Below are 57,671 nucleotides of genomic sequence, written 5' to 3' on the forward strand. Positions count from 1 at the left end.
AGCCGGATGTCGTGGCGGCTCGGCAGGGTGGGCCGGCAGCGAGCCGGATGTCGTGGCGGCTCGGCAGGGTGGGCCGGCAGCGAGCCGGATGTCGTGGCGGCTCGGCAGGGTGGGCCGGTAGCGGGCTGGATGTCGTGGCGGGTCGGTAGCGGGCCGGATGTTGTGGCGGGTCGGCATGGGTCGGTAGCGGGCCGGATGTCGTGGCGGGTCGGCGCGGGGGCCGATAGCAGGCCGGGCGCTGTGGCGGCTCGGCAGGGGGCGGCGGGGTCAGACGTTGTGGCGGGCCAGCAGGGGCTCCCGCCAGCCCAGCATCGCTTCGGTCATGCGTACGGCGTCGACTGTGGCCCGCACGTCGTGCACGCGCACGATGCGCGCGCCGTGGAGCACGCAGAAGACCACGGCGGCCAGGGTGCCGGCCAGGCGGTCGGGCTGCTCGGCGCCGAGGGTCTCGCCGATGAAGTCCTTGTTGCTGACGGCGGCCAGCAGGGGGTAGCCGACCGCGGCGATCTCGTCCAGCCGACGGGTGACCTCCAGCGTGTGGCGGGTGTTCTTGTTCAGGTCGTGACCCGGATCGATGATGATCTGGTCGGGCCGCACGCCGCGGTCGAGCGCCACCGCCACCCGCTCGCGCAGGAACTCGGCCACCTCGGTGGTCACGTCGTCGTACTGCGGGCTCGGCCACAGTGTGCGCGGGGCGGCCAGGCTGTGGGTGATGACGAGCTGGGCGTCGGTGCCGGCGACCACGTCGGCCATCGCCGGGTCGCGCAGTCCGGAGGTGTCGTTGACGACTCCGGCGCCCGCCTTGATCACCTCGGCTGCGACCTCGGGCCGGAAGGTGTCGACCGAGACGACCGTGCGTGCGCGGGCGGCCTCGACGACGGGCAGCACGCGGTCGAGCTCCTCGGCCACGCTCACCTCGGGGCCGGGGGCGAACGGCACGCCGCCGATGTCGATCCAGTCGGCGCCCGCCTCGGCTGCCGCGGTCACCGCCTCGACCGCCTTGCCGAGGGCGTAGGTGCGGCCGCGGTCGTGAAAGGAATCGGGTGTGCGGTTGACGATCGCCATCACCGCGACGCGCCGGGAGAAATCGAACGGGCGGCCGCCGATGACCCGCACGCGGTCTTGTTCATTCACGATTGTGCAGGTTAGCAGGGCTCCGGAGGCGGTTTTCGAGCGGTGCGAGAAATAAACGGGCGCTTGTGCGTACCCGCTGTCGCTTGCCTTATGCGCGTCGCTTTCCACTTTAATTGCACTCCGGAAAGTATGAATGGTCGAGGCGCACAACGGGTAGCTCATTCGGCGAAGGCACACTGACGAATCCCCTTTGGAGGAATCCCCATGAGTGACGTGCCATCGGGCGTTCGCCGGCCGGACGACACCTATCCGCTGGACGTGCCGCCCACGCCGGGCTACCCGGCCGAGACGTACACGACCACGGCGTACGACACCGGTTCCGAGCCGGCCGGCGACAGCGGCGCCAAGGAGAAGGCCAAGGAGGTCGCGGCGCAGACCGGCCAGGCTTCCAAAGAGGCGGCGGCTGACGTCAAGGACACCGCCAAGGAGCAGGCCGCCCGCGTCGGCCAGGAGGCCAAGGCCCAGGTCGGCAACCTCGCCTCCGAGGTCAAGGGCCGGGTCAGTGACCAGGCCCGCAGCCAGAACGACAAGCTGGTGAGCCAGATCCGCAGCACCGCCGACCAGCTCGACGAGATGCGCGGCGACCGCGGCGACTCCCCGGCCTCGGCCGTCGTCACGCGGGTGGCCGAGGGCGGCCGCCAGCTCGCCGACTACCTCGACCGCAACGGCCCGGACGGCGTGCTGCGCGAGGTCCAGGACTTCGCCCGTCGTCGTCCCGGCGCGTTCCTGGCCACGGCGCTCGCCGCGGGGTTCGTCGTCGGCCGCCTGGGCAAGGTCGTCGCCAAGGCCGACCCGGACGCCGGCGCCTCGGTCAAGCCGAGCACCGACTCCTTCGTGTCGGGCACGGACACGGGCTACCCGGCCACCACCGGTTACACCGGCGTCGAGACCGGCACCACCACCACCACCGCCGGCTACACCACCGGCACCACGCCCGGGTACGCCACTGGCACCACCGGCACCGAGTATGCGACCGGTCCCGGCTATGCCAGCACCACCGAGTACAGCTCCACCGGCACCGGTACGCCCGCCGTCCGTGAGGAGTACGTGGTCGAGAGCCCGGAGCGCCCCCGATGACCGCGCCGCACCCGCACGGCCGGATCGACGACGAAGAGGTCGCTGAGACCTCGGTCGGCGAGATGATCGGCAACATCAGCAACGACCTCTCCCAGCTGTTCCGGCAGGAGGTCGAGCTGGCCAAGGTCGAGCTCAAGCAGGAGGCGGCCAAGGCCGGCAAGGCCGGCGGCATGCTCGGCGGCGCCGCGTTCGCCGCCTACCTGGCCGTCGTGCTGCTCAGCTTCGCCCTGGTCTTCGCCCTCGACGCCGTCATGCCCGCGGGCTGGGCGGCGCTCATCGTGGCCGTCCTGTGGGCAGTGATCGGTGGCGTTCTCTACGTCATCGGCAAGAACAAGCTCAAGACCGTCGACCCCGTGCCGCACCGCACCGTCGACACGCTGAAGGAGGACGCCAAATGGCTGAAGAACCCGACCGGCTGAGGCAGCAGATCGAGAACACCCGGGCGTCGCTCACCCGCGACGTCGACCTGCTGGCCGAGAAGACGAGCCCGACCAAGGTCGCGCAGCGGCGTTGGACGTCGGTGAAGGAGAAAGTGATGGGTACGAGCTCTTCGGTGGGCTCCACCGTGAGTGACAAGGCATCCTCCGTCGGAAGCTCCGTGAGCGACACGGCCTCGTCCGTGGGCGGCACGGTCAGCGACAAGGCGTCCCAGGTCGGCGACGTGGCGAGCGAGAAGGCGCACCAGGCGGCCGACGCCGTGCGCAGCGCGCCGCAGGCGGTCACCGCCCAGACCCAGGGCAACCCGCTCGCGGCCGGCATCATCGCTTTCGGCGTGGGCCTGCTCGCCTCGACCCTGATCCCGGTCACCGACGTCGAGAAGCGCGCCGGCGCCCAGATCAAGGAGAACAGCGGCGAGCTGACCGAGAAGGTCAAGGATGTCGCCACCGAGATGAAGGACGACCTCGCGGGCACCGCCCAGGAGGCTGTCGGGCAGGTCAAGCAGACCGCGCAGGAGGCCGTGCAGACGACCAAGGACACCGCGCAGTCCAACGCGCAGGACGTGAAGGAGCAGGCCAAGTCGGCCGCTTCCTGATTTCCCGCACGTTTCGAGCCGGTCCCTCAGGGGGCCGGCTCGAAGGCGTTTGTACCGGTTCAGGCGGGGAAGCTGATCCGGTATGAAACTCGGATACAAGCTGGCCGCGGAGGCCTTCGGACCCAAGGAGCTGATCCGCCAGGCGGTCCGCGCCGAGCAGGCCGGATTCGACTTCGTGGAGATCAGCGATCACTATCACCCGTGGCTCGACGTGCAGGGCCACTCGCCGTTCGCCTGGAACGTGTTGAGCGCCATCGCGATGAAGACCGACCGGCTCGAACTGGCCACGGGCGTGACCTGCCCGACCGTGCGCTACCACCCGGCGATCATCGCGCAGGCCGCGGCGACGCTGGCGATCATCTCGGACGACCGTTTCACGCTCGGCATCGGCGCCGGCGAGCGCCTCAACGAGCACGTCGTGGGCCAGGGTTTCCCCAGCGTGCGTGGGCGCCACGAGCGGCTCGTGGAAGCGCTCGACATCATCAACCTGCTGTGGCGGGGCGGCTATCAGTCGTACGAGGGGAAGCACTTGCAGTTGGAGGACGCGCAGGTGTTCGACCTGCCGTCGAAGCTGCCGGCGATCGCCGTCGCCGCCGGCGGCAAGCAGGCGGCCGAGCTGGCCGCGACCCACGGCTCGGGTCTGTTCGCCACCGAGCCGCGCGCTGATCTGGTCGAAACGTTCACCGCCGCGGGCGGACAGGGCCCGAAGTACGCCGAGGCCTCGGTCGCCTGGGCGCCGTCCAAGGACGAGGCCGTACGGGCCGCGCACGAGACCACGCGGTGGGCCGTGACCGGCTGGAAGGTGATGGCCGAGCTGCCCAACCCGGTCAACTTCGAGGCCGCGTCGGCGACCGTGCGGCCCGAGGACATCGCCAGTCAGTTCGCCGTGGGCCCGGATCCGGAGCCGTACGTCAAGATGGTCGGCGAGTACAAGGACGCCGGCTACGACCACATCGTGCTGATGAACGCCGGTCCCGACCCCGACGGCTTCATCGACTTCTTCGCGAAGGAACTGAAGGATCACCTGTAAGGCAGGCGTGCTCGGGGGTCAACGGGGTATACGCGCTCTTCGTGACCCTGACCCCCGAGATCTACGGCACCGAGATCGAGACCGAGGACGTGACCGTGGTGGTCGCGACCCGCAACCGGGCCGACCGTCTGCTCGAGACGTTCCCGCACCACCACGCGCGCACGATTCTGGTCGACAACGCGTCCGACCAGCCGCAGCCGCTGTTCCCGGGCGTCGACGTGGTGCGCCTCGGCGAGAACCGGGGCGCGGCGGCGCGCAACGTCGGCGTGCTGCGGGCGCGTACGCCGTACGTGGCCTTCGCGGACGACGACTCGTACTGGACGCCGGGGTCGCTGGCCCGGGCCGCCGCGCTCCTGCGGGAGCACCCGCGCGCAGCCGTGCTGGCGGCGAAGGTGCTGGTCGGGGACGAGCAGCGGATCGACCCGGTGTCGGTGGCGATGAGCGAGTCGCCGCTGGGCACGCCGCCGGGAGCGGCCGGGCCGTCGGTTCTCGGCTTTCTCGCCTGCTCGGTCGTCGTGCGGCGGGACGCGTTCCTCGCGGCCGGCGGGTTCGAGCCGCGGCTGTTCGTGTACGGCGAGGAGGCGCTGCTGGCGATGGATCTGGCCGCGGCGGGGCACGAGCTGTCGTACGTGCCGGATCTGGTCGTCCGCCACCTGCCGTTGCCCGGTGGGCGGGACAACGGAGCGCGCGCCCGCGTCGAGACCCGCAACCGGGTGTTGACGGCGATGCTGCGGCGGCCGTTGCCGGTGGTGGGACGCACTGTGGTCAGGGCTGTGGGCGAGAACCCGGTCGGCGTTCTCGACGCGCTGCGCCAGGGCGGCTGGGCCTGGCGGCGGCGTCGTGCGCTGCCGCCGCAGGTCGAGGGTGACCTGCGGCGGCTCTCCTGATCACCAGCCGGTCGGCTTGTCCTGATCACCAGCCGGTGGGCGGGGCCTCGATGTGCACGGCCTTGGTCGCCGTCATCTCGTCGAGCAGTTCGGGGCCGTAGCCGAAGCCTTGGCCACTGCCGCCACGCGGGTGCGCGGCGCCGCCCGGGGCGCCCCCGAAGACCGCGTTGACCTTCACCGTGCCGGCCGGCAGTCGCCGCCAGGCCTGCTGAGCGTTGCTCATCGACGCGGTCAGCACCGTCGCGGCCAGCCCGTACGGCGAGTCGGCGGCCCGCTCCAGAGCTTCGTCGAACGAGTCGACCAGGACCACCGGCGCGACCGGGCCGAACGTCTCCTCCCGGACGACCGCCATGTCATCGGTGCAGTCGGCCAGCACCGTCGGCGGGTAGTAGGCGCCGGGGCCGGCCGGGGCCGTGCCGCCCCGTAGCGCGCGGGCGCCGGCCTTGACGGCCTGCTGCACCTGCTCGTCGACCGCGTCGCGCATCCGCTTGTCGACCATGGGGCCGATCCGGGACGCCCAGCTGTCGGCCTCGGTGGCCAGGGCCTCGAGGAACGCGTCGGCCACCTCGCGGTGCACGTAGACGCGTTCCACCGCCACGCAGATCTGGCCGGAGTTGACGAAGGAACCCAGCGCGGCCTGCTCCGCCGCCCAGGCCGGGTCGACGCCGGCGTCCACGATCAACGGGTCGCTGCCGCCGTTCTCGAGCAGGGCCTTCGCGCCGGTGCGGGCGCAGGCGGCGGCGATCGCGCGGCCGGTGGCGGTCGAGCCCACCTGGGCCACCACGTCGACATCGGACGCCGCGAGCGCGGCGCCGACCGGGCCGTCGCCGTTGAGCAGGTTCAGCACGCCGGCCGGGAAGTGCGGGGCGAGCAGTTGCGCGAGGCGCCAGCCGGTGGCCGGCGTGCGCTCGCTCGGCTTGTAGATCACCGTGTTGCCGGTGACGAGGGCCGCGCCGAGCAGGCCGCACGACACCGCCACCGGGTCGTTCCAGGGTGTGATCACGGCGACGACCCCGCGCGGGCCGTACGCCATCAGGTCGATCGCCTCGTCGTTGCCGGCCAGGGTGCGGCCGCGGTGGGTCGGGCCCAGCTCGGCGTACTGCCGCAGCGTGCCCACCCCGGCCAGGATCGACTCGCGGGATCCGTCGACCGGTTTGCCCATCTCGGCCGTCATGATCTCGGCCAGCTCGTCCGCGGCCCGCTCCACGGCGGTCGCGGCCGCGTGCAGGGCTGCGGCGCGGGCGGCTGGCGCGGTCGCCGCCCACTCCGCGCAGGCCTTCCGGGCTGATCGCACAGCGGCGTCCACATCCTGTTCACCGGAGATCGGCACCGCGGTCACCGGAGTGTCGTCGGCCGGGTCGAGAACGGTCAGAGTGCGGCCCGAGTTGCCGGGATTCCAGGCGCCATCCACGTATTGCTCCACGTCGTACATGACACGCGCTTGCCCGGCGGCAAGGAAACCAAACGCCCCTATCAGTGCAGCTCGAAACGGGTGCGAATTTTATTTGAAGGAAGTCAACGATCTTGGAATAACCCGAAGATCTCCGGGTATCCGGCGCGCCATGCGAGTGCTGGGAATCAATGCGATCTTCCATGATCCGGCCGCGGCGCTGATCGTCGACGGCCGCGTGGTGGCCGCGGCCGAGGAGGAGCGGTTCAGTCGCCGCAAGCACGGCAAGCGCCCGGTCCCGTTCGCCGCCTGGGAGCTGCCGGAACTGGCCGCCGCCTGGTGCCTGGACGAGGCCGGTCTGCGCCCGGACGACCTCGACGCGGTCGCCTACTCCTTCGATCCGGGCCTCAGCCGCGACGCGGAGAGCCTGGGGCTGAACGACCCGTCGGATCATCTGCGCGTCGACTACGCGCGCCGGGCGCCGCAGTTCCTGGCCGCGGCGCTGCCCGGGCTCGACCCCGAGCAGGTTCGTTTCGTGCCGCACCACGTCGCCCACGCCGCGTCGGCCGGGCTCTCGGTGCCCGAGGACAGCGCGGTGCTCGTGCTCGACGGGCGGGGCGAGGTGGCCAGCCATCTGGCCGGGGCCTACCGCGGCGGCGAGCTCGAGGTGCTCAAGAGCCAGGAGCTGCCGCACTCGCTCGGCCTGCTCTACGAGGATCTGACGCGCCACCTTGGCTTCCTGCACTCCAGCGACGAGTACAAGGTGATGGCGCTCGCTTCGTACGGCAAGCCGAAGTTCCTGAATCTGCTGCGTGAGCTGGTGCGGCCGACCGACGACGGCGGCTTCGTCGTGGAGCGCATCGACTGGGACGCGCTGGCGAAGGCGCGCACGGCCGAGGGCGAGATGACCGAGGCCCACGCCGACCTGGCCGCCAGCGTGCAGGTGCGGCTCGAGGAAGTGCTGCTCGACCTGGCCCGATGGACCTTCGAGGCGTCCGGTGGCACCCTCCGGACGCTGACCATGGCCGGCGGCACCGCGCTCAACTGTGTGGCCAACGCCCGTATCGCCGCCGAGGGCCCGTACGAGCGGGTCTGGGTGCAGCCGGCGGCCGGCGACTCCGGCACCGCGCTCGGCGCCGCCCTCGCCGTACACGGGAAGAACGTGCCCTTCGGCACCGCCGCCCTGGGCCGGGGCTGGACCGACGAGGAACTCGAGGCGGAGCTGCGCCGGGCCGCGCTGCCCTACACCCGTCCGGAGTCGATCGCCGCCGAGGCGGCCCGGGTGCTCGCCGACAACGGCATCGTCGCCTGGTATCAGGGGCGCAGCGAGTACGGGCCGCGCGCGCTGGGCCACCGCTCACTGCTGGCGCACCCCGGCGACCAGGACACCCAGACCCGCATGAACAACGTCAAGGGCCGCGAGCAGTTCCGCCCGATCGCGCCCATGGTGCGGGCTGAGCGGTTCGCCGACATCTTCTCCGGCGTCTACCCGAGCCCGTACATGCTCTTCGTGCACCGGGTGAATCCGGAGTGGAAGGACCGCATCCCGGCCGTCACCCACGTCGACGGCACCGCCCGGGTGCAGACCGTCCATACCGAGACCGAGCCGCTGGTGGCCGAGATGCTCGAGGAGTTCGAGCGGCTCACCGGCCTGCCGGTCGTGGTCAACACGTCGCTCAACACGGCCGGACGACCCATGGTGGACACTCCGCGCGAGGCGATGGAGCTGTTCGGCTCGGCGCCGGTCGACCTGCTGGCGATCGGGCCGTTCGCGGTGCACCGGGCGAAGGCGTTCGGCGCATGAGCGTCACGGTCGTGGTGCCGACGCTCGGCCGCCCCAGCCTGCGCACCCTGCTCGGCGCGCTGGCGCCGGGCATCGCGCGGCACGGCCTCGAGCTGATCGTCGTCGACGACCGTCCCGCGGCGGTTCCGCCGCTCGAGGTCGACGGGACCGTCCTGCCCGGACCGGCGCGGGGGCCCGCGGCGGCCCGCAACGTCGGCTGGCGGGCCGCGAAGCACGACTGGGTCGCGTTCCTCGACGACGACGTGCTGCCCGACCCCGACTGGGCCGACCGGTTGCTCGACGATCTGGCCGAGGCGGGCGAACACGTCGGCGGCCTGCAGGGCCGGCTGCGGGTGCCGTTGCCCGGCGACCGGCGGCCCACCGACTGGGAGCGGGTGACGGCCGGACTGGCCGACGGCGCCTGGATCACCGCCGACATGGCCTATCGCCGGGACGCGCTGGCGGGCTGCGGCGGGTTCGACGAGCGCCTGCCGCGGGCCTTCCGGGAGGACGCCGACCTGGCCTTCCGCGTACGCCGGGACGGCTGGGAGCTGCGCCGCGGGCGCCGCCAGGTCACCCACCCGGTGCGACCCGAGAGCCCCTGGGTCAGCGTGCGCACGCAGCGCGGCAACGCCGACGACGCGCTGCTGCGCCGGGTCCACGGCCCCCGCTGGCGCGAGCTGCTGGAGGTCCCGCCGGGCCGCCGCCCGCGGCACGTGACGATCACCGCGGCCGGCTTGGCCGCGCTGGCGCTGGCCGCGGCCCGCCGGCCGGGCTGGGCCACGGCCGCCGGCCTGATCTGGGCGGCCGGGACTGCGGAGTTCGCGGCCGCGCGCATCGCCCCCGGCCCGCGCGACCCGCGCGAGGTGGGCACCATGCTCGTCACCAGCGCGATCATCCCGCCCGCGGCCACGCTGCACTGGCTGCGCGGCTGGTGGCGGTGGCGGGCCGCGCAGCCCGTCCCCACCGTGCCGGCAGAGGTGGATTGCCGGTGACCGAGCTGTTCGACGCGGTGTTGTTCGACCGGGACGGCACGCTCGTGGTCGACGTGCCCTACAACGGCGACCCGGCCCTGGTCGAGCCGATGCCCGGCGCCCGCGCGGCCCTCGACCGGCTGCGCGCCGCGGGGTTGCGGATCGGGGTCGTCACCAACCAGTCCGGCCTGGCCCGCGGACGTTTCACCGCGGCTCAGCTGGACGCCGTCAACCGGCGCGTCGAGGAGCTGCTCGGCCCGTTCGACGACTGGCAGATCTGCCCGCACGACGACGAGGCGGGTTGCTCCTGCCGCAAGCCGGCGCCCGGCATGGTCGTCGCCGCCGCCGAAGCACTGGGCACCACCCCCGCCCGCTGTGTGCTGGTCGGTGACATCGGACGCGACATCGAGGCGGCCCAGGCGGCGGGCGCGGCCGCCATCCTGGTGCCCACGCCGGTCACGCTGCCCGGAGAGGTCGCCGCGGCCCCGGCCGTCGCGGCCACGATCGAGGCGGCGGCCGACCTGATTCTGCAGCGCGACGCTCTGGTCACCCCGTCATCGCGGCGGAAAGCCGGAACAGTCCTGGTGGTCCGCTCCGACTCGGCCGGCGATGTGCTGGTCACCGGGCCGGCGATCCGAGCCGTCGCGGCCGGCGCCGAGCGCGTGGTCATGCTCTGCGGCCCCCGGGGCCGGCGCGCCGCCGAGCTGCTGCCGGGCGTCGACGAGATCGTCGAGTCGCGGCTGCCCTGGATCGACCCGCAGCCCGGGCCGGTCGACACGGACGAGATGACGGCTCTGATCGACCTGCTGCGCCGGACCGGTGCCGACGAGGCCGTGGTGTTCACGTCCTTCCACCAGTCGGCGTTGCCGCTCGCGCTGCTGATGCGGATGGCCGGCATCGGCCGGATCACCGCGATCAGCGAGGACTACCCGGGCGCCCTGCTCGACGTGCGCCACCGCGGCGTGCCGGTCGGCCTGCCCGAACCCGAGCGGGCGCGCAGCGTCGCCGCGGCCGCGGGGTTCGCCCTGCCGGCCGGTGACGACGGCCGGCTGCGGGTCACCGCCGCGTCCAGGCGGGGACCGGGCGAATACGTGGTGGTCCACCCCGGCGCGAGCTGCGAGGCCCGGTCCTGCCCGCCCGCGACGCTGCGCCGGATCGTCGACGCGCTGGCCGCCGCCGGCCACCGGGTGCTGGTCACCGGCGGTCCGGAGGAGCGGCACCTGGCTGCGTACGTCGCCGGGACCGACGGCGAGCAGGTCGGCCGCACGTCCATGGCCGAGCTGGCGACCGTCCTGGCCGGCGCGAAGGCCCTGGTCGTGGCCAACACCGGCCCGGCTCATCTGGCTGCGGCGGTCGGCACCCCCGTCGTCAGCCTCTACGCCCCCACCGTGCCGTACGGCCAGTGGGGTCCCTACCGCGTCCCGTCCGTCCGGCTCGGCGAGGCCGCGGCGCCCTGCCGCGACAGCCGGGCCACCACCTGCCCCGTCGACGGCCACCCCTGCCTGTCCACCATCGACCCGGCCGAGGTGGTCGCCGCCGTCGCGCGGCTCGCCGCCCCGGCCGAGATTGCCGAGGCCGCCGCGTGAACATCCTGCTCTGGCACGTTCACGGCTCCTGGACCACCTCGTTCGTCCAGGGCAAGCACCGCTACCTGATCCCCGTCAACGACGCCCGCGACGCCTGGGGACGCGGCCGGGCCCGCACCTTCGACTGGCCGGCCAACGCCGAGGAGCTTCCGCTCGAGGAGATCCGCGACGTCGCCGTGGCGATCGTGCAGCGGCCCGAGGAACTCGAGCTCGTGCCCCGGGGCGTGCCGGTGATCTATGTGGAGCACAACACCCCCAAGGGCGACGTGCCCACGAGCCGGCACCCGATGGCCGACCGCGACGACCTCGTGATCGCCCACGTCACCGACTTCAACGACCTGTTCTGGGACGCCGGTGGCACCCGGACGACGGTGATCGAGCACGGCATCGTCGAGCCCAAGGCCCGCTGGAGCGGCGAGCTCGGCCACTTCGCCGTGGTCACCAACGAGCCCGTGCGCCGGCAGCGGGTCACCGGCACCGACCTGTTCCCGCGGTTCGCCTCGGTGGCGCCGCTGGACGTCTTCGGCATGGGCGTCGAGGGGCTGCGCGGCGGGCGGATCACCCCGTACGACGACCCGCCGCAGCACGAGATGCACGCGCAGGTCGCCCGTCGCCGCGCCTACCTGCACCTGTGCCGCTGGACCTCGCTCGGCCTGAGCCTGATCGAGGCCATGCAGATGGGCATGCCGGTCATCGGCCTGGCCACCACCGAAGCGGTCGTCGCGGTGCCACCCGACGCCGGGGTGCTCGACACCCGCGTCTCCACCCTGGTCGAGGCGGCGCACTGGCTGCTCTCGGACGACGCCGCGGCCGCGAGCCTCGGCGCCCGGGCCCGTCAGGTCGCCCTCGCCCGCTACGGGCTGGACCGGTTCCTCGCGGACTGGGACCGGCTGCTCGAGGAGGAAACATGCGCATCGCGATGATCTCGGAACACGCCAGCCCGCTCGCGGCGCTGGGCGGCATCGACGCCGGCGGGCAGAACACCCACGTCGCCGAACTGGCCGGAGCCCTGGCGGCGGCCGGTCACGAGGTGCGCGTCTACACCCGGCGCGACAGTCCCGACCTGCCCACGGTGATGCCGATGGCGGAGCGGATCGACGTCGTGCACGTGCCCGCCGGGCCGGCCCAGGTGCTGGGAAAGGACGAGCTGCTGCCGTTCATGGGCGCCTTCGCCGAGTGGCTGGCCGAGAGCTGGCGCACGGAGTGGCGGCCGGACGTCGCCCACGCCCACTTCTGGATGAGCGGCCTGGCCGCGGTCACCGCCGGGCGGCGGTGCGACGTGCCGGTGGTGCAGACCTTCCACGCGCTGGGCTCGGTCAAGCGCCGCCACCAGGGTTCGGCCGACACCAGCCCGCCGCGCCGGATCGCCTACGAGCGCGAGCTGGGCCGGGCCGTCGACCGGGTGATCGTGCAGTGCCAGGACGAGGTGCACGAGTTGCTGCGCCTCGGCGTGCCGCGCTCGCAGATGGCGCTGGTGCCGTCCGGCGTCAACGTCGAGCGGTTCAGCCCGGACGGGCCCGCAGTGGCCCGCGAGCCGCGGCGGACCCGCATCCTGACCGTCGCGCGCCTGGTCGAGCGCAAGGGCGTGGAGGATCTCGTCCGCGCTCTGCCCGCCGTGCCGGGGGCCGAGCTGGTCGTGGTGGGTGGTCCGCCCGCCCGTGAGCTGGCCGATGACCCGTACGCCCGGAAGCTGACCCGCCTGGCCGAGGCCTGCGGCGTCGCCGGCCGGGTGGTGCTGGCCGGAGCCGTCCCGTCGCACGAGATGCCGCGCTGGTACCGCTCGGCCGACATGCTGGCGGCCACCCCCTGGTACGAGCCGTTCGGCCTCACCGTGCTGGAGGCTATGGCCTGCGGCGTGCCGGTCGTCGCGACCTCGGTCGGTGGTCTGGCCGACACCGTGGTCGACGGCGTCACCGGCGACCTCGTGCCGCCCCGCGACCCGCACCGGCTCGGCCTCGTGCTGCGCCGGCTCGCCTCCGACGAGGTGCGCCGCCTGTCGTACGCCGCCGCCGCCGTCGACCGTGCCCTGCACACCTACGCCTGGCCCCGCATCGCGGACCGGCTCGCCCCGGTCTACGCGGGCGTCGCCGGTGTCGCCACCGAACCCACCCGGGAGGCAGTCGCCTGATGGACCACGATCTCACCCCCACCGACGACCACCTGACCGCGCTCGCCGCGGCGATCGTCCCGTTCCGGGCCATGTCCGGCAAGCTCGCCCGCTGGGGCTCCGACCTGGCCTGGCACCTCGGCCAGGGCGGCCGCCTGCTGGTGGCCGGCAACGGCGGCAGCGCGGCCGAGGCCCAGCACCTCGCGGCCGAGCTGGTCGGCCGGCTGCGCGACGAGCGGCGCCCGCTGTCGGCGATCGCGCTCACCCCGGACTCGTCGGCGGTCACCGCGATCGGCAACGACTACGGCTTCGAGGAGATCTTCGCCCGCCAGGTACGCGCCCACGGCCGCCCCGGCGACGTGCTGATCACCCTGTCGACCAGCGGCCGCAGCCCCAACCTGCTCGCCGCCGTGCGCGCGGCCCGGGAGTGCGGGATGCGCACCTGGGCGATGACCGGCCCGGCCGGCCCGCTGGCCGACGCCTCGGACGAGGCGCTGCGCTGCCCGTCGCCGGAGAGCCAGGTCGTGCAGGAGCTGCACCTGGTCGCCGTGCACCTGATGTGCGAGTACCTCGACCGCGCGCTGCCGTCGGTGCTCGGGAGCCGCCGCGACGCCCCTTTCGCCGACTTCAAGGTGGAGGTCGGGGTATGAGCCTGGTGATCGTGGGGGACACCCTGCTCGACAGGGATGTGCAGGGCAGCGTCCGCCGGGTGGCCCCGGACGCCCCGGCGCCCGTGCTCGACGAGGAGCGGGTCCAGGAACGTCCCGGCGGGGCCGGCCTGGCCGCCCTTCTCGCCGCGCAGTCCGGCCAGGAGGTCGCCCTGGTGACCGCGCTGGCCGACGACGCAGGCGGCGCCCGGCTGAGCGAGCTGCTCACCGCGGCCGGGGTGCAGGTGTACGCGCTGCCGCTGCCGGGGGCGACGCCCGAGAAGGTCCGGCTGCGCTCCGGCGACCACGTGCTGCTGCGCCTCGATCGCGGCGGCGAGCCGCAGCCGCCCGGCGACGCACCGGACGCCGTGCTGGAGCTGATCCGCGACGCCAAGGCCGTCCTGGTCAGCGACTACGGGCGGGGCGTGGCCCGGCACCCCGGGCTGCGGCGGGCGCTCGGCGAGACCCGGGCCCCGATCGTCTGGGACCCGCACCCGAACGGGCCGTCGCCGGTGCCCAACGCCCGGCTGGTCACCCCCAACCTGGCCGAGGTGCGCAAGCTCTCCGGCGACGGGGGCGGCGGATCCACGCTCGCCGTCGCTCAGCGGGGCGGGCAGGCGTTGCGGCAGCAGTGGCGGGCCGGAGCGGTCGTCGTCACCTGCGGCGCCGACGGCGCCGTGCTCTGCCACTCGGGCACGACCCCGCTGGTCGTCCCGGCGCCCGAGGTCGCCGACGGTGACACCTGCGGCGCGGGTGACCGGTTCGCGGCCACCGCGGCGCTCGCCCTCGCCGGCGGCGCCCTGGTCAGTGAGGCTGTGCAGCAGGCGGTCGCGGCCGCCTCGGCGTACGTCTCGTCGGGCGGGGTGACCGCGGCCCTGGAACCGCGTACCGAGCCCGCAGCCCCGGCGCCGGAGCGCATCGGCGCCGACGAGGCCGGCAAGCTCGCCGCCGAGGTGCGCGCGCGGGGCGGCACCGTCGTGGCCACCGGCGGCTGTTTCGACCTGCTGCACGTCGGTCACCTCGCCACGCTGCGGGCCGCCCGCAAACTCGGCGACTGCCTGATCGTGTGTCTCAACAGCGACGATTCCGTACGCGGTCTCAAGGGTCCCGAGCGACCGCTGAACTCCCAGGCCGACCGCAGCCGGCTGCTCGCCGCGCTCGACTGCGTCGACGCCGTGGTCGTCTTCGACGAGGCCACCCCCGAAGCCGTGCTCACCTGGCTGCGGCCCGACGTCTGGGTCAAGGGCGGCGACTACGACTCGGTCCCGGAGTCCGAGCTCGTCCGGCGCTGGGGCGGCCAGACCGTCTTCGTGCCCTATCTCGACGGCCGTTCGACCACCAGCACCATCGCGGCGGCTCAAGCCGCCACCACCACCCGGAGGTAGGAACACCATGGACGCAGTGATCGTCACCGGCGGCTCCAGCGGCCTCGGCGCCGCCGTCGTCGACGCCGTGATCAAGGCCGGCGGCCGACCGTTCGTCATCGACCGCCAGGCGCCCGCCGACGGCGTGGCCTGGATCGAGTGCGATCTGGCCGACACCCGCGCCGCCGAGGCCGCCACCCGAAAGGCGATCGAGCAGGCCGGCGGCAGCATCGACGGCGTCGTCACCGCGGCCGGCATGGACGTGCCGGGCGCGCTGGCCGACGTCCCGGGCGAGACCTGGGACCGGATCGTCACCATCGACCTGCTCTCCACGGCGGCTGTCATCCGGGCCGCGATCCCGGCCCTCAAGCAGTCGCACGGCGGCGTCGTCACGGTCGCCTCCACCCTCGGCGTCAAGGCGGTCAGCGACGCCACCGCCTACTGCGCGGCCAAGTTCGGCGTGGTCGGCTTCACCCGGGCGCTCTCGGCCGAGCTGGCCGGGCAGGTCAACGTCACCCTGGTCATCCCGGGCGGGATGCGGACGAAGTTCTTCGACGACCGCGACGCGCAGTACAAGCCGGGGCCGGACGCGATCCTCAACGACCCGGCGAACGTCGCCTCGGCGATCATGTTCGCGCTCGGCCAGCCGCGGGGCTGCGCCGTGCGGGAGCTGGTCATCGCGGCCGAGCAGGAGAGCTCGTACCCGTGATCCTCGCCCTGCGGGCGCTCGGCGTGGGTGACCTGCTGACCGCGGTGCCCGCCCTGCGCGGGCTCCGCGGCGCGTTTCCGGACCACCGGCTCACCCTCGCCGCGCCGGACTGGCTGACCCCGCTGATCGAGCTGATCGGCGACGTCGACCGTGTCGTGCCGGTCGCGTCCCTGCAGCCGGCGGCGCCCCTGCCGGCGGCCGGGATCGCGGTGAACCTGCACGGCAGCGGCCCCGAGTCGCACCGCCTGCTGCAGGCGGCCCAACCGGCCAAGCTGTGGGCGTTTGCGAACGCCGAAGCCGGGCATCTCGACGGTCCGCCCTGGCAAGCAGAGGAGCACGAGGTGCAGCGCTGGTGCCGGCTCGTCCGCCATTACGGTGTCGCCTGCGACGAAGCGGATCTCACCCTCGCGGCGCCGGGTGACCCCGCGGTCGCCGGAGCGACGATCATCCATCCCGGCGCCAAGTCGCCGTCGCGTCGCTGGCCGGCCGACCGCTACGCGGCCGTCGCGCGGCGGCTGAGCTCGGCCGGCCACCGCGTGCTGATCACCGGTTCCGCGGCCGAGCACGACCTGGCCGTACGGGTGGCCGAGCGCGCCGGTCTGGGCGGCGCGGCCGTGCCCGGCACCAGCCTGGGGGAGCTGGCCGCGCTGGTGGCGCGGGCCCGCGTCGTGATCAGCGGGGACACCGGCATCGCCCACCTCGCCACGGCGTACGGCACGCCGTCGGTCGTGCTCTTCGGACCGATGTCGCCGGAGCGCTGGGGACCGCCCGCCCGGCCCCAGCACCGGACCATCTGGCACGGCACCCGCAGCGAACCCGGCGACAGCACGGAGCCGGGCGTGCATCCGGCCCTGCTGGCCATCGAGCCCGGCGAGGTCATCGATGCGGCTGCGGCGTTCTGACCTGAGCAAGCCCGGCTACAGCCGGCGGCGGGCGGGCAAGGGCTTCACCTACCGGGACACCGACGGCTCGGCCCTGACCGGCGCGGCCGAGATCGAGCGGGTGAAGAAGCTCGTGATCCCGCCGGCCTGGAAGGACGTGTGGATCTCGCCCGACCCGCGCGGGCACATCCAGGCGACGGGGATCGACGCGGCCGGGCGCAAGCAGTACCGCTATCACGACGACTGGCGCACGACCCGCGACGAAGCCAAGTTCGACCACGCCAAGGAGGTGGCCGAGCGCCTGCCCCAGATCCGCGACCGGCTGTGCGGCGACCTCACGGACGAGCGCGGGCTGAGCAAGGCGCGGGTGCTGGCAGCCGTCGTGCGGCTGCTCGACATGGGCATGTTCCGCATCGGTAGCGACCAGTACGCGGTCCGCGAGGACGACCCGTCGTTCGGGTTGTCCACGCTGCGGCCCGAGCACGTACGCACCAAGGGCGCTTGCGTGCTGCTCGAGTTCACCGGCAAGTCCGGCGTGCAGCACTCGGGCACGGTCGGCGACGGCGAGGTGTGCCAGGTGCTCAAGGACCTGAAGCGTCGCCGCCGGGGCGAGAACAGGCTCTTCGCGTACTACGACAAGGCGGCCCGCCGATGGCGCGACCTGCACGCCGACGAGATCAACGAGTACCTGCGGGAGATCAGCGGCGAGCAGATGACGGCCAAGGACTCCCGTACGTGGCACGGCACGGTCAAGGCGGCCGAGGCCCTCGCCGAGGCCGGTCCCCAGCCCACCGAGGCCAAGCGGAAGAAGGCCGTCTCACACGCGATGAAGGAGGTCGCCGACCTGCTCGGCAACACGCCCGCGGTGGCGCGCGCCTCGTACGTCGACCCCCGCGTGGTCGAGGCGTTCGAGGAGGGCGAGGTCGTGGAGGAGCCCGGTGAGAAGGCCGTCCTCGAGCTGCTCGACGAATGATCACCGCTGCGGGCGGGCCGGGTTGATGGCAGCATCGTCGGCATGACCGTCATCGCCACGCTCACCGTCGAACGGCCGTCGGGTCACTGGATCGACCGGGCACGGGCGTACCAGGTCGTCGTCGACGGGGCGGTCAAGGGCGTGGTGCGCTGCGGGCGGGAACTGTCGCTGGCGCTGCCGCCCGGGCCGCACACCGTCCGCGTCCGCCTCGACTGGACCGGCAGCGACGACCTGCGCGTCCACCTCGGACCGGGGGCGACCGTCCGGCTGCGCGTCGAACCGCGCGGCGCCCGGCACGCGGTGGGCCGCCGCTACCTGAGGCTGAGCCGGGTCGCTTGAATCGGCCCCGGAGGGGTAAGCCAGCACCATGACCGACCGGGTGATGGTATTTGCCCCCGCGCCGATCCTGACCGTGACGATCGAGCAGCGCAGCGGAGAGCCCGACCTGCACGTCCATCCGGGCGGACAGGGCGTCTGGCAGGCCCGCATGATCTCAGCCCTCGGCGTGCCGGTGATGCTGTGCGCGGCGCTGGGCGGCGAACCGGGATCCCTGCTCGAAGCGGTGCTGGCCGGGGAGGACTTCGACGTGCGATCGGTGCCACGGCAGTCCACCAGCGGGTGGTACGTGCACGACCGCCGCGAAGGACAGCGGGAGTCGGTGGCCGAACATCCGGGACGGGCGCTGGACCGGCACGAGCTGGACGAGCTGCACAACGTCGCGCTCACCGAGGGCCTGCGCTCGTCGGTGGCCGTCCTGAGTGGACCGCACAAGCCGTCGGTGGTCGACCCCGCGGTGTACCGGCGCCTGGCGGCGGACCTGACCGCCAACGGCGTCCGGGTGGTGGCCGACCTGTCCGGTGACTATCTGGCCGCCGTACTGGAAGGTGGCGTGTCGTTCGTCAAGGTGAGCCACGAGGAGTTGCTGGACGACGGCCTGGCCGACGACGACAGCGTGGAATCGTTGCTGGCCGCCGGGCGCAAGCTGCGCGGCCAGGGCGTGGAAGCGGTGCTGATCAGCCGGGCCGCGGAGCCGGCGCTAGCCATCTGGTCCGACACCGAGTGCGAGGTGCACCCGCCGCCGCTGAGCGTCAACGAGCACCGCGGCGCCGGCGACTCGATGACCGCCGGAGTGGCATCGGTGCTGGCCCGGGGCGAACCCGTCGCCTCGCTGATGGAACAGGCGTTGCGCACCGGATCGGCGGCCGGGGCGCTGAACGTGACCCGGCACGGGCTGGGAACGGGCCGGGCCGAAGCGGTGCACGAACTGATGAGCCGCGTGCGGATCGAGCCGCTGTGAGGGTGCTGATCACCAACGACGACGGCGTGTCGGCGCCCGGGATCCTCGCGCTGGCCGCGGCCGTCGCCGGCTCGCACGACGTGGTCGTGGCGGCGCCGCAGGACGAGGCGAGCGGCATGAGCGCGGCGCTGACGGCGGTCGTGTCGGACGGGCAGATCGTGGTCGCGCCGTTCGAGTTGCCCGGGATCACGGCTTACGGTGTGGCGGCCTCCCCGGCGTACATCGTGGTTCTGGCGTCCCTCGGTGTTTTCGGCCCGCCCCCCGACATCGTGCTGTCCGGCATCAACCGGGGCGCCAACGCCGGCCGCGCCGTGCTGCACTCGGGCACGGTCGGGGCCGCGCTCACCGCGGCCAACTACGGGATGCGCGCGATGGCGGTGTCGCTCGACGTGCTCAACGGTGACGCCACGGTGTCTGCTGCTTCCGGGTCTGCCGCTTCCGGGTCTGCTGCTTCCGGGTCTGCCGCTTCCGGGTCTGCCGCTTCCGGGTCTGCCGCTTCCGGGTCTGCCGCTTCCGGGTCTGCCGCTTCCGGGTCTGCTGCCTCCGGGTCTGCTGCCTCCAGGTCTGCCGCTTCCGGGTCTGCTGCCTCCGGTGGCAACGCGCTCGTCCTGCCCTCGGACGACGTGCTGCACTGGCCGATCGCGGCGTCGATCGCGGCCTCGCTGATGGACGCGGCGGCCACGGTGCCGGCCGGGACGGTGCTCAACGTCAACGTCCCCGACCGGCCGCGCGAGCCGGAACTGCGCGAGGCCACGCTGGCATCGTTCGGCCAGGCCGGCATCGCGTTGGCCGAGGCGGGCGAGGGGTACGTCCGCACCACGATCGAACGGACCGGCGAGTCCCTCGTTCCCGGCACCGACCTGGCCCTGCTGGCCGAGGGTTACGCGACGGTGACCGCCCTGCGCCCGCCGGTCGCGGTGGCCGGCGTGCGAATCCCCGCCCAGCGCCGTCCCTGAACCCCGGCCGCCCGTCGTGAGCCGTGCGGCTCGTCCTTGTCCGGCCTGCCCACCGTGAGCCGTGCTGCTCGTCGTTGCTCGAGGTTGCTCGTCGTTGGCCGTGCAGCTTCTCGTTGTCCTTTTCGTGAGCCGTGCTGCTCGTCGTTGCCCGAGGTTGCTCGTCGTTGGCCGTGCAGCTTCTCGTCGTCCCGGGGGCTGCTCTTGTTGCTCTTCGTGAGCCCGTGCTGCTCCTCTTGGTCGCGAGGCCGTTCATCGTTGGCCGTGGTGCTCCTTGTTGGCTGGGGCTGTTCATCGTTGGCCGTGGTGCTCCTCGTTGTCCGGGGCTGCTCATCGTGGGCCGGGGGCGACGGTTGATCGGGCGGGCGGGGTGACGGGCTCCGGCTTCGCAGCCTGAGCGATCGGGAGCAGGGCGGCGACGGTGATCGCCAGCAGCAGGCGGGATTCGCTGAACAGGGGCGGGCCCAGCGCCGGCACCGGCAGAATCATGATGATCAGGACGGCTGCCCGCCACAGCGACTGTGCGCCGGCGACGGGAAGCAGGACGGCCAGGACCAGCCAGATCTGGTGATGGGTCCACGAGACGGGGCTCAGCACCACACTTGCGGCGCCGACGACGATGACGGCCGAGAGCCAGTCGTGCCGGCGGGCGAGCCGCACGGCACGGATCAGAGCGGCGACAGCGACGGTCCCGCCGATGGCCACGACCAGGGTGGAGCGGGCGTCGGCGGCGATGCCCAGGCGCAGCAGGGCGCCGTTGAGGGACTGGTTGCCCACGCCGTCGATGTAGCCGAGCCGGTCGACCTGAAAGATCTTGTCGGTCCAGTACGCCCAGGAGTCGCCGGGCAGGGTGGCAGCGGCGATCGCGGCGCAACCGGCGAAGGTGGCGGCGGCCACGGCAGCGGCGGTCCGGCGGCCGGCGAACCAGAGCAGCGGGATGAAGATCAGGGGCGTCAGCTTCACGGCGGCGGCCAGGCCGATAAGGGCGCCGTGCCAGGGCGTGCGGCGCAGGGCCAGGAAATCGGCCGCGACCAGGGCGGCCAGGAAGAGGCTGACCTGGCCGTACTTGACGTCGGAGGAGACCGGCGCCGACAGCATCAGCGCCAGCGCCAAGACCGCTGTCGCGGGGGAGTGGCGATGCCGCGTGACCAGGGCGGCCAGGCCGGCCACGGTGGCCAGGGTGGCCAGCGTCCAGGCAGCCTGGACGACGCCGACCGGGAGCCAGGTCAGCGGAGTGACCAGCAGCGCGGCGAACGGGGGATAGGTGAACGGCGCGGCGCCGCGGCTGAAGTCGTAGAGGCCCGCGCCGTCGGCCAGGCCGGACACCGCGCCGAGATAGACCGAGAGGTCGGTGAGCCTCGCGTCGGCCGGTTTCCCGAAGGCGGCGGCAGCCGTGGCCAGAGCGGCGGTGACGGTGACGGCCCAGATCCATCGCTTACCCATACTCGAAACGCTACATAGGGGGTGATCTGCGCGGAAGGGGTGGTGTCGACTTCGTTATGCGGGCGCTTCCTGGCGCGGGCGCTTCGTTATGCGGGCGTTTCCTAACGCGGGTGCTTTGTTATGCGGGCGTTTCCTAACGCGGGCGCTTCTAACGCGGGCGCTTCTAACGCGGGCGCTTCTAACGCGGGCGCTTGGTGACGCGGGCGCTTGGTGACGCGGGTGCTTCGTTATGTGGGCGCTTCGCTGTGCGGGTCTTTGCCGTGCGGCAGGCGCGCCTCGACGGCTCGCATGGCCAGGATCGCCGCGAGCAGGGCCACCGCACCCAGCCCGACGGGGTGCTCCACGAAGCCGAAGCCGAACGCTGCCGAATTGTCGAGCAACTTCGGCAGGACGGCATCAGCGTCCCGGCCCGCCACCGGAAGCGCCGGTGCCACGGCCAGCGCTCCGAGCGCAGCCGCCAACCCGGCCCCCACCCTGCGCCCACCGACGCCAAGTCGCGCGGTCGCCGCGGCGACCGCTCCGCTCATGCGTGCAGCCAAGGTGGCGGCTCTGCTCGTTCGTGCGGCGAGGGTGGCGGCTCTGCTCGTTCGTGCAGTGAGGGTGGCCGCTCTGCTCGTTCGTGCAATGAGGGTGGCGGCTCTGCTCGTTCGTGCGGCGAGGGTGGCCGCTCCGCTCATTCGTGCAATGAGAGTGACCGCTCCGCTCATTCGTGCGGCGAGGGTGGCTGCTTTGCTGGCTCGTGCCTCGGGGGCGGCTGCTCCTCGTGCTCCTGCTGTGAGCGTGGCCGCTCCGCGTGTTCTTGCTGCGAGCTTGTCCGCCGCTCTGGGGGCGCCGGTGTGCTTGGTCGCGATGGACGCGACGGCTCCGGTGGGTGCGTGGGTCAGCTTGCGCGTCGAGTGCACCGCGGCGGCTGGCCGGCGGAGCGCGGGGGCGAGAAGGAAAGCGGTGCACAACAGCATTGGCCCGGCCGAGACGGCCGCGTTGGCCAGCAGGATCTCGGAGGCGTGGAAGGCCGGACCGGAAGCCTGGAGCCCGCCGAAGGCCGCCGCTCCGTCGCCGAAGTGGGGGCCGAACGAGACGGTGTCGCCGGGCAGCAGGGCCAGCGGGAACCAGGCCGGGGCCGTCCAGGCGGGCACGCCGAGAACGGCCGCCGCATGCGCCGACCCGGCTGCAGTCGCGAGGTGGAGCGCGACCGCGCTACCGGCCACGGCGACCCACCGCCGGCCCGTTGAAGCGGCCCAACGCAAGGCGAGTGCAATCCCCACGGCCCAGGTGATGACGGCCGGGGCAATGTCGGCCGCGCCCATGAACGGCATCATCGGCACCGGATTGCCCGCGAACAGGAACGCGAACAACGCCGCCGCGACCGGAACAATCGAAGCACGAACGCGGCGGCCGATCAGCGTCAGCGCGGCCACGCCCAGCAGCAGCATCGCGGGGGCCAGGGCCTCGGACCCTCGCGCCAGATTAGTCGCCACCGCGGCCAGCAGCGTGACGCCGGCCGCCACCGCGGCCCCACGTCCGACGATGACCGAGCGGTCTCGCCACGATGGCTCGTCGACGGCCGGCGAAACCGCCAGCGATCCCGCGAAGGCCAGCTTCCGGGCGGCCCGCCGACGGCCGGTGATCGAAGCCAGCTCGGCCAGCCATTCCTCCCGCATCAGCGGCGCCAGATCGTCCGGCCAGCGCCGGGCCGCGGCCAGGACCGCGGCCCGCGCCACCCGATCCACCACTCCCATCACGCCTCCCGCGAGGGATCGAGGACGACCGGGGCTGGCTGGGCTGCGCGCATCATGCCTCCCGCGCTTCGCCGAGAGGGCCGGCGGCGCGGGACATCTGCTGTCGCATGAGGGCGACCTCGCGCCGGGCCGCGACTGCGCCGTCGGCGGTCAGCAGGTAGTAGCGGCGGTTCGGGCGGCCCTCGGCGGCCGGGTCGATCTGTTCCCAGCGCGATTCGACCCAACCGGCCCGCTCGAGGCGGGCCAGGATCGGATAGAGCGTGCCGCTGGGCAGCCCGGTGTCCTGCATCAGCTCGAGCCCGTATCGCTGTGCGCCGGGCTCGGCGAGCAGCCCGGCCAGCACCTTCAGCACCGAGGCGGTGATCCGCGGCTCACCCATGTATGCACTCTACATAGGGTGGGCCCGTCCGGCCACCTCCGAAGATTGGCTGTCCGGAAAGACCGACATGACGGAATCCCGGTGGTGCGCACGGCGGCCGGACACGACATGATCGCGACACCGGTTCCCCGCGTGACCCGTGATCGGAGTAGGACTCAGCCATGCTCGTGTCGTATCCATCGTTGCTGGCCCGGACGCAGGCGTTCGGGCTGGGACGGCCGCATCGGTTCACGGTTGCCCCGGACGGCAAGCGGTTGCTGTTCCTGCGCAGCCTCGGCGGCGAGAACCCGATCCGGTTGTTGTGGGAGCTCGACCTCAGCACGGGCGACGAGCGGCTAATCGGTGATCCGGGGGCGCCGGGTGACGCGGGCCCGATGTCGGCGGCCGAGCGTGCGCGGCGGGAGAGGACCCGGGACAGGTCGGCCGGCATCTCCGACTACAGCACCGACAGCAGCGTGCGCGTCGTCGCTTACACGGCGGGCGAGAAGCTCTACCTCGCCGACACGGTGACGGGGCAGGCGCGGGAGCTGCCGGCCCGTACGCCCCTGACCGACGCCACCATCAGCCCGGACGGCGCCGCCGTGGCCTACGTGCACGACGGGGCGCTCCGGGTGATCAACAGCGACGGCACGGGGGACCGCGCGCTGGCCACGCCCGAGGGCGACGACATCACGTACGGTCTGGCCGAGCACGTGGCGGCCGAGTCGATGGAACGTACGCGCGGATTCTGGTGGGCGCCCGACGGGCAGCAGCTCGCCGTGGCCCGGGTCGACAACTCGCCGCTCGAGGTCTGGTATCTGAGCGACCCGGCCGACCCGGCCGCGCCGCCGACCGCGCAGCGCTACCCGCGGGCGGGCACGGACAACGCGATCGTCGAGCTGTTCGTGCTCGGCCTCGACGGCGGGCGCCGGAGCATCGACTTCGGCTGGGACGCGTACGAATATCTGGTCGACGTCGTGTGGGACCAGCACGGCCTGCTCGCCGTGCTGCAGAACAGGCCCCAGACGGCGATGCGGGTGCTCGCCACCGACAGCGGGGACGTGCTCGCCGAGACCACCGACCCACTGTGGACGACCATCGTGCCCGGCTTCCCCCGGCGTACGGCGGAAGGCTCTTTGATCTGGACCGAGGACACCGGCGAGACCCGGCACCTGACGGTGGGCGGCGAATCGGTGACGCCGCCCGGCCTTCAGGTCGCCTCGTTGTGCGGGGTCGACGGCGACACCCTGCTGTTCACCGGCTCGTCGGAGCCGACCGAGTCACACCTGTGGTCCTGGTCGGCGGCCGAAGGGCTGCGGCAGCTCACCACCGAGCCGGGCGTGCACACCGGCACGCGGTCGGGCGGCGCGACGGTGATCAGCTCGTCGACGCTCACCGGCAGCACGGTGAGCTTCGGCGGCCGTACGGTGGAAAGCCTGGCCCTCAGCTCGCCGGTGGTCCCGAAGGTGTCGCTGCTGCGCGCGGGCCCGAACGAACTGCGCACGGCCGTGCTGTTCCCGGCGGTGTGGCAGCGCGGCGAGCGGCTGCCGGTGCTGCTCGACCCGTACGGTGGCCCGGCCGCGCAGATCGTGCTCGCCGACCGGCGGCACTTCTACGTTTCGCAGTGGTTCGCCGACCAGGGCTTCGCGGTGATCGTGGCCGACGGCCGGGGCACACCCGGGCGGGGTCCGCGCTGGGAGCGGGAGGCGCGCGGCGAACGCATCGGCAAGGTGCTCGACGACCAGATCGAGGCGCTCGAGACCGTGGCCGCGCTCTATCCCGAACTCGACCTGGGCCGGGTGGGCGTGCGCGGCTGGTCGGACGGGGGCTACCTGGCCGCGGCCGCGGTGCTGCGCCGGCCCGACGTCTTCCACGCCGCGGTGGCCGGCGCGCCGGTGACCGACGAGCGGCTCTACGACACCCACTGGCAGGAGCGGTTCCTCGGCGATCCCCGGGTGGACCCCACCCCGTACGAGAAGGAGTCGTTGATCGCCGACGCCCCGCGCCTGGAACGGCCGCTGATGCTGATCCACGGCCTGTCCGACGACAACGTCTATCCGGCGCACACGATGCGGCTCTCCGCGGCCCTGCTCGCCGCCGGAAAGCCGCACAGCCTGCTGATGCTGGCCGGCGCCAGCCACATGCCACCCGACGTCGACCTGCTCACGCCGCAACTGCGGTTCCTGCAGGACGCACTCGCCCCGCGCTGAGCTCCAGCACCCGGTCGACCCGGTCGAGGCCCTCGGGGCGGTGGGTCAACACCAGCACCGTGGTGCCGGTGGCGCCCAGCACGTCGGCCATGAGGTCGTCGGCCACCTCGGCGTCGAGGCCCTCGGTCGGCTCGTCCAGGATCAGCAGCGCGGGCTCGGCCAGCAGGGCACGCGCGATGGCGAACCGCCGGGCCTGACCGCCCGACATCGTCGTGCCACCGCTGCCGAGCCAGGTGTCGAGGCCCTGCGGCAACGCGTCGAGCCAGCTTCCCAGCCGTACGCGGGTGAGGACAGTCCGGAGCTCCCCGTCCGAAGCACCCGGACGGGCCAGCCGGAGGTTCTCGCGCACCGTCGACGCGAAGATGTGGTCGGTGTCGTCGCCGACGAGCACGACCCGGGCGGGTCCCGGCGAGACGACGCCGCCGCGCGGACCCAGAAAGCCGGCGAGCACGGCGGCCAGGGTCGACTTGCCCGAACCGGAGCGGCCCAGCACCGCCACCCGGGAGCCGGCCGGAAGCTCGAGGTCGAGGTCGCGCAGGACGGGTTCGGCGCCCCAGCCGGCCGTGACCCGCTCCAGCCGGATGTCGTTCGTACCTCTCGGGCTCTTCGTGCGGCTCGGGCCCGGGGCCATGACCGGTTCGGCGGCCAGGCGGGCTTCGGCTGCCGTGGCGCGCTGCCGGGCCACTGCGGCGTCGGGCAGCGCGAGGACGCTCTCGCCGAGGGCGACCGTAGCCAGCAGCAGCACCGCGGCCCACTCGGGGGTCAGGCCGCCCAGCGAGAACGCGACACCCACGACGGCAAGGCCCCAGCCGAGATGCGCGAGCGCGGTGGACCACCCGGCGGTGTGGGCGGCCCGAGCCTCCAACCGGGCGAGGTCGCGGCTGCGCCGGTGCGGCACGTCGGTGAGGCCCGCCCCGGTCGCCAGGTCCTCCAGCCCGTCGACCGTCTCGACCATCGCGTCGCGCAACCGGGACCGAGCCTCACCGGTGGCCGCCTCGTCCCGCGCGGCCTGGCGGGCGGCCAGGGCGGGCGCCACGATCCCGGCGATCAGCAGGCCGGCGGCCAGCGGAAGCGCGGCCTGCAGGCTCAGGAGAACCGAAGCGGCGCCGGCCACGGCGAAGGTCACGGCGGCTACGAGTACGGGCATCCGGCCCCGCAGGAGGCCGTCCACCCGCGCGTCGACGTCGTCGGCCACCTTGCTGAGCAGGTCGCCGCGGCGGCGCAGCCTCGGGCCGGGCACGCGTGGGACCAGATCGGCAAAGACCCGGGCCCGCCAGGCGCCGAGCCGGGCGAACGCGACGTCGTGCGCTACCAGCCGCTCCACGTACCGCAGCAGGGGTCGGGCGACGGCGCTGCCCCGCACCAGCACCACCGCGGTCGAGAGGGTCAGCACGGGCGGCAGGAAGGAGGCTCGCACCAGGAGCCAGGCGGCCGCTCCGGTCAACACGATGCCGGCCAACGACGAGCCGCTGCCGAGCGCGACTGCGACGCCGGTCCGGCGCCACCATGGGGCCGCAGGTTTCCCGTTGGCCGCCGGTAGAGGCGTCGCTTCTTGGTCGCCGTGCTGGCGCGGGGCCGTTTCGGCGCTGATGGGCTGGAGTGTGGTCGCGTCCGGGTTGGTGGGCTGGAGCGGGGTCGTTTCCGAGCCGTTGGGAGCGTGCTGGGTCGGGCCGGGGGCTTCGGCGGGCGTGGACCAGCTCGAGTCGGACAGGGTGACGCCTGGCGCTGTGACGTCTGGCGCCGTGACGCCTGATGCCGTGACGCCTGACGCCGCGGCGACTGGCGGCGCCCCTTGGACGGCTCTGTCCGCGATGGCGGGCGGCGAGGTTACCGGGACGATCCGGTCCGCGGCGGCGAGGAGCGCGGGGCGGTGGGCTACCACGAGGACCGCGCATCCGGCCCGAGCAGCTTCGCGAAGGCGCTCGATGACAAGGGCTTCGGTGGTGGCATCGAGGTGGGCGGTCGGCTCGTCGAGTAGCAGGGCGAAGGGCGTCTTGTCGAACCGTCCGCCGGAGCTGTGGACAACCGGGTGCCCTGTGGACGACGACGGCCTGCTCGTCGGCAAAAAAGTAGGGTGGCTCCATCCCCGGGCGGGTGGGCTGGCTAGGGGTTGTAGGAGGGACGCTTCCGGCGTGCTGGGCGTGCTGGGCGTGCTGGGCGTGCTGGGCGTGCCGGCCTGGTGGAGCAGGGCGGCCAAGGCCAAGCGGTGGCGCTGGCCGGCGGAGACGCCGGCGCCGCGCTCGCCCAGGGGTGTGGTCGGGGAGAGGGCAGTGTCGAGGCCGACGGTCGCGAGCGCGGTGGTCACGTCGGCTTCGGGGGTGCCGGGCGGGAACAGGCCGGCTACGACTCGGGCGTGGGGCAGCGCGGGGCGTTGCGGAAGGTAGAGCGGGTTCGCCGCTCGGGCGGATCCGGCGTGGGCTTCCTGCAGGCCGGCCAGGACACGGAGGATCGTCGTCTTCCCGGCGCCGGACGGGCCGCTGAGCGCGACGATTTCGCCGGGGCGCACGGCGAGGTGGTCCAGCGCGGCGGCGTCGCGGGTGGTTCCGGGATAGCGGGCACGGACGCCCAGCGCGACGATCCCTGGTTCGGCCTTGGATTCGGTGGGCGCGACGATCCTTGGTTCGGCCTTGGATTCGGCGGGCGCGACGATTCCGGCCGGGTGGGCTTGAGAGCTGGCAGGCGCATTGACTCCCGCGTCTTCGAAGGGGGAGCGTACGGCAGAGGCGGCTTCGGGCTTCGAGGCGCCGTTGAACGGGGTCGCTGTGCCGTGGGTGGCGGGGCAGCCGTCCGTGGCAAGGGAGTGGGGCGGTCCTGCGCTTGCCGGACCAGGGAAGGCATCGGTGATCGGCGAAGTGACGGTGCCGGCTTGGAGTGCCGGGGTGGACAGGATCTCGTCCACGTCGGAGATCACCGCGGTGGCGTCGGTGGAGGCGTGGTAGCGGGCGGCCATCTCGCGCAGCGGGCGGTAGGCCTCGGGCGCCAGCAGGATCACCAGGAGGGCGGGGGCCAGGGCCAGGTTGCCGGCGGCCACGCGGAGGCCGGCCTCGACTGCGATCAGGCCGACCGAGAGGGTCGCCACCAGGTCGAGGGCGGTGGACGAGAGGAAGGCGACGCGTAGCACCCGCAGGGTGGCCGAGCGGTGCTGGTCGGTCAGGTTCTCGATGACCTCGGCCTGGCGGGTGGCGCGGCCGAAGACGCGCAGGGTGGGCAGTCCGCGGACCACGTCGAGGAAGTGGCCGGCCAGGCGGGCGTCGGCCTGCCAGCGTTGCCGGGCCCGGGCCTGGGTGGCCCAGCCGATCAGGGCGCCCAGCAGGGGGATCAGCGGCAGGGTGACCAGCGCGACCACGGCCGAGGCGGGGTCGACCGCGGCCATGGCCAGGATGACCAGCGGGGGCAGCGTCACGCCCAGCACCAGGGCGGGCAGGTAGCCGCTGAACCACGGTTTCAGGGCGTCGAGGCCGGTGGTGAGCACGGCGGTCAGCCGGCCCGCGCCGAACGACGCCACCCAGGCCGGGCCGCGCCGGGGCAGCGCGGTCAGCATCGAGCGGCGCAGTTCGTCGGTGACGCGGGCGGCTGTGCGGCGGGCCACCACCTGCTCGCCCCACGACAGCAGGGCCCGGGTCGCGTACGCACCGGCCAGCAGCAGGACCGCCCAGCCGGGGCCCCGGGTCACGAGCAGGGTGAGGGCCATCGCCACGAGCAGCGTGGCGACGGCCTGGCCCGCGCCGAGCAGTGCCAGGCCGGCGATGCCACCCCGGCTGGTGCGGGCGTGCCGCACCAGCCGGGGGTCCAGCGGCCCGCGAGGCGGCGCGGATCGCTGGGACGCCACGGCTTCCGGACCCGGAGAGGAGGGAAGCGCGGAAACCGCGGCAGCTGAGGGGGCGAGAGCGGCCGGCGCTTCGGAAGGAGCGGAGGCCGCGGGGGAGATGGGTGTCATGAGGGAACCCGTTCGCTGGCTACGCGGCGGCGGAAGACCCAGTAGGAGTAGGCCTGGTAGGCGATGACTCCGGGGAGGATGAGCACGCCGGCCCAGGTGATCAGCTCCAGGGCCTGGGGGGTGGCAGCCGCGGCGTCGCGGGTCAGGGCGTACGCCGGGTCGATCGTGCTGTGCAGGACGACCGCGCCGTGGGTGGTGAAGACGGCCACCACGGCGCCGGCCACCGCAGCGGCCGTCGCGCCGAAGGCCAGGGCCTCGCGGCCGGTGCGGGCGAGCAGGCCGGCGGCGAAGGCGAGCACCGCCGCCAGCAGGGTGATGACCGAGCCCGTGCCGATGCCGGCCAGCAACAGCGCGACCGCGCCGCCCGTGCCCAGCCACCGCGACAGGTTCGCCGCCCGGCGGCGGAGCGGGCCGCTCGTCCGCAGCGCGAGGAACGTCGCCCCCAGCAGGAGCGCGGCGTAGAGGGCGGCCAGAGCACCGAGGCCGGCCGCCGGAGTGAGCACCGGTCCGAACGTACGGTCGAAACCGCCGCCCACCACGTCGCCGCCGGCGTTGATGGCGAGGCCGTGGGCGAACGCCGCCAGCAGGGCGCCCCACACCAGCACGATGCCCAGCGAGCTCGCCGCCAGCGCCACGTCGGCCCGGCGGCGGTAGCGGGCGCCGTCGCCCTTGCCGCGGAACTCGAGCGCCACGCCGCGGACCGCCAGCAACAGCAGCAGGACGACCATCGGCAGGTACAGGCCCGCCAGCAGCGCGGAGTACCAGGCCGGGAAGGCCGCGAACGTCACGCCGATCGCCGCTACCAGCCACACCTCGTTGCCGTCCCAGAACGGGCCGATGGTGCGTACGGCGGCGCCGCGCTCGTGGTCGTCGCGGCCGAGCACGGGACCGAGCAGGCCCACGCCGAAGTCGAAGCCTTCGAGGACGAAGTACAGCACCCAGGCCAGCACGACGACCGAGAACCAGAAGGTGATCACGTCAGGGCTCCTCAGTAGACGGGTGCGGGCTCGGGCTTGTCGGCGGCGGCAGCGGCCGGCGCCAGGGGCTGTCGCGCGAGGTGGCGGACCAGCCGCAGCCAGACCACGGCGATCACCCCGTAGATGACGGTGAACCCGGCCAGCGACGTGATCACCTCGGAGCTGGTCAGCCCGGGGGAGATGCCGTCGGCGACCTTGGAGATGCCGAACGCGATCCACGGCTGCCGCGCGGTCTCGGTGAAGATCCAGCCGAAGGTGTTGGCCGCGGCGGGCAGCAGCGGAATGAGCGGCAACCAGCGGGTCAGCCAGCGGGGAGCGTTACGGCTCTTGCGCGTACGCCAGAGGTAGTAGGCCGCTACGGCGGCAGCCAGCATGCCGACGCCGATCATCAGGCGGAACGTCCAGAACGCGACCGGGATCATGGGCACGTACGAGCCGGGCCCGAACTCCGCCGCGTACTGGGCCTGCAGGTCGTCGATGCCCTGCACGGTGGCGCCGGGGTTGCCCTTGGCCAGGATGGAGAGCAGCCAGGGGATCTCGAGCGAGAACTCGGGCAGCGGCTTGCCGGTGGCGAACACCGAGAACGGCGCGCCGGCGGTGGTGGCGTAGAGCGCCTCGGCCGCGGCCATCTTCATCGGCTGCACCTCGGTGATGACCTTGCCCAGGTGGTCGCCGGTGAGCGCCGTCAACGCTCCGCCGGTCAGTGTCAGCCAGGCGCCGAGACGGGCCAGGGTCCGGTACGCCGGGTCGGCCGCGAGCCGCCACACGCCGAGCGCCAGCAGCAGCGCGCCGCCCACCATGATCGCTCCCGAGATGGTGTGCGGGAACGCGGCCAGGTTGACCTTGTTGAGCATCAGCTCGGTGAACGAGGTGAGCCGGGCCCGCCCGGTGACAGGGTCCAGGGCGTACGCGACGGGGTTCTGCATGAAGGAGTTGGCGGCCAGAATGATGAACGCCGACAGCAGCGTGCCGACCGCCACGATGACGATGCAGGCGGTGTGGATCGCGCGCGGCAGCCTGTCCCAGCCGAAATACCAGAGCGCGAGGAACGTCGCCTCGAGGAAGAACGCGAGCATCCCCTCGATGGCGAGGGTCGGCCCGAAGACGTCGCCGTAGAAGCGGGCGAACGCGCTCCACCCCAGACCGAACTGGAATTCCTGGACCAGGCCGGTGACCACGCCGACGGCGAACGTGACGATCAGGATCTTGCCGACGAACTTGGTCAGGTGCAGGTACTGCTCTTTCTTGGTCCGCAGCCAGGCGATCTGCAGGCCGGCGGCGCTCGCGGCCAGGCTGATCGACAGCGGGACGAAGAAGTAGTGGTAGATCGTCACGACCGCGAACTGCAGGCGTGTCCAGTCCAGCACGTCCATGTGGGTGCCCCTCTACGACGTCTCGTAGTAGATACTACGTCACGTAGTACGACGCTACGCAGTAGAGGCGGTATGCTCGGTCACATGGCTCTCGGAGATCTGGAACGCGAGGTCATGACGCAGTTGTGGGACGCCGGTGAGCCGCTCACCGTGCGGCAGGTGCACGAGCGCCTGAGCCGTCAGCGCGATCTGGCCTACACGACGGTGATGACCGTGCTCGACCGGCTGGCCAAGAAGGGCGTGGTCACCCAGCAGAAGGCGGACCGTGCCTATCGGTACGTTCCCGCGCAGACCCGGGAAGAGATGACCGCGTCCGTGATGCTCGACGCGCTGACCTCCAGCGCCGATCAGGACGCCGCGCTCGCGTACTTCGTCGGGCAGCTCCCGCCCGACGCCTTGGCGGCGGCAATCGAAGCAGCACAAAAGAAGCGGTGACGGCGCTTCTGCTGGGTGCGCTCGGCCTGACCCTTTCGCTGGTCGTGCCGAGTCTGCTGGCGAACGCGCGCTGGCCCGACCGGGCTCCGGTGGCCGCCGTGGTGCTCTGGCAGTCGATCACCCTGACCGCCGTCCTGGCCGCCCTCGGCGTCGTGCTGGCCGCCCCCGAGGAGGTCACCCGCGCGGCCGGCTCCGGCCGCCCGGTGGCCGAGGTGGCCGTGATCGGCGCGCTTGTGGTGGCCGCCGTGATCATCGTGCGGCTCCTGCTGTCGCTGATCGGGGTGAGCCGCCGGTCACGGGCCCGCCGCGCCCGGCATCGCCTGCTGGTCGACCTGCTCGACCGGGCCGAGCAGCACCGCGAGCTGGGCCCCGACCACCTGCGCGTGCTCGACGGGCCGCTGCCGCTGGCGTACTGCGTGCCCGGCCGTGAGCCGCGGGTGGTGCTCAGCCACGGCGTGCTCCAGGTGCTCGACCGCGAGCAGGTCGACGCCGTGCTCGCCCACGAGCAGACCCACCTGCGGCACCGGCACGAGGTCGTCATGGAGTCGTTCACCGCGTTCTACCGCGCGGTGCCCCGGCCGTTGCGCAGCCGGCTGCCGCTCGACGCCGTCCACCTGCTGCTCGAGATGATCGCCGACGACGTCGCTCGCCGCCGGGTCGGCGCCGGTCCGCTGCGGGCCGCGCTCGAGCGGCTGTCCGACGCAATCCCCCTGTCGGAGGACGTGAAGCCCGACCCCAGGGGTGACGCACGCCGTCGCCGGCTGGCCCGGCTGTCGGCGTCGCACAATCCGTCCGTCACCCTGAACGCGCTCGTGGTGGTCTGCGCGGTGGGTCTGCTGGTGTTACCCACCGTGATTCTGGTGGTGCCCTGGCTCGACCGGGCCCTCGAAGCGTGGCCCCTGTAGTCACGCTGCGTAGAGCACCGGGGTGTGGCTTCAGTCTTCGCATGATCGGGAGTACGGTGTTCCCCGGTCCGCCAGCCCCCATCGTCGAACCGGCGGCCGAGGGAAGAAAGGACACCACACCCCCGTGCGTCGTGCCGCAGTAGTGCGCAGCCTGATCTGCGCCCTCGCCGCGGCCGGAGTCATCTTCTCCGGCCCCGCCGTGGCGCAGGCAACCCCCTCACCGGGAACGGTCGAGGCGCAGATCGACAAGCAGTGGAACCAGCTCGAGCCGGTCATCGAGCAGTACAACGACGTGCACAGCAAGCTGATCAAGAACCGGGCTCAGCAGAAGAAGCTGGCCGCCCAGATCACGCCGCTCCAGGTGAAGGTCGACCTGGCCATGCAGCAGGTGCGCGGGCTGGCGATCGACGCGTACAAGCAGGGCGCGCCCAACGCGGTCAACGCGCTGCTGGTCACCGGTTCCCCGACCGGGCTGACCGACAAGCTGCTCTACCTCGACCAGCTGGCCCGCAACCAGCGGGCTCAGGTCGCGGACGTGGCGGCGCTGCGCGACAAGCTGACCGCGACCAAGGCCGACCTGGACGTGGTCACCAAGTCGGTCGCCGCGCGCGACGTCGACCTGGCCAAGCGCAAGACCGCCATCGAGTCGAAGATCACCTCGTTGCAGAAGCTGCGCATCCAGGCCTACGGCACGGCCGACGTCAACGACGGGCCGTTCCGGCTCGGTCCGTGCCCCGTCGACTACACCAACGACAAGGGTGGCCGGGCCGCGCAGAAGGCCTGCGACCTCATCGGCAAGCCCTACGTCTTCGGTTCGGCCGGTCCCAACTCGTACGACTGCTCGGGTCTGACCCAGGAGGCGTGGGCGAGTGTCGGGGTGCACCTGGACCACTACACGAAGGACCAGTGGACCCAGGGCCGACCCGTTTCCAAGGACGAGCTCCAACCGGGTGACCTGGTGTTCTATTACCCGGGCAGCCTCCATCACGTGGCCCTCTACATCGGCGGCGGCATGGTGGTGCACGCGCCGCACACGGGCGACCACGTGCGGATGGCGACGATCGACCGCGGTCCGATCGCGGGTTATCGACGACCGGGCTAGCGCTACGGGGCCGTCGGGCGTCTGCCCGGCGGCCCTTCACTGTGCGGCGCGGGCATAATTCGCTGTCATGAGCGACTCGCCCCTGATCGACAGCCTCACCGCGGCCGTCGAGGCCCGTCCCGATGATCTGACCCTGCGCCTGCATCTGGCCGAGCTGCTGGTGGGCGCGGGCCGGGGCGCCGAGGCGATCGGGCATGCGGCCCAGGTGCTGGCGCGCGAGCCGGCCAATGTCACCGCGCAGAAGCTCATGACGTCTGCTCTCGGTAAGTCCGCCCCGGCTGAGGAGACTCGCGGCACGCCCGCCCCGGTCCAGCAGAGCGTCGACTGGGCCGCCATGGAACAGGATCTCGGCGACATCGTGCCGCCGCGTTTCTCCCATGAGCCGGAGCCCGTGCAGGGGCACGAGGACCGTACGTTCGACGTCGAGCGGTCCACGGTCACGCTGGCCGACGTGGGCGGCATGCAGGAGGTCAAGAAGCGCCTCGAGGTCTCCTTCCTCGGCCCCTTGAAGAACCCCAAGTTGCGTACGTTGTTCGGCAAGTCCCTGCGCGGCGGTCTGCTGCTGTACGGACCACCCGGCTGCGGCAAGACGTTCCTCGCCCGCGCCGTGGCCGGTGAGATGGGCGCCGCCTTCATCTCGCTCTCGATCACCGACGTGCTCAACATGTGGATCGGCAGCTCCGAGCGCAACCTGCACGACCTGTTCGACTCGGCCCGCGGGCACGCGCCGTGCGTGCTGTTCCTCGACGAGATCGACGCGCTCGGGCACAAGCGCAGCCAGCTCAACTCGTCGTCGATGCGCACGGTCGTCAACCAGCTGCTGACCGAGCTCGACGGCGTCGACGGCAACAACGACGGCGTCTTCGTGCTGGCCGCCACGAACGCCCCCTGGGACGTCGACTCGGCCCTGCGCCGTCCGGGGCGCCTGGACCGTACGCTGCTGGTGCTCCCGCCCGACAAGCCCGCCCGCGCGGCCATCCTGCAGTACCACCTGCGCGACCGCCCGGTGGCCGGCGTCGACCTGGGCCGGGTGGCCGACGCCACCGAGAACTACTCGGGCGCCGACCTGGCCCACGTGTGCGAGACCGCGGCCGAGTTCGCCATGCGCGACTCCATCACCAGCGGCGAGATCCGCATGATCAACCAGCAGGACATGCTGACCGCGGTCCGCGAGATCCGCCCGTCCACCGACGGCTGGTTCGCCACCGCCCGCAACGTGGCGATGTTCGCCAACGAGTCCGGGGAGTACGACGACCTGGCCGCCTACCTCAAGAAGCGCCGGCGGTGAGCTCGCCGCCAGACGTGTACTGGCGGGCTCAGAAACTGGCCGAGGTCGGGCACTACGCCGAGGCCGAGCGGATCACCCGGGCGGGTCTCGCCGCCGCGCCGGCTGACGCATGGCTGCTCACGCTGCTCGCGTCGGTGTTGCGGCTGCGGCGCGACTACGCGGGGGCTCTGACCGTGGCCGGCGCGGCCGTCGCGGCGGACCCGACGCTGGCCGACGCGCACCTGGAACGCGCGGAGAACCTGATAGTGGTGGTCCGGACCCGAGACGCGGTTCAGGCGGCCACCGAGGCGGTGCGCCTTTCGCCATCGTCGGCATCCGGACATTTCGTACTGGCCCGAGCCTTGGCTGCGGGGCGACAGTTCGATGCGGCCCGGGTTGCGGCTGCGCACGGGCGCTCGCTCGATCCGCAGTCGGTCGAGGGGCTGCTCACGGTGGCCGATGTGGAGCGGGACGCCGGCAATCGTGAGGTGGCCCTGGCGGCGGCGCGGGCGGCCCTGGCGATCGAGCCCGACAACGCGTACGGACGCTGGCTGACCGCGATGCTGGACGCCGAGCGGCTGAAGGTCCGGCGCTCGATGCGGGCGCTGCGCGAGGTGGCCCGCGACCATCCCGGGCGGGCCGACATCGTGTCGATGACCTGGCCGATCCGCGGCGTGCTGAGTGGCCTGCGGCGCGGCCTGGCGGCGAGCGCGGCCCTGGTCTGCGTGCTGCTGCTGATCGGCGCCTGGTGGTGGGAGCCGGCCGGCACGTTCGCGCGGCTGGTGGCGGCGGTGCTCGCGGCGGTGATGGCCGGCTTCGCGGCCCGGGTGCTGCTCCCGGCCGGCCGGCTGCCGTGGCGCTGCCTGCGTCTGTTGCCGCGCCTGATGCGCCGGGCCGGCATCGCGGGTCTCGCGCTCACCGGCACGGCCGTCTTGCTGCTTGCCCTGTACGCGGGGGTCGCCTGGTGGCCGTTGCCTGTGCTCGCGCTCGCCGCGACGCCGGTGTTGTGGCTGCTCAGCATGGTCGAGTTGCTCGGCGCGGGCCTCGACGACCCGGGCAGCCGCCAGGCGTTGCGCGACTGGGCCGACGAACTGCATGAGTGGTGGCGAACGACCAAAAAGGACCTGCGCGACACGTGGAAAGACGGAGACGCCACTCGCGGCAACGGATGACGGCGCCCCCGGTGGGCCCTCCGGCGCCGCCTCCGCGAGACGGACCGTCTCGTCTCGCGCGCGGTGGCGAGACGAGACGCCTCGTCTTGTCGATTACTTGCCGGTGGTGGGCTTCTCCGGCGTGGTCGCGGGCTCAGGGCGGCGGCCCGATCGGGCGTACGCCAGCATGGCGACGATCAGGGCCAGCACGCCGGCGACCAGCCCGGCGATGCCGAACGCGCTCGAGCCGTCCGAGCCCTTGACGTCCGCGGTCTCGGCGTCGGCCACGGCGGTCGCAGTGGGCGCGGCGGCGGCCGTGTCGCTGCCCTCGGCGGCCGCGGCGCCGATCTTCAGCACCGGCGCGGGGGACTCGGGCTCGGTGCCGTCGGTGGTCGGCTCGTCGATCCAGCGGACGATCGTGCCGTCGGAGTAGGTCTGCAGCGCCTTGAAGATCATCTCGCCCGACTCGGGCAGCGGGCCCAGCGAGACGTCGAACTCCTGGAACTGGCCCGGCTTGACCTCGGAGCCGGCCTTGGCGGTCCAGGTGATCTTCGAGACCGCCTCGGTGATCTGCGCGCCGTGCGCCTCGAGCGGTTTGGCCAGCTTCGAGACGGTGGTGGCCACGTCCCACCCGGTGATCGGCTTGACCGACACCGAGGCGACCGGCTTGTCGGCCGGCAGGCTGACCTCGACCTTGGTGGTCGAGTCGGTGTCGGACTCGTTGGGCACCCGGAAGGTGACCTTGGCGTATCCGCCCGCGGCCGCGGTGTCGGGGTTCACCGTGACGTGGGCGGCGGCCGGCGCGGCCAGGGCCAGGGTGAGGCCGGCGACGGCCGCGCCCACCAGTGCCGAGCGCTTGATGAGGGACATCCTTGTCGAACCTTCCGCAGGGGGATTCAGGGCATTCGGAGTTGGTCGCTCCCCGCCGCGGATTAGTTCCCGGCGATTTTCACCGAAGTGCGGGCAGCCGTACGTCGACCCGCAGCCCCGGGCCGGCGTCGGCCAGCCCGACCGTGCCGCCGTGCCGTCGTACCAGCTCACGGACGATCGCCAGCCCCAGCCCGGAGCCGCCCGCGTCCCGGGCCCGTGCGTCGTCGAGGCGGGTGAAACGGTCGAAGACACGCTCGCGGTCGGCCGCCGGGATGCCCGGCCCGTCGTCGGTCACCGAGATCAGCCGGTACGTCCCGTGTGCCGTCACGGTCACCCGGACCTGCGACTTGGCATGCCGCACGGCGTTGTCGAGCAGGTTGGCGACCACGCGGCCCAGCGCGTCCGGCTCGCCGGTGACCTCCATGGGCGCCGACGGCCGCACGTACGTCACCGACGGGTAGCGGTCGGCCACGTCGCCGACCAGCGAGCCCAGGTCGACCGAGCGGAACGGCGCCGAGATGGCCCGGCCGCCGCCGTCGTCCGCGCGGGCCAGCAGCAGCAGGTCGTCGACGAGCCGGCTGAGCCGGTCGACGTCGGTCAGCAGGTCGTGCGACAAAGCCTGCCAGTCGGTGTCCGGCAGTCGCTGCGAGACCTCGAGTTCCGTACGCATGTTGGTCAGCGGACTGCGAAGCTCGTGCGCAGCGTCGGCGACGAACGCGCGCTGCCGCACCCGGGCCGACTCGAGCCGGTGCAGCATGCCGTTCAGGGTGACCGCCAGCCGGTGGATCTCGTCGCGGGACTCGGGCACGGGCAGCCGTCCCTCCCGCGTACCCCCGGTGATCTCTTCGGCCCCCGCCCGCAGCGCGTCGACCGGATGCAGCACGGCGCCCAGCACCCGCCACAGCACGACCGCCAGCAGCGCGATCAGCAGCGGGAACGTCACCACCAGGGCCAGCCGCAGGATGTGCACGCCCTGGCTCAGGTCGTTGGTCGACCGTGCGACCAGCACCCGCACCGGGTCGGTGGGCGGCCCCGCGGTCACCATCACCACCCGCGCGCCGCCGCCGACCAGCCCGATCCGGCTGCCCGGGATGTCGCGCACCTGGCCGTCGGCGAGGTCGCGCAGCTCGTCCGGGTAGAGCATCGGCGTCAGCCGGTCGGCGCCCGGCGAGAGGGCCAGCACCCGCCCCTGGGCGTCGATGACCTGCACCTGCAGGGCCGGGTTGACCTCGATGCGCTCGCTCAGCGACTTCTGGTCGACCAGCTTGGCCACGCCGCGCGCGGTCTCCAGCGCCTCGGTGTTGACCGCGCGCAGCAGCGCGAAGTTGAGCACCCCGACCAGTACGACCCCGCCCAGGGCGAGCCCCGCGGTCAGCCCGAGCACCGAGACCAGGACGAGCCGGGCCCGCAGGCTGATCTCGCTCGGGCGCTTCACGGCATTGCTGCCAGCCGGTAGCCGGCGCCGCGCACGGTCTCCAGGCGTTCCCGGCCGATCTTGCGGCGGACGTAGCCCACGTACACCTCGACGGCGTTGGGCGCGGTCTCGTCGGCCGCGTCCCACACGTGGTCGAGCAGCTCGATCTTGCTCACCACCTGGCCCGGGCGGCGCAGCAGATACTCGAGCAACGCGAACTCGCGCGCCGTGAGCTGGACCTCCGCGCCGGCCACGGTCACCCGGCGCTCGGCCGGGTCGAGCTCGATGTCGCCGTGGCTCAGCACCGTGGGCCGCTCGTGCACCCCGCGGCGGAGCAGCGCCCGCAGCCGGGCCAGCAGTACGACGTACGAGAAAGGTTTGGTCAGGTAGTCGTCGGCCCCGCAGTCGAGGCCGTCGGCCTGGTCGTACTCCCCGTCCTTGGCCGACAGCATCAGCACGGGCACCCAGTTCTGCTCGGCCCGCAGCTGCCGCACTATCCGATAGCCGCTCAGCCGGGGCAGCATCACATCGAGAATCATGGCGTCGTAGCCGCCGTGCCGGGCCATCTCGAGCCCGTCCTGCCCGTCGCCCGACACGTCGACCGCGAAACCCTCGGCCTGCAACCCACGCTGAAGCGCCGCCGCCAGGCGCGCCTCGTCTTCCACCACCAGCAACCGCACCCCATTACCTTGGCATGCGAGGGGCAACCCCTAGGGGCGGCTCTCAGCCCGGTCACAGCGGCGATGACGCACTCTTGTGGCAGATCAACGGGAGGTGGACATCGTGTCCGTGTTCAGGTCAAGGCCGGCACTGCGCTGGCTCGTGCCGTCGGCTGCGGCAGTGGTCGTCATCGGCGGCGGCGCCGCGGCGGGGACGATCGTGGCGAGCGCCGACCCCTCGCTGCCCGAGCGCAGCGCGGCTCAACTGCTCGTCGACCTGCAGAATGCCAAGGTCGACGGACTGTCCGGCACCATCGTGCAGAGTGCCGATCTCGGTCTGCCCAAGATCCAGGGGATCACCGACGGGGCGTCGGCCGACGCCGGTCTCGTGAGCCTCATCGCGGGCAGCAACACCGCGCGGGTCTGGTACGCCGGGGAAGACAGGGCGCGCCTCGCCCTGGTCGGCACCGGTGGCGAGACCGACGTCATCCGCAACGGTTCCGACGTGTGGCTCTGGCAGAGCGAGGGCAACAAGGCGACGCACCTGAAGGTGCCGGCCGAGGCCGGTAAGAAGCCGCAGGCGCTGCCGACCGGCGTGCCCACGACGCCGCAGGACGCGGCGGACGCGGCGCTGGCGGCGATCGACGACAGCACCAAGGTCACCACGACCGGCGCGGCCAAGGTCGCCGACCGGGACGCGTACGAGCTGGTGCTGAGCCCCAAGGCGACCGAGTCGCTGGTCGGGCAGGTGCGGCTGGCGATCGACGCCGAGAAGCACATCCCGCTGCGGGTCGACGTCTACGCCAAGAACGCGACCAGCCCGGCCATCCGGGTGGCGTTCACGCAGATCAGCTTCGAGACGCCGGACGCGCAGCAGTTCGCCTTCAACCCGCCGCCCGGCGCGAAGGTGACCGAGTCGAACGTCGGCCAGCTCGAGAAGGACGCCGAGAAGGCCGCCAAGGAGCACGACAAGGCGCTGCCGCCGGCGGGCGCTTCGTCCTCCGACGGGCCGAAGGTGATCGGGGAGGGCTGGGCGTCGATCCTGACCGCCAAGCTGCCGGCCGAATCGTCGTCGGCGTCCTCGTCGTCGTCCTCGGAGGCTCAGGGCCTGCTCGGCATGCTGCCGGAGGCCAGTGGCGCCTGGGGCAAGGGCCGTATCTTCAGCGGATCGCTCTTCAGCGTGCTGCTGACGGACGACGGCCGGGTCTTCGCCGGTGCGGTCGCGCCGGAGTCGCTCTACGCGGCGGCTGCCAAGAAGTAACAGTCATCGACACCAGATAGTTCTAGAACTCTCGTCGGCGTTATGCAACACTGCCTTCGAGAGTTCTAGAACTTTTGGAGGCGATGGCATGTCCACCCTGATCGATTCCGCCTTGATCGATGAGCCGGCCGCCGGTCGCTTCGGCGACTTCGGCGGCCGGTTCGTTCCCGAGTCCCTGGTGCCCGCCTGCGAGGCGCTGGCCGCGGCCTTCCGGGCGGCCTGGGCCGACCCACTGTTCCGGTCCGAGCTCGACGATCTGCTCGCCGTCTACGCCGGCCGCCCGACCCCGCTGAGCCCGGCCCGTCGCCTCTCCGCCGAGCTCGGCATCGAGCTGCTGCTCAAGCGCGAAGATCTGGCCCACACGGGCAGCCACAAAATCAACAACGTCCTCGGCCAGGGCCTGCTGGCGCGCCGCATGGGCAAGCGCCGCATCATCGCCGAGACGGGCGCGGGCCAGCACGGGGTCGCCGCGGCCACCGCCGCCGCGCTGCTCGGTCTCGAGGCCACCGTCTACATGGGTGAGCGCGACATCGAACGGCAGCAGCTCAACGTCCTGCGCATGACCACGCTGGGCGCGCGCGTCGTCCCGGTCACCACCGGCAGCCGTACGTTGAAGGACGCGACGAACGAGGCCATGCGCGCGTGGGTGGCCGATGTCGACGAAGCCCACTTCCTGCTCGGCTCCGTCGGCGGCCCCCACCCCTATCCGTGGATGGTCCGCGAGCTGCAACGTGTCATCGGCGACGAGGCCCGCCGCCAGGTCACCCGGGTGCCCGACGTGGTGGTGGCCTGCGTCGGCGGCGGCTCCAACGCGGCCGGCACGTTCGCGGGCTTCGCCGACACCTCCGCCCGCCTGATCGGCGTCGAGGCCGCCGGCGGCGCGGCCATGTCGTCCGGCGCGCCCGGCGTCGTCCACGGCGCCCGCTCGATGGTCCTGCAGGATGCGGAGGGTCAGGTCGCCGAGGCCGCCTCGATAGCCGCCGGCCTCGACTATCCCGGCATCGGCCCCGAGCATGCCCACCTCGGCGCCATCGGCCGGGCCGAATACCACTCGGTGAAAGACGACGAGGTGGTGGCGGCGGTCCGGCGCCTGGCCCGGGCCGAGGGCATCATCTGCGCCCTCGAATCGGCTCAGGCGGTGGCCTGGGTGCTGCGCGAGGCCGGCACGCCACTGCTTCCCACCGGTTCCCGCGTGGTGCTCACGCTCTCCGGCCGCGGCGACAAAGACATGGCCACCCTGGGAGCAGTCGCATGACCCCCGCCGCTGGTCGCAGCCTCCTGGGCCCGGCTCATCCGGCCAACCACCGGCTCGACGAACCCTCGGCCCCCGCGCTGCGGGAAGCGTCCGGCACTCGTGGCGGGCGCGCGGTGGGCGGGTTCCACGGGCGCGCGGCGTCGCCCGAGTTCGACGGGGGGCCTGCGGTGGGCAACCTCTACGGCCGGCAGCAGAGCGAGACAGACCGAGGGGACGATCGCCCGGCGGCAGAATCGCCGGAGCCAAGGAGCCCTCACAGCCGGCGGGCCGCCGGTGCGCCCGACCGAGCCGCCTCCGGTCGGCCGGAGACGCCCGATCCGCTGGTGGAACGGGCGAGGCCCGGCGCTGGTCGGGGACCGCGCAAGTTGCTGGTGCCGTATCTGACCGCCGGCGTGACCGAGAACTGGCTCGAGTATCTCTTCGCCATGCAGGACGCCGGGGCGGACGCGATCGAGATCGGCCTGCCGTTCTCCGATCCGATGCTCGACGGGGCCACCGTTCAGCAGAGCTCCGACCGTGCCCTCGCCCGTGGCGTCACCGTCGCGGGGATCCTGCGCGAGCTGCACACCGTGCGGCATCGGGTGCGCGTCCCGCTGATTGCCTTCACCTACTCGAACCTGGTCTTCCGCCCGGGACCCACCGTCTTCTGCCGGCAGCTCGCCGAGGCGGGGCTCCGCGGCCTGATCGTGCCCGACCTGCCGCTCGACGAGGCCGGTGAGGTCGAGGCGGCCGCGGCCGCCGCCGGGATCGACCTGACTCTGCTCGTCGCCCCGGTCACGCCCGACGACCGGCTCGCCGAGATCGCCGCCCGCAGCCGGGGCTACATCTACGCGATCAGCCACATGGGCACCACCGGCGAGCGCGACTCTCTCGCCGCGTCCGCCGCCACCGTGGTCGCCCGCATCAAGCGGGTGGCGCGGTTGCCGGTGCTGGTGGGGTTCGGCATCTCGGGAGTGGAGCAGGTCGCCGCGGCGGGCCGGGTGGGGGATGGTGTTGTCGTGGGGTCGGCCCTGATGCGTAGGGTGCTGGACGGGGCGACGCCGCAGCAGCTGGGGGCTGAGGTGGCAGCGTTGCGCGGCGCCCTGGACGCATCAGACGAGGAGGCTTCCGCTGACCGCACCGCGTACGCCGAAGTATCGGGTGATCGCCGATGACCTGAGCACCAAGATCCGGGGCGGGGAGCTGTCGCCGGGGTCGGCGCTGCCCCCGCAGAAGGAGCTGAGCGCGCGCTACGGCGTCACGCTGGCGACGCTGCGGCAGGCCCTTCAGCAGCTCGAGGACGATGGCCTTCTCTCGCAGCAGCCCGGTCGTGGCACCTTCGTGGCGGAGCCGCGCGCTGCCTACCGGCTCGACTCGCTGCGGGGCTTCGCCGAGGACCTGCGCGCCCAGGGACACCTGGTCACCACGCAGATCCTCGAGCAGACCGTGGCCCAGCCGCCCGCGTGGGCGGCGGCGCATCTCGGCGACACCTTCCATGCCGTGCGGCTGGAGCGTCTGCGGCTGCTCGCCGGTCATCCCGCCGTGCACCAGGTCTCCTGGGTCTACGGACTGGAGCTGGCCAAGGCCGACCTCAGCGGGGTCTCGCTCTATGCCGCCCTGGCCGAGCACGGCATCGCCGTCCACCGGGCGAGCGAGGCCGTGCGGCCCGGCCTGCTCGACCAGGCCACCGCCGCGCTGCTGCGCCAGCCCGTGGGCACGCCCGCGTTCCTCTCCGAGCGGGTCACCTACGGCCTCGACGACCAGGCGCTCGTGGCCGACCGGGCCACCATCCTCGGCACCATGATGGAGATCCGCACCGAGCGCGAAGTGAGCGGCCTCTCGATGCAGTGGGTCCAACTGGCGTAACGAAACCGGGCCGCGACAGCCGGCCTTGCGTCAGCTGGCGTAGCGCTTTTCGGCTCGGGCGCGGGCCTTGGCCGCTTCGACCTCGCGGTTCTTCGGCGGGGCGGCGGTGGTCAGCTCGTCGAGCAGGGCGGCGGTGGCGGCGGTGATCGTGGCCACGGCCTGGTCGAAGGCCGCCTGGTTGGCCTGGGACGGGCGGGTGCTGCCGGCGACCTTGCGGACGTATTGCAGGGCGGCGGCGTGAATCTCGTCGCGCGTGGCGGGCGGCTCGAAGTTGTGCAGCTGGTGGATGTTGCGGCACACGGCGGACGACCTCCGGAAGGCTGGGGTGTGACTCTTGCCAAGTTACGCCAGGGGTACGACGAAATACGATGGGCTCATGGCGTACTGGTACGAGTCGTCGATCGACCGGCAGCTGCGGGAGGCGGCTGAGCGCGGGGAGTTCGACGATCTGCCCGGGAAGGGCAAGCCACTCCGTGGGCACGGCGGAGAGTACGAGGACGACTGGTGGGTGAAGGACTGGCTGGAGCGCGAGGGCGCCACCGCCGCCGTCATCCCGGCCACCCTCGCCCTGCGGCGTGAGACCGAAGACCTCGACGACAAGGTCGACCGCCTGCGCTCCGAGCGTGAGGTGCGGGACCACGTCGACGACCTCAACGAGCGGATCGGCAAGGCCAACGTCGGCCTGATGGACGGTCCGCCGGTCGTGCTCCGGCCGTTCGACCCCGACCGCGTGGTCGCCGCCTGGCGGGAACGGCGCTGACCGAACCGACCGTTGGCGCCAGGGCGACGATCAGCAGCACGGCGACCGGAACACCCGCGGGCGTGTGAGGGTCACCACGCAGGCAGATCGGCCAGGGGTCACGAATTCCAGGTCGCTTTCAGGAATCGGTGTTAACGACTTGGTGGTGATGATGAGAGCGGCCCGCCTCGGCGGCATGTTGGTGCTGGTCGGAGCCCTGCTCGGGCTGTCCGCGATCCCGGTCGGGGCGGTGCTGCGCTCCGGTGCGCAGTGGAGCCGTCGTCAGCGTGCCGAGCTTCCGGCCCCGTTGCTGAAGCCGTCGGCGGCCCAGCTCACCCGGGTCTACGCGAACGACGGCCGGACTCTGATCACCACGTTCTACGACGAGGACCGGCACGACGTCGCGCTGGCCGGGATCGCCCCGGTGATGCGGAAGGCGATCGTCGCGGCCGAGGACACCCGCTTCTACGAGCACGGCGGGGTCGACCTCAAGGGCGTGGCCCGCGCGCTGGTCTCCGACGCCCGCAGCGGCCGCGCCGGTCAGGGCGCCTCGACGCTCACCATGCAGTTGGTGCGCAACGTGCTCAAGGAGGACCCGAACCTGACCGCTGCCGAGCGCGCCCAGGCGATCGAGGACACGCCGGGCCGCAAGCTGCGCGAGATCGAGTACGCCGTGGAGCTCGAGAGCCGCCTGACCAAGCAGCAGATCCTGCAGAACTACCTGAACATCGTGTACTTCGGCGACGGCGCGTACGGGATCGAGGCCGCCGCCCGGCGGATCTTCGGCGTCAGCCCGGCCCGGCTCGACCTGGCCCAGGCGGCCCTGATCGCCGGCATCGTGCAGTCGCCCGACGCCGACAACCCGATCGGCGGCGACCGGGCCGCGGCCAAGGTGCGCCAGGGCTACGTGCTCGACGCGATGCTCAAGGCCGGCCAGATCACCCGAATTCAACATGACAGGGCGGCCGCCGAGAAGCTCACCTACTCGGGCGCCACCCAGCCCAACGGATGTGTCGACGCCACCGGGCGGGCGGACGGCTGGGGCTTCTTCTGCGACTACTTCCAACGCTGGTGGGACGCCCAGCCTCAGTTCGGCGCGACCAGGGCCGAACGCGAGAACGCGCTGAGCCGCGGCGGCTACACCGTCGTCACCACGCTCGACCCCGATGTGCAGAAGGTCGCGGCCGAGCAGTCCCGCCAGGTCTACGGGCTCGACAACAGGAAGACCCTGCCGATCGCCGTCGTCCAGCCGGGCACCGGCAAGGTCCTCGCGCTCGCCGTCAACCGCCGGTTCGGCACCGCGAAATCGATCACCAATACCGTGAACCCGCTGGTCAGCGGGGGAAGTGGCATCAACGGCTATCCGTCCGGCTCGACCTTCAAGATGTTCACGATGCTGGCCGCGCTCGAAGCCGGCCTGCCCCTCGACTCCGGCTACGACTCACCCTCGAAGCTGGTCACCGAGTGGTCCGACGACGGGCCCGGCAACTGCGGGGGCCGGTACTGCCCCGGCAACGACAACCCGGGCTGGATGGACGGCTACCGCACCATGTGGGACGCGTTCGGCCGCTCGGTCAACACGTACTTCGTGCACCTGGAGGAGCAGGTCGGCCCGGCAGCCGTGGTCGCCATGGCCCGGCGGCTGGGCATCAGCTTCAGTGCGCCGTCCGACGCGAAGCTGGCCGAGAGCCCGGACTCGTGGGGCGCGTTCACCCTCGGCGTCATCGACACGACCCCGCTCGAGCTGGCCTCCGCGTACGCGACGGTGGCAGCCGACGGCACCTACTGCGCGCCGCTGCCGATCGCCTCGGTAACCGCGCCGGACGGCCGGAGGGCGGCGATCAGCAGCACCTGCAAGCAGGTCCTCGACCCGGAGATCGCGCGCGCGGCGGCCGATGCCGCCCGCTGCCCGGTGGGCCAGCAGAGCGCGTACGGCAAATGTGACGGCGGCACGGCCGAGCAGGTCGCCGGCATGTTCGGCGGCCTGGCGGTGGCCGGCAAGACGGGCAGCACCGAGGACAACCGCACCGAGACGTTCGTCGGCTTCACCCCCACCGTGGCGGCCGCCGGCATCGCCAACGACCCGGTCAACCCGGCCGACCGGGTCGGCAGCGGCGTCGAGGCGCGCGTGGTCACGGCCGTCGGGCGAACGTTGCGCGCCGCGGTCGGCAACGCCGGATACGACGGTTTCACCCCACCGGCCGGCACCACGGCGTACGGCAGGTGATTCGCTCAGGAAGCGGCGCTCTCCTGCCGAACTGAAGCCTGTGACCGCCGCCACTGAGCAGCGACGCCCGGCCGCCCGGCACGAGCACGAGCTTCCCGACGCGCCGGTATGAGAGCTCTCGCCCGGCTCAAGTACCGCGTGGCCGGTGGGTTCACCGCGCTGCTCCTGCTGTTCCTCACCCTGCTCGTCGCCCATTTCGCCGTCACCGAGCGCCAGCGCGTCCGGTACGAGCAGGTCACCCAGCGCGTCGGCGTCGCCCGCGACACCAACCGGGCCGTGCTGCAGTACATGACCGACGCCGAGACGGGCGTCCGCGGCTTCCAGACCACCGGCGAGACAGCCTTCCTCGAGCCCTACATCAGCGGCCGGGCCGGGGCGTTCAGCGCGCTCCAGCGGCTCGACGCGGACCCGCTCGACGACGAGACGGCCCGGCTGCTGCAGCTCGAGCGCCGGGCCGCCGAGGACTGGCTCTACGGATATGCGATCCCGATCGTCAACGCCGGCGTCGCCGACGCCGACCGGACCCGGGCGCTGCGCGGCAAGGACCTGTTCGACCGCCTCCGTACAGCCAATGCCGACGTGTTCGCCGCGGTCGAGAGCTACGAGCGGAGCGCCGGAGCCGCCGCCCGCGCCCGGTCCCAATGGGCCGCCCTGTTCTTCGCCGGCCTGGCCACCCTGGTCGTGCTGGCCGGTTTCGGCCTGGCCCTGCTGCATCAGCGGCACGTGCTCGTGCCGCTCGAGCACATCCGGCTCACGCTGCGCCGCCTGGCCGACGGCGACCTGTCGGCCCGCGCCGTCCCGTCCGGCCCGGGCGAGCTGCGCGCGGTGGCCGGCACCCTCAACGACCTGGCCGCCGAGACCGAGCGCCTGCGCAGCGCCGAGCAGGCCCGGGCCGCCCGCAGCGAGCTGCGCCAAGCGGTGAGCCACGAGCTGCAGGAGTCGCTGGAGCCGTCGGGCGCCGGCCTCCGGATCGCCGAGCTGATCGGCACGACGCTGGACGCCGCGTCCGTGCACAGCCGGATCACCGTCCAGGCCGGGCGTCCGGTCGAGGTCGACTGGCCGGCCGGGGCCGGACCGCTCGACCGGTCGGTCGTCGACCAGGCGCGGTCGTGCGCGCCCGGCGGCTCGCTGCGCCCGGCCGGCCTGCCGGGTGCGCTCGTCGTTCCGCTCAGCGGCGACGCCGGCTGCCCGCCCGGCCTGATCTGCGTGGTGCGGCCGGACCGTCCGGAGTGGCCGGAGGAGGATCGGCGGCTGCTCATCGGGCTGGCCCGGGAGATCGACCACGCCGCCCACCAGGAGCGGCTGCGGCTGCGCCAGGCCCGGCTGATCAACGAGCTGCGGGTGCTCGACGAGCAGAAGAACGTCTTCGTCGCCACCGTCACGCACGAGTTGCGCACGCCGCTGACCAGCATTCTCGGCTACGGCGAGATGCTGGCGGAGGACGAGGAGCACGGCCGCGGGCTGACTCCGGCCCAGGCCCGGGGCGTCGCTGCGATCCTGCGCAACGCGCACCGGCTCGAAGCCACCGTGTCCGACCTGCTGCTGCTCGACCGGTCCGTCGAGCGCGGCGGCGCCTCGGCTCCGGTCGACCTGGCCCGGTTGGTCGGCGAGGTGCACGCCGCGCTGGAGGTCTCGGCGCGGGCCAAGGGGCTGGACTGCACGCTGGCCACCGAGCCGGCCTGGGTGCGTGGCGACGCGGTCCAACTGGAACGGGCCCTGCGCAGTCTGCTCGACAACGCCGTCAAGTTCACCGCGCCCGGCGGGCGCCTGGACTGCCGTCTCGACTGCACCGCCGAGCGCGCCATGGTGACGGTGACCGACACCGGCATCGGCATCCCCGCCGACGACGTGCCCGGGCTGTTCACGCCCTTCCACCGCGCGGCCAACGCGATGGATCAGGCCGTGCAGGGCAACGGGCTGGGGCTGGCGATCGTCCGCACCATCGTCAGCGACCACGGCGGCACGGTGACCGCGCGCTCCGAGCTGGGCCGGGGCAGCACGTTCACGATGACTCTGCCGCTGATCCCGACGCTCGCAGCGCCCACCAGATCCGGTCCCGGGTGAGGGGCAGGTCGGTCAGGCGTACGCCGGTCGCGTCGCGCACCGCGTTGGCCAGCGCCGGCGCCACCGGGTTGAACGGGCTCTCGCTCATCGACTTGGCGCCCAGTGGCCCGATGGCGTCGTCGGTGTCCGCGAACAGCACCTCCGTGTGCGGCACATCGGCGTACGTCGGCAGGTGGTACTGCCGCAGGCCGACTGTCGTGACCTGGCCGTCCGGCCCGATGTCGACATGCTCGGCCAGCGTCGCGCCCAGCGCCTGGGCCACGCCGCCCTCGATCTGACCCCGGCACTGCAGCGGGTTGATAACCGTGCCCGCGTCGGCGCTGTGCACGCTGCGCAGGATCCGCAGCTCGCCCGAGTCGGGATCGACCGCGACCCGGAACCACTGCGCGTTGAACGCCACCGACCGTGGACTGCCGCCCCAGTGCCCCTGTGCGGTCAGCGGCCGACCGGCCCGCGCCGCCAGCTCCTTGAGCACCGTCTCGGTCAGCGCGGCCCCCTTCGCCCCGGCGACCAGGAGCGCGTGCAGGCCGCGGGCGGCGTCCAGCACCGCCCGGCCCGCCACGACCACGCCGGTCGAGGCGAAGGCGCCGGTGTCGTGCCGCACCAGGTCGGTGTCGGACTGCCGCACGGTGATGCGGTCGGGGGTGGTGCCGAGCGCGTCGGCCGCGATCTGGGCGTGCACGGTCGTGCTGCCGTTGCCGAACTCGGCCGTGCCGACCGCGATCTCGAAGCCGCCGTCGGGCCGCAGCGTCGCCGTCGCGTCCGCGTAGTGCCCGCCCGGGGGCCCGGCCGCGATCATGGTGATCGCCATGCCGTCGCCCACCAGCCAGCCCGCCGGCGCCTGCTCCGCGGGCGACTTCGCGGCCGTACGGATGTGATCGAGGCACTGATCGAGGCCGTACGAGGCGATGGTCAGGTCGTCGACGTGGTCGCCGGGCGCGGTCAGATCGTCGCCGGGCCCGACGACGTTGCGCTCGCGCAGGTCGATCGGGTCGATCCCGAGCCGGCGGGCCAGCTCGTCGAGCGCCGACTCGACGGCGAACGACACCTGCCCGAGGCCGTAGCCGCGGAACGCGCCCGAAGGCACGGTGTTCGTGTAGACGGACCACGCGTCGGTGCGCATGTTGGCGCAGCGGTAGACGGCGATCGACTCGTGGCAGGCGTGATACATGACGGCGGGCCCGTGGTTGCCGTACGCCCCGGTGTCCGAGACCACGCGAAGTGCGAGCGCCGTGAGCGTGCCGTCGGCGCGCGCCCCCACCTTGACGGTGACCGTGAACGGATGCCGGGTGGTGGCCGACGTGAACTGCTCGGCCCGCGTGTACTCGTGCCGGACCGGCCGCCCGAGCCGCAGCACGGCCAGCGCGACCAGATCCTCGACCAGCATCTCCTGTTTGCCGCCGAACCCGCCGCCGACCCGGCCGGCGATCACCCGGACCCTGTCTTCCGGCAGGTCGTAGAGGACGGCGAGCGCGCGCCGGGTCAGGAACGGGGTCTGCGTGCTGGTGCGGATGACCAGCCGGCCGTCGTCGTCGAGCCAGCCGACCGCGCCGTGCGTCTCGAGGCTGGCGTGCTGCACGCGCGGCGTCCGGAACGTCTCCTCGTACACCTCGTCGGCCGCGGCGAAACCGGCCTCGACGTCGCCCAGTTCGGCGTGCCGTTCGGCGACGACGTTGCCCTCGCTGAGCGGGTGCAGCTGGGGCGCGCCCTCGGCCATCGCCTCGGCCGGGGAGAGGACGGCGGGCCGCACCTCGTACTCGACGGCCAGCGCCCGGCAGCCCTGTTCGGCGGCGGCCTCGCTGGTGGCGACCACCGCGGCCACCCGCTGACCGGCGAAGCGCACCACGTCGTCGAGCACCCGGGTGTCGGCCGGGTCCTCGGTCGGGTGCTCGTGCCGGGCGGTCGAGAACAGCTTGGCCGGCGCGTCGGCGTGGGTCAGCACCAGCACGACGCCGGGCACGGCCAGGGCGGCCTCGGTGCGGACGGCCAGGATGCGGGCGTGCGGGTGGGGGGAGCGCAGCACCTTGAGGTGCAGCACGCCGGGGACGTCCAGGTCGAACGTGTAGCGGGCGTGGCCGGTCACCACGTCCGGTCCGGCCGGCGCGCCCAGGTCGGCGCCGACCGCCGCGCCGGGGGCGGGCTCGGCCACATTGACGCGGCCGGCGAGGGCGTCGGCGACCGCGCGGTAGCCCGTGCACCGGCAGAGGTTGCCCTTGAGGGCGCGCGGCAGGTCGGCGCGCTGGTCTTCGGTGAGCGCGGCCGTCGTCATGATCAGTCCGGCCGTACAGAAGCCGCACTGGAAGCCCTGGGCGTCGAGGAACGACTGTTGCACCGGGTGCAGGCCGTCGTCGCCGGCCAGGCCCTCGATCGTGGTGACGCTGCGGCCGGCCGCGCGGAAGGCCGGGTAGACGCAGGAGTGCACCGGCACGCCGTCGACGTGCACGGTGCACGCGCCGCAGTCGCCGGTGTCGCACCCCTTCTTGACCCCGAAGCAGCCCTGTTCGCGCAGGTAGGTGCGCAGGCACTGGCCGGGCCGGGGCGCGCCGTCGTGCTCGGCGCCGTTTATGATCATGGTGCCAGCTCCGCGCGCACCTGCTCGGCGTAGAGCCGGGTCAGATGCCGCCGCCACGCCGGCAGCCCGTGCACGTCGTCGACGTAGGCGTCGTCCGGGATCCGCTCGGCCAGCGCCACCTGCACCAGCTCGGCCCCGGGGCGCTCGGCGAAGGTCAGCACGTACGGGCGCCTGGTCGCCGCGGTCACCGTGACGACGAGCCCGTCGTCGGCGGTCACCCGCCCGATCACCAGCACCCCGGAGCGGCCGTGGGCATGCAGAGAGCCTTGCCGGTACGCGGTGCGGGAGCGCAACGACCCGGCCGGGAGCAGCATCGAGCGCAGCAACTCGCCCTCGTCCAGCACGGTCGCGCCCTCGCCGGTCACGAAGTCGGCCACCTTCACCGTGCGGTCGCCCTCGGGCCCCTGCAGCAGCACGGTGCCGTCGAGGGCGGCCCCCAGCGCGATCATCGGCCCGGCCGGCAGCGCGGCACACAGGTTGCCGCCGACGGTGGCCACGTTCCAGATCTTGAAGGAGGCCAGGAACGCGTGGCAGCACTTCTCGGCGATGTCGTTGCCGCTGGCGGCGAGCTCGGCGATGGTACAGGTGGCGGCGACCTCCAAGCCGTCGTCATGCCAGGTCAGGGCGGCCCAGCCCGCGGTCGTCAGGTCGAGCAGCCGCGTCACATGGGGGCGCGGCTCGCCGAACAGGGCCGTGCCGCCGCCCAGCCACGCGTCGCCCGGCCGCCACTGGCCCACCTGAGCTGGGCTGATCACTTCGGCCACGGTGTTCAGGTCCACGTCCGTACGTTACGCGCGTCGTGTTTCGGCTACCTGACGATCGATGTCGTTGCTGCGACGGTCGCCGCCCACAGCAGGAAGAGCGCGGCCGGCCGGCGCGGCGCGTCGATCCACGGCGGAGGCGGCAGCGGGCTGATCTCGAGGGCGCGGATGCGGGTGTCGCGCAGGGCCGCCACCAGCTGATCGGCCGTGCGCTGGTGGGAGCGTGACGGCCACGGCGCCGGCACGGGCACGTTGAGCACGGCCTCGCCCGCGGTCAGCACCACGGTCCCCTCGTCGTCGTGCACGATCGCGCTGTCGGTCGCCCACGGCTGCCGGGTCCGCTCGCGGAAGCCGACCGACGCCACGCCGCCCACGTGCCAGCGCAGCCGGGGCCGCAGCTGAGAGCGCCACGCGTACTCGTAGCCGGCCGCGGCGGCCAGGGCGGCCACGACGATCAGCGTGGTGCGGGGGAGCCCGGCGAACCGGCACAGCTCGGCCGCGGCCAGCGCCGCGCCCAGACCGATGGCGACGGTGGCCGTCCACGCCCGGCGCGGCGAGATGCGGTGCTCGCGGGGCTGGAAGGCGTCCGCGTCGCGGTCGGCCGGGCGCAGCGCGTCCGGGTCGACCAGTTGCTCCTCGTCGTCCTCGATCTCGCGCGGCAGGCCCTCGACCACGTCGTACGGCACCTCGATGACCGGGCCGACCGGGCCCACCGGCACGTGCAGCCGCTCGCCGACCTCGAGCGCGCACCACGAGCCCTCGCGCGGGTCGCCGTAGAGCACCGCGGCCTCGGTGTGGACGTCGTCCTCGTCGTGCCGCGGTTCCGGTTCGGCCACGTCGAAGGCGAACTCGCGGGCCGTGCTCCCGTCCTCGGACGGGAGCAGCACGTGCACGTAGCCCTCCTGCTCGACAGCTCGCACCGCGTGCACGGGCTGCGGCACCGTGAACAGGCGGCGCAGCGCGGCCTGGGCCCGGACGGCCCGGGTCAGCAGCGCGCACCCGAGGCCGAAGGCGGCGACGGTGACGGCCAGCCAGGGCACCGCGGCGTCGTCGACACCCACCCACACCACCCCGGCCGCCGAGGCGACCAGCAGCACGAAGCCGCCGACCTCAGCCGGGGCGGCGACGTGGGGAAGGGCGTACGGGGGTGGCGGGCGCCGGTGCGGGACGGGCAGCGGGGCCGGGGCAGCGTCGAGGCGGGCGACCAGGACGGCGACCGCCGCGTACACCCAGACGGCGAGGACGGCGGGGAAGCCGGTCGCGAGCGGGGTCCACAGCACCGCGCCGAGGATCGCGGCCCAGGCCGCTGCGCCCCGCTGGGCGTACACCATGGCCGCGGGCGCCAGAAGAACGCCCAGCCCGACCCAGCGCGCGGCCGGCGCTGGGTCGGACGGGCCGCCGAACAGCCCGAAGACCAGCAGAAAGGTCACCAGGCCGGCGACCGGCACCATCGATTCCGCGCGTAGCAGGGGACGCATGTCCTCATGGTCATCGACGGTGCCGGACCGCGGAGCGGGTTTGCCGGTTACGGGCCGCTGACGAGCGGGGCCATCTGCCGGGCGCTGTTCACGGTCGGCCCGGTGCTGTTGATGATGTTCGTGATCGTGCCGGTGCCGCCGAGCGAGACCGTCACCATGTCACGGAAGCGCACGCCCGGCTTCACCGGCACCTCGAACGCCCGCGCCGCCACGACCGACGGGTTGACGTTGAAGAAGCAGTAGCTGCCCAGCCCCCACGCCTCGTGCGTGTTCACCGAGTCGGCGACCTTGTAGGCGGCCCAGCCCCGGGTGGAGCCGTTCATCCAGGCGGCCTGGTTCGGCGGGTCGTACGGCATCTCGTTCTGATAGAAGTACGTCCGCCCGCCGTTGCCGTTCCAGATCGTCTGGTACTGCTGGTAGTGCTCGACGAACAGGCCGTACATCGTCACGTCGTCGCCGTTGACGATCAGCCCGTTGCGGCCGGTGTTGACGTTCCAGCCCACCGTGCCGTTGTTGCCGTGGTCGGCCCGCCAGATCCAGGCGTGGTCGCCGATCACGTTGTCGCTGTTCACCTCGACGCTGACCGTGGCCTTGCCGGCGATCGAGCCGCCGACCCGCACGAACACGTCACTCAGCACGGTCGGGTTGGCCGCGTGCGAGGCCGACGATCCGGCCGGTCCCACCTGCAGCAGAGTGTTCGAGTTGGTCGTACCCGCGTCGAAGAGCACCCCGGCCAGCCGGACCCCGTCGACGTCGGCGATCTGCATCGCGTTCACGCCGCCCGTCGGCACGAAGGTGGCCAGGCCCAGACCCAGGATCACCGTGTTGGCCCGGGTGACGTTCAGCGTCTGGTTGAGGTTGTAGACACCGGGGGTGACCAGCAGGTTCTTGCCGGACGCGAGGGCCGCGTTGATCGTCGTGGCGGTGTCACCGGGCTTGACGACGTAGAACGTGCTGATCGGCAGGCTCGCCCCGGCCGGGTTGCCGTTGGCCCAGGTGGTGCCGCTCGCGTTGCTGCGCAGGGCGGGCACGAAGACCTGGTAGGCGCCGGCCTGGTCGACGTACAGGTAGGGCTTCTCGGCGACGATCGGCGACGAGCCGATCGTCGTGAAGGGCGGGTTGGGGAAGCTCTGGGCCGGCGCGCCGGGCGAGCCGACGAAGACCTGGTTCCAGTTCGATCCGCTCCAGCTGCCCATCTGCGTGTTGCGGGTGAGGAACTGCTGCTGGGTGCCGGACTGGATCTGCCCGTCGATCCGCGAGTCGGCGATGAACCCGCCGGACGACCAGCCCCCGTCGGAGAGAGCCAGGTTCCCGCGTACGTGCATCCGGCGGTACGGCGCGGCCTGCGACACCGCCCAGCGGTCCAGCCCGTCCGGCGGGGTCACACTGAGCCCCTCGGCCGACCGCCAGAAGTTCTGGGTGGCGTTCTGCGATCCGTCGTGCCACCAGTCGGCCTCGGCGTGCACGTGCCCGTTGATGTTGACCTGATCGGGATTGAGGCCGAGACCGGCGACCTGGGTGAAGAAGCCGACGTTGACGTCGTTGGTGTAGTTGCCCGGCTTGAACAGCAGCGCGTACCGCTGCGTCCCGAACTGGTTCTCGACCTGCTGGTTGAAGACGGTGTTGAGCCGGTTCTGGATGGTCGCGGACGACATCGACGGGTCGAAGACCGTCACGTTGGGCCCGAGGTCGGGGTTGCCGGGGTTCGGCGGCACGGTCGTCGGCGGAGGGGTTCCGGTCCCGCTCATGGTCCACTTCTGGTTGGCGCCGCCGCCGCACGTCCACAGCTGCAACTTCGCGCCGTCGGCCAGGTTGTTGTTCGTGATGTCGAGGCACTTGCCGGCCTTGACGTTGACCAGGTCCCGGGCCGCGTTGAGGGTCCACTGCTGGCTGGTCAGCCCGCTGAAGCAGTCCCACAGGTGCACGACCGCGCCGTCGGTGGTGGCGCCGTTGGCCACGTCGAGGCACTTGCCGAGGCCGCGCAGCGAGCCGTCGTCGCCGAGCGTCCAGGTCTGGTTGGCGCCGGGGGAGCACGTCCACATCTGGGGCTGGTTGCCGTTGGCCGTGCTGCCGTTCGTCACGTCCAGGCACTTGCCGTTGGCCGCGCTGGTGATCGTGCCGGTCGTCGCCGCTTCCGCCGCGGTGACGCCGATGATCCCCACGGCGGTGGTGGCCAGGCCGACGATGGCGGCGGCCAGGATTCTTCGCTTCATGTTTCCTCGCCTCAGGCCGGGTTGTTCGCGTGGGTGAGCGTCTCCCAGGCGACGAACAGGTTGTTCGTCCCCTGCGGGCGGCGCGACTCGGTGTAGGTGCGGCTGTTGGTCATCCCGATGCCGAGCCGGTTGGCGAGCGCGTTGTACGCCACCTCGCTCACCGGTCCGAGCCCCTTGACCACGGATCCGCCGCAGATGTTCGAAGGGATCGCCGTGCCGTTCTCGAACTTGGTGTGGAAGCCCAGCCCGTGCCGCATCCGCTCGGAAAGCGACGGCCACAGGTCGACGCCCTGGATGCGGGTGGTCTCGGCCACGTGGCTGATCGCGGAGAGTCCGTAGCCGGTGTGCACGAAGTCGCGGCACGTCTCCTGGGACAGGCCGTCGACGAACGTGCTCTGGCCCTGCCAGTAGCTGATCAGCTCGGCCCGGGTGTCCACGCTGCCGACCGGCGGGTACCTGGGCTGGCTGCCGTCGGCCGCGATGTAGACGTACGCCGCCGCGCGCGCCTGGAAGCGGCCGATGGCCCGGTCGTAACTGGCCTTGTCGTCGAGGTGGACGGCGATGCCGACAGCCGCCTCCATCATCGACAGCTCCCAGTTGCCGTTGCTGCTGCTGCCGGCGATGACGACGGGCAGATAGACGGTGCGCAGCATGGTGGCGAACCGGGCCTGGTTGGGCCAGGCGCCGTACGCGTGCTTGATGATCTCGGCCGCGCGCGGCCACACCGAGCCGGCCCAGCCGGTCTGCAGCGGGGCGTTGCTGTTGGTGTGCGACCGGATGGTGGCCGACCAGGCGTCCATCAACGCGATCGACTTCTGGGCATAGGCCGCGTTGCCCGTGAAATACCACATCAGAGCGTCCGTGTACGCGGCGATTGCGTCCTCGCGCTCGTCGGTGCACCCGTTGTTCGGGTTGGAGTAGGAGCCGCACTCGACCGTGGCCCGTGGGGCGGGCGTACGGGAGAGGGACGCGTACCGGCTGGCCGCCATCTGGTTGTACGCGGCCGTCCAGGGCTGCGCGCCTTCGCTGATCTTGGTCTTGACGAAGTCGAGCTGACCGCGGCTGACCAGGACGCCGGGATGGGTGAACGTGGCGGGGGCGGCGTGGGTGGAGGCTCCGTCGGCGGCGGTTCTTGCGGCGGCGGTTCTGGCGGCAGCGTTGGCGGCCGCTTCGGTGGCGGCGTCGGCAGTGGCCAGGCGTACGCCGAGGGTGGCGGTCGCCGCGGTCAGTGCCGTGAACGCGGCCAGGAGTGCGCGTCTGCGCATGGGGATCTCCCGGGGTGGGGATGGGGAACCGGAAAGGTAGTTAACAGTTCCCACCCCGGGAGATCCTGGTCAAGAAGATATCGACCGACTTAAGTGTCTCTTAAGGATTTCTTTTACGGCTTACTTGAAGTAGTGACCGACCGCGAGATCGTCGATCAGCGTCGGACCGACGGGCCTCCACCCCAGGCGTTCGCGGGTCAGCGCGTTCGAGGCCGGGCTGTCGGACGCGAACATCGGCCCGATCCAGCCCAGGTCCTCCGGGGTGGCCGGCGCCGCGGGCACACCCAGGCCGCGTCCGATCGCCTCGGCGATCTCGCGCCCGGTGA

At 72.7% G+C, this 57,671-nt stretch carries 49 protein-coding genes (1 of these 49 running past the window's edge); 31 read left to right on the forward strand and 18 right to left on the reverse strand.

Features of this window, described 5'->3' with window-relative positions:
- Positions 1-267 precede the first annotated feature (267 nt).
- Entirely contained in the window at positions 268-1,134 is an 867-nt protein-coding gene (folP, locus tag KXC43_RS39140) for a dihydropteroate synthase (RefSeq protein ID WP_221381296.1), read from the reverse strand.
- 204 nt (positions 1,135-1,338) lie between these two features.
- Here folP and KXC43_RS39145 point away from each other — a divergent pair, with 204 nt between their 5' ends.
- The 5 genes from KXC43_RS39145 to KXC43_RS39165 all read left to right on the forward strand — a co-directional run bounded on the left by KXC43_RS39145 (position 1,339) and on the right by KXC43_RS39165 (position 5,161).
- Positions 1,339-2,211: a hypothetical protein gene (locus tag KXC43_RS39145; protein WP_221381297.1), complete on the forward strand. Its 873-nt coding sequence runs from the start codon at positions 1,339-1,341 to the stop codon at positions 2,209-2,211.
- The gene (locus KXC43_RS39150) at positions 2,208-2,630 is read left to right on the forward strand and encodes a phage holin family protein (protein ID WP_221381298.1); all 423 of its coding nucleotides are present in this window, start codon (positions 2,208-2,210) and stop codon (positions 2,628-2,630) included. Before KXC43_RS39145 ends, KXC43_RS39150 begins: the two co-directional genes overlap by 4 nt.
- Positions 2,606-3,244 carry a DUF3618 domain-containing protein gene (locus tag KXC43_RS39155; protein ID WP_221381299.1) on the forward strand — a complete coding sequence of 213 codons (639 nt, stop codon included), beginning with the start codon at positions 2,606-2,608 and terminating at the stop codon, positions 3,242-3,244. The genes KXC43_RS39150 and KXC43_RS39155 overlap by 25 nt, the downstream gene beginning before the upstream one ends.
- Before the next feature lie 82 nt (positions 3,245-3,326).
- Entirely contained in the window at positions 3,327-4,274 is a 948-nt protein-coding gene (locus KXC43_RS39160) for a TIGR03557 family F420-dependent LLM class oxidoreductase (protein WP_221381300.1), read from the forward strand.
- A 41-nt stretch (positions 4,275-4,315) separates the two neighbouring features.
- Positions 4,316-5,161, forward strand: a complete 846-nt coding sequence (locus tag KXC43_RS39165; protein ID WP_308129467.1) for a glycosyltransferase family 2 protein — start codon at positions 4,316-4,318, stop codon at positions 5,159-5,161.
- Positions 5,162-5,186: 25 nt separating this feature from the next.
- Here KXC43_RS39165 and KXC43_RS39170 read toward each other — a convergent pair whose 3' ends face one another.
- Positions 5,187-6,593 carry an aldehyde dehydrogenase family protein gene (locus tag KXC43_RS39170; RefSeq protein ID WP_221381301.1) on the reverse strand — a complete coding sequence of 469 codons (1,407 nt, stop codon included), beginning with the start codon at positions 6,591-6,593 and terminating at the stop codon, positions 5,187-5,189.
- A 130-nt stretch (positions 6,594-6,723) separates the two neighbouring features.
- Here KXC43_RS39170 and KXC43_RS39175 point away from each other — a divergent pair, with 130 nt between their 5' ends.
- Genes KXC43_RS39175 through surE form a run of 13 tightly spaced genes read left to right on the forward strand, consistent with a single transcriptional unit; the run spans position 6,724 to position 19,828 of the window.
- Entirely contained in the window at positions 6,724-8,355 is a 1,632-nt protein-coding gene (locus tag KXC43_RS39175; RefSeq protein ID WP_221381302.1) for a carbamoyltransferase family protein, read from the forward strand.
- Positions 8,352-9,329 carry a glycosyltransferase family 2 protein gene (locus tag KXC43_RS39180; protein WP_221381303.1) on the forward strand — a complete coding sequence of 326 codons (978 nt, stop codon included), beginning with the start codon at positions 8,352-8,354 and terminating at the stop codon, positions 9,327-9,329. Before KXC43_RS39175 ends, KXC43_RS39180 begins: the two co-directional genes overlap by 4 nt.
- Complete coding sequence (locus KXC43_RS39185) at positions 9,326-10,894, forward strand: HAD-IIIA family hydrolase (protein ID WP_221381304.1); 1,569 nt, start codon at positions 9,326-9,328, stop codon at positions 10,892-10,894. The genes KXC43_RS39180 and KXC43_RS39185 overlap by 4 nt, the downstream gene beginning before the upstream one ends.
- Positions 10,891-11,817, forward strand: a complete 927-nt coding sequence (locus tag KXC43_RS39190; RefSeq protein ID WP_221381305.1) for a glycosyltransferase — start codon at positions 10,891-10,893, stop codon at positions 11,815-11,817. Before KXC43_RS39185 ends, KXC43_RS39190 begins: the two co-directional genes overlap by 4 nt.
- Positions 11,802-13,022, forward strand: a complete 1,221-nt coding sequence (locus KXC43_RS39195; protein ID WP_221381306.1) for a glycosyltransferase — start codon at positions 11,802-11,804, stop codon at positions 13,020-13,022. The genes KXC43_RS39190 and KXC43_RS39195 overlap by 16 nt, the downstream gene beginning before the upstream one ends.
- Positions 13,022-13,651, forward strand: coding sequence for a D-sedoheptulose-7-phosphate isomerase (locus KXC43_RS39200; protein ID WP_221381307.1), 630 nt, complete (start codon positions 13,022-13,024; stop codon positions 13,649-13,651). Before KXC43_RS39195 ends, KXC43_RS39200 begins: the two co-directional genes overlap by 1 nt.
- Positions 13,648-15,033, forward strand: coding sequence for a PfkB family carbohydrate kinase (locus KXC43_RS39205; protein ID WP_221381308.1), 1,386 nt, complete (start codon positions 13,648-13,650; stop codon positions 15,031-15,033). The genes KXC43_RS39200 and KXC43_RS39205 overlap by 4 nt, the downstream gene beginning before the upstream one ends.
- A 7-nt stretch (positions 15,034-15,040) precedes the next feature.
- On the forward strand, positions 15,041-15,721 hold the full coding sequence (locus KXC43_RS39210) for an SDR family oxidoreductase (RefSeq protein WP_221381309.1): 681 nt from the start codon (positions 15,041-15,043) through the stop codon (positions 15,719-15,721).
- A complete protein-coding gene (locus KXC43_RS39215; protein WP_221381310.1) occupies positions 15,718-16,623 on the forward strand; it encodes a glycosyltransferase family 9 protein in 906 nt (301 codons plus the stop codon). Before KXC43_RS39210 ends, KXC43_RS39215 begins: the two co-directional genes overlap by 4 nt.
- Positions 16,604-17,575, forward strand: coding sequence for a DNA topoisomerase IB (locus KXC43_RS39220; RefSeq protein ID WP_221381311.1), 972 nt, complete (start codon positions 16,604-16,606; stop codon positions 17,573-17,575). The genes KXC43_RS39215 and KXC43_RS39220 overlap by 20 nt, the downstream gene beginning before the upstream one ends.
- Before the next feature lie 42 nt (positions 17,576-17,617).
- Entirely contained in the window at positions 17,618-17,914 is a 297-nt protein-coding gene (locus KXC43_RS39225) for a hypothetical protein (RefSeq protein ID WP_221381312.1), read from the forward strand.
- Positions 17,915-17,942: 28 nt separating this feature from the next.
- Complete coding sequence (locus KXC43_RS39230) at positions 17,943-18,872, forward strand: 1-phosphofructokinase family hexose kinase (protein WP_255645605.1); 930 nt, start codon at positions 17,943-17,945, stop codon at positions 18,870-18,872.
- Positions 18,869-19,828, forward strand: coding sequence for a 5'/3'-nucleotidase SurE (gene surE, locus KXC43_RS39235; RefSeq protein WP_221381313.1), 960 nt, complete (start codon positions 18,869-18,871; stop codon positions 19,826-19,828). Before KXC43_RS39230 ends, surE begins: the two co-directional genes overlap by 4 nt.
- A gap of 327 nt (positions 19,829-20,155) precedes the next feature.
- Here surE and KXC43_RS39240 read toward each other — a convergent pair whose 3' ends face one another.
- From KXC43_RS39240 to KXC43_RS39250, 3 genes are all read right to left on the reverse strand, one after another.
- Positions 20,156-21,268 carry a glycosyltransferase 87 family protein gene (locus tag KXC43_RS39240; protein WP_221381314.1) on the reverse strand — a complete coding sequence of 371 codons (1,113 nt, stop codon included), beginning with the start codon at positions 21,266-21,268 and terminating at the stop codon, positions 20,156-20,158.
- A 227-nt stretch (positions 21,269-21,495) separates the two neighbouring features.
- On the reverse strand, positions 21,496-23,007 hold the full coding sequence (locus KXC43_RS39245) for a hypothetical protein (RefSeq protein ID WP_221381315.1): 1,512 nt from the start codon (positions 23,005-23,007) through the stop codon (positions 21,496-21,498).
- 52 nt (positions 23,008-23,059) lie between these two features.
- Positions 23,060-23,386 carry a PadR family transcriptional regulator gene (locus KXC43_RS39250; protein WP_221381316.1) on the reverse strand — a complete coding sequence of 109 codons (327 nt, stop codon included), beginning with the start codon at positions 23,384-23,386 and terminating at the stop codon, positions 23,060-23,062.
- 161 nt (positions 23,387-23,547) lie between these two features.
- Between KXC43_RS39250 and KXC43_RS39255 the strand changes: the two genes are divergently transcribed.
- Positions 23,548-25,575, forward strand: a complete 2,028-nt coding sequence (locus KXC43_RS39255; protein ID WP_221381317.1) for a S9 family peptidase — start codon at positions 23,548-23,550, stop codon at positions 25,573-25,575.
- Here KXC43_RS39255 and cydC read toward each other — a convergent pair.
- From cydC to KXC43_RS39270, 3 genes are all read right to left on the reverse strand, one after another.
- Positions 25,529-29,404, reverse strand: a complete 3,876-nt coding sequence (cydC, locus tag KXC43_RS39260; RefSeq protein ID WP_308129468.1) for a thiol reductant ABC exporter subunit CydC — start codon at positions 29,402-29,404, stop codon at positions 25,529-25,531. The two genes, KXC43_RS39255 and cydC, sit on opposite strands and share 47 nt — an antisense overlap.
- A gap of 104 nt (positions 29,405-29,508) precedes the next feature.
- Complete coding sequence (gene cydB / locus KXC43_RS39265) at positions 29,509-30,489, reverse strand: cytochrome d ubiquinol oxidase subunit II (protein ID WP_221381319.1); 981 nt, start codon at positions 30,487-30,489, stop codon at positions 29,509-29,511.
- Between the two features lie 11 nt (positions 30,490-30,500).
- Entirely contained in the window at positions 30,501-31,862 is a 1,362-nt protein-coding gene (locus tag KXC43_RS39270; RefSeq protein ID WP_221381320.1) for a cytochrome ubiquinol oxidase subunit I, read from the reverse strand.
- Positions 31,863-31,946: 84 nt separating this feature from the next.
- Here KXC43_RS39270 and KXC43_RS39275 point away from each other — a divergent pair, with 84 nt between their 5' ends.
- From KXC43_RS39275 to KXC43_RS39295, 5 genes are all read left to right on the forward strand, one after another.
- On the forward strand, positions 31,947-32,297 hold the full coding sequence (locus tag KXC43_RS39275) for a BlaI/MecI/CopY family transcriptional regulator (RefSeq protein ID WP_221381321.1): 351 nt from the start codon (positions 31,947-31,949) through the stop codon (positions 32,295-32,297).
- Entirely contained in the window at positions 32,294-33,202 is a 909-nt protein-coding gene (locus tag KXC43_RS39280; protein WP_221381322.1) for a M56 family metallopeptidase, read from the forward strand. The genes KXC43_RS39275 and KXC43_RS39280 overlap by 4 nt, the downstream gene beginning before the upstream one ends.
- A gap of 124 nt (positions 33,203-33,326) precedes the next feature.
- Positions 33,327-34,304 (forward strand): C40 family peptidase, encoded by a 978-nt coding sequence (locus KXC43_RS39285; RefSeq protein ID WP_221381323.1) that lies wholly within the window; start codon positions 33,327-33,329, stop codon positions 34,302-34,304.
- A 67-nt stretch (positions 34,305-34,371) separates the two neighbouring features.
- Positions 34,372-35,592: an AAA family ATPase gene (locus KXC43_RS39290; protein WP_221381324.1), complete on the forward strand. Its 1,221-nt coding sequence runs from the start codon at positions 34,372-34,374 to the stop codon at positions 35,590-35,592.
- Positions 35,589-36,743 carry a tetratricopeptide repeat protein gene (locus KXC43_RS39295; RefSeq protein WP_221381325.1) on the forward strand — a complete coding sequence of 385 codons (1,155 nt, stop codon included), beginning with the start codon at positions 35,589-35,591 and terminating at the stop codon, positions 36,741-36,743. Before KXC43_RS39290 ends, KXC43_RS39295 begins: the two co-directional genes overlap by 4 nt.
- 93 nt (positions 36,744-36,836) lie before the next feature.
- On the opposite strand, the gene KXC43_RS39300 is transcribed toward KXC43_RS39295, so the two are convergent.
- The 3 genes from KXC43_RS39300 to KXC43_RS39310 all read right to left on the reverse strand — a co-directional run bounded on the left by KXC43_RS39300 (position 36,837) and on the right by KXC43_RS39310 (position 39,686).
- Positions 36,837-37,592, reverse strand: a complete 756-nt coding sequence (locus KXC43_RS39300) for a YcnI family protein (RefSeq protein WP_221381326.1) — start codon at positions 37,590-37,592, stop codon at positions 36,837-36,839.
- A 79-nt stretch (positions 37,593-37,671) separates the two neighbouring features.
- Positions 37,672-39,027: a sensor histidine kinase gene (locus KXC43_RS39305; RefSeq protein ID WP_221381327.1), complete on the reverse strand. Its 1,356-nt coding sequence runs from the start codon at positions 39,025-39,027 to the stop codon at positions 37,672-37,674.
- The gene (locus KXC43_RS39310) at positions 39,024-39,686 is read right to left on the reverse strand and encodes a response regulator transcription factor (protein WP_221381328.1); all 663 of its coding nucleotides are present in this window, start codon (positions 39,684-39,686) and stop codon (positions 39,024-39,026) included. Before KXC43_RS39310 ends, KXC43_RS39305 begins: the two co-directional genes overlap by 4 nt.
- A 103-nt stretch (positions 39,687-39,789) precedes the next feature.
- Between KXC43_RS39310 and KXC43_RS39315 the strand changes: the two genes are divergently transcribed.
- The 4 genes from KXC43_RS39315 to KXC43_RS39330 all read left to right on the forward strand — a co-directional run bounded on the left by KXC43_RS39315 (position 39,790) and on the right by KXC43_RS39330 (position 44,026).
- Positions 39,790-40,926, forward strand: coding sequence for a LolA family protein (locus KXC43_RS39315; protein ID WP_221381329.1), 1,137 nt, complete (start codon positions 39,790-39,792; stop codon positions 40,924-40,926).
- Positions 40,927-41,014: 88 nt separating this feature from the next.
- Positions 41,015-42,181, forward strand: a complete 1,167-nt coding sequence (trpB, locus tag KXC43_RS39320) for a tryptophan synthase subunit beta (protein ID WP_221381330.1) — start codon at positions 41,015-41,017, stop codon at positions 42,179-42,181.
- A gap of 371 nt (positions 42,182-42,552) precedes the next feature.
- Entirely contained in the window at positions 42,553-43,335 is a 783-nt protein-coding gene (gene trpA, locus KXC43_RS39325) for a tryptophan synthase subunit alpha (RefSeq protein ID WP_308129469.1), read from the forward strand.
- Complete coding sequence (locus KXC43_RS39330) at positions 43,322-44,026, forward strand: GntR family transcriptional regulator (protein ID WP_221381332.1); 705 nt, start codon at positions 43,322-43,324, stop codon at positions 44,024-44,026. The genes trpA and KXC43_RS39330 overlap by 14 nt, the downstream gene beginning before the upstream one ends.
- 30 nt (positions 44,027-44,056) lie before the next feature.
- Here the strand turns inward: KXC43_RS39330 and KXC43_RS39335 are convergent, their stop codons facing one another.
- Positions 44,057-44,326 carry a DUF2277 domain-containing protein gene (locus KXC43_RS39335; protein WP_221381333.1) on the reverse strand — a complete coding sequence of 90 codons (270 nt, stop codon included), beginning with the start codon at positions 44,324-44,326 and terminating at the stop codon, positions 44,057-44,059.
- Between the two features lie 76 nt (positions 44,327-44,402).
- Between KXC43_RS39335 and KXC43_RS39340 the strand changes: the two genes are divergently transcribed.
- From KXC43_RS39340 to KXC43_RS39350, 3 genes are all read left to right on the forward strand, one after another.
- Positions 44,403-44,786 (forward strand): DnaJ family domain-containing protein, encoded by a 384-nt coding sequence (locus tag KXC43_RS39340; protein WP_221381334.1) that lies wholly within the window; start codon positions 44,403-44,405, stop codon positions 44,784-44,786.
- A 148-nt stretch (positions 44,787-44,934) separates the two neighbouring features.
- The gene (locus tag KXC43_RS39345; RefSeq protein ID WP_221381371.1) at positions 44,935-46,992 is read left to right on the forward strand and encodes a transglycosylase domain-containing protein; all 2,058 of its coding nucleotides are present in this window, start codon (positions 44,935-44,937) and stop codon (positions 46,990-46,992) included.
- A 108-nt stretch (positions 46,993-47,100) separates the two neighbouring features.
- Positions 47,101-49,056 (forward strand): ATP-binding protein, encoded by a 1,956-nt coding sequence (locus KXC43_RS39350; RefSeq protein ID WP_221381335.1) that lies wholly within the window; start codon positions 47,101-47,103, stop codon positions 49,054-49,056.
- Here KXC43_RS39350 and KXC43_RS39355 read toward each other — a convergent pair.
- The 6 genes from KXC43_RS39355 to KXC43_RS39380 form a co-directional block, all read right to left on the reverse strand.
- On the reverse strand, positions 48,995-51,628 hold the full coding sequence (locus KXC43_RS39355; protein WP_221381336.1) for a molybdopterin-dependent oxidoreductase: 2,634 nt from the start codon (positions 51,626-51,628) through the stop codon (positions 48,995-48,997). The two genes, KXC43_RS39350 and KXC43_RS39355, sit on opposite strands and share 62 nt — an antisense overlap.
- The gene (locus tag KXC43_RS39360) at positions 51,625-52,407 is read right to left on the reverse strand and encodes an FAD binding domain-containing protein (RefSeq protein WP_221381337.1); all 783 of its coding nucleotides are present in this window, start codon (positions 52,405-52,407) and stop codon (positions 51,625-51,627) included. The genes KXC43_RS39355 and KXC43_RS39360 overlap by 4 nt, the downstream gene beginning before the upstream one ends.
- Before the next feature lie 29 nt (positions 52,408-52,436).
- Positions 52,437-53,867, reverse strand: coding sequence for a hypothetical protein (locus tag KXC43_RS39365; RefSeq protein WP_221381338.1), 1,431 nt, complete (start codon positions 53,865-53,867; stop codon positions 52,437-52,439).
- A 47-nt stretch (positions 53,868-53,914) separates the two neighbouring features.
- Positions 53,915-56,080, reverse strand: coding sequence for an RICIN domain-containing protein (locus KXC43_RS39370; protein ID WP_221381339.1), 2,166 nt, complete (start codon positions 56,078-56,080; stop codon positions 53,915-53,917).
- A gap of 11 nt (positions 56,081-56,091) precedes the next feature.
- Positions 56,092-57,345, reverse strand: a complete 1,254-nt coding sequence (locus KXC43_RS39375) for an alginate lyase family protein (RefSeq protein WP_255645607.1) — start codon at positions 57,343-57,345, stop codon at positions 56,092-56,094.
- Positions 57,346-57,465: 120 nt separating this feature from the next.
- Positions 57,466-57,671, reverse strand: partial view of an SDR family oxidoreductase gene (locus KXC43_RS39380; RefSeq protein WP_221381340.1) — the final stretch only. It continues 676 nt past the right edge of the window; the window shows 206 of its 882 coding nt (coding positions 677-882); the start codon falls outside the window, past its right edge — the gene reads right to left on this strand; its stop codon occupies positions 57,466-57,468.

The sequence above is a fragment of the Paractinoplanes polyasparticus genome (assembly GCF_019710575.1).
Lineage (GTDB): Bacteria > Actinomycetota > Actinomycetes > Mycobacteriales > Micromonosporaceae > Actinoplanes > Actinoplanes polyasparticus.

Coding starts and splice junctions, on each gene's coding strand:
- KXC43_RS39255 (WP_221381317.1), top strand. CDS start 23,548: ATGCTCGTGTCGTATCCATCGTTGCTGGCCCGGACGCAGGCGTTCGGG.
- KXC43_RS39200 (WP_221381307.1), top strand. CDS start 13,022: ATGGACCACGATCTCACCCCCACCGACGACCACCTGACCGCGCTCGCC.
- KXC43_RS39225 (WP_221381312.1), top strand. CDS start 17,618: ATGACCGTCATCGCCACGCTCACCGTCGAACGGCCGTCGGGTCACTGG.
- KXC43_RS39195 (WP_221381306.1), top strand. CDS start 11,802: ATGCGCATCGCGATGATCTCGGAACACGCCAGCCCGCTCGCGGCGCTG.
- KXC43_RS39370 (WP_221381339.1), bottom strand. CDS start 56,080: ATGAAGCGAAGAATCCTGGCCGCCGCCATCGTCGGCCTGGCCACCACC.
- KXC43_RS39290 (WP_221381324.1), top strand. CDS start 34,372: ATGAGCGACTCGCCCCTGATCGACAGCCTCACCGCGGCCGTCGAGGCC.
- KXC43_RS39375 (WP_255645607.1), bottom strand. CDS start 57,345: ATGCGCAGACGCGCACTCCTGGCCGCGTTCACGGCACTGACCGCGGCG.
- KXC43_RS39345 (WP_221381371.1), top strand. CDS start 44,935: ATGATGAGAGCGGCCCGCCTCGGCGGCATGTTGGTGCTGGTCGGAGCC.
- KXC43_RS39350 (WP_221381335.1), top strand. CDS start 47,101: ATGAGAGCTCTCGCCCGGCTCAAGTACCGCGTGGCCGGTGGGTTCACC.
- KXC43_RS39210 (WP_221381309.1), top strand. CDS start 15,041: ATGGACGCAGTGATCGTCACCGGCGGCTCCAGCGGCCTCGGCGCCGCC.
- trpB (WP_221381330.1), top strand. CDS start 41,015: ATGTCCACCCTGATCGATTCCGCCTTGATCGATGAGCCGGCCGCCGGT.
- KXC43_RS39170 (WP_221381301.1), bottom strand. CDS start 6,593: ATGTACGACGTGGAGCAATACGTGGATGGCGCCTGGAATCCCGGCAAC.
- KXC43_RS39145 (WP_221381297.1), top strand. CDS start 1,339: ATGAGTGACGTGCCATCGGGCGTTCGCCGGCCGGACGACACCTATCCG.
- KXC43_RS39250 (WP_221381316.1), bottom strand. CDS start 23,386: ATGGGTGAGCCGCGGATCACCGCCTCGGTGCTGAAGGTGCTGGCCGGG.
- KXC43_RS39220 (WP_221381311.1), top strand. CDS start 16,604: ATGCGGCTGCGGCGTTCTGACCTGAGCAAGCCCGGCTACAGCCGGCGG.
- KXC43_RS39205 (WP_221381308.1), top strand. CDS start 13,648: ATGAGCCTGGTGATCGTGGGGGACACCCTGCTCGACAGGGATGTGCAG.
- KXC43_RS39230 (WP_255645605.1), top strand. CDS start 17,943: ATGACCGACCGGGTGATGGTATTTGCCCCCGCGCCGATCCTGACCGTG.
- KXC43_RS39180 (WP_221381303.1), top strand. CDS start 8,352: ATGAGCGTCACGGTCGTGGTGCCGACGCTCGGCCGCCCCAGCCTGCGC.
- KXC43_RS39175 (WP_221381302.1), top strand. CDS start 6,724: ATGCGAGTGCTGGGAATCAATGCGATCTTCCATGATCCGGCCGCGGCG.
- KXC43_RS39270 (WP_221381320.1), bottom strand. CDS start 31,862: ATGGACGTGCTGGACTGGACACGCCTGCAGTTCGCGGTCGTGACGATC.
- KXC43_RS39245 (WP_221381315.1), bottom strand. CDS start 23,007: ATGGGAGTGGTGGATCGGGTGGCGCGGGCCGCGGTCCTGGCCGCGGCC.
- KXC43_RS39160 (WP_221381300.1), top strand. CDS start 3,327: ATGAAACTCGGATACAAGCTGGCCGCGGAGGCCTTCGGACCCAAGGAG.
- KXC43_RS39355 (WP_221381336.1), bottom strand. CDS start 51,628: ATGATCATAAACGGCGCCGAGCACGACGGCGCGCCCCGGCCCGGCCAG.
- KXC43_RS39275 (WP_221381321.1), top strand. CDS start 31,947: ATGGCTCTCGGAGATCTGGAACGCGAGGTCATGACGCAGTTGTGGGAC.
- KXC43_RS39150 (WP_221381298.1), top strand. CDS start 2,208: ATGACCGCGCCGCACCCGCACGGCCGGATCGACGACGAAGAGGTCGCT.
- KXC43_RS39300 (WP_221381326.1), bottom strand. CDS start 37,592: ATGTCCCTCATCAAGCGCTCGGCACTGGTGGGCGCGGCCGTCGCCGGC.
- KXC43_RS39155 (WP_221381299.1), top strand. CDS start 2,606: ATGGCTGAAGAACCCGACCGGCTGAGGCAGCAGATCGAGAACACCCGG.
- KXC43_RS39365 (WP_221381338.1), bottom strand. CDS start 53,867: ATGCGTCCCCTGCTACGCGCGGAATCGATGGTGCCGGTCGCCGGCCTG.
- KXC43_RS39240 (WP_221381314.1), bottom strand. CDS start 21,268: ATGGGTAAGCGATGGATCTGGGCCGTCACCGTCACCGCCGCTCTGGCC.
- KXC43_RS39340 (WP_221381334.1), top strand. CDS start 44,403: ATGGCGTACTGGTACGAGTCGTCGATCGACCGGCAGCTGCGGGAGGCG.